Below are 42,333 nucleotides of genomic sequence, written 5' to 3' on the forward strand. Positions count from 1 at the left end.
ATCTACACGCCGGCCGACTGGATCGCATGGCCCATCGGATTGCGCCGCACGATCGCGATTCCCTGCTATGTGCAGCGCAAGCTGTACGTCGCCGATCTGGCCATCGACGGCATGTACATCCGACTGATCAGCGTGCGCCCGCCGAACTATCCCGATGAATACGACACTGCCAGCGGCGACCCATCGATCAGCTATGACGCGCCGGCGCGCATGCTGACCGTCAGCTACGGCTGATGCCGGCGATCGATCGGCCTACTTGGCGTTGCCGAAGCGGCGATCGCGATGGATGTAGTGGTCGATCGACCGCCACAGCACCTCGCGGCCGCAGTCGGGGAACAGTTCGGGAACGAAGTCAAGCTCGGCATAGGCGGCCTGCCATGGCAGGAAGTTGCTCGTACGCTGCTCGCCCGACGTGCGAATCACCAGATCGCAGTCGGGGATGTCCGGATTGTACAGGTGATCGGCGATCATCTTCTCGGTCACGCGATCGCCGGAGATGCGCCCGTCGCGCACGTCGCGCGCAATCGCGGCGCACGCGTCCGCGAGTTCGGCGCGACCGCCGTAGTTGATGCAGAACACCACGTCGATGACCTTGTTGTGCTTCGTGCGTTCCATCGCGACCTCAAGCTCGTCGATCACCGACTTCCACAGCTTCGGCCGCCGGCCCGACCAGCGCACGCGCACGCCCCAGTCATCCATCTGCGCGACGCGACGATGGATGATCTCACGCGAGAATCCCATCAGAAAACGCACCTCCTGCGGGCTGCGCTTCCAATTCTCGGTCGAGAACGTGTAAAGCGACAGATACCGCACGCCCGCCTCGATCGCACCGGCGATCGTGTCGAACACGACAGGCTCGGCGGCCTGATGCCCGTTCGTGCGGACCATGCCGCGCTGCTTGGCCCAGCGCCCATTGCCGTCCATGATGACGCCCACATGGCGTGGCACCTTGTTCTTCGGAAAATCAGGGATGATGGACGGGTCGGAAAAAGGCGCCGCGGGAATGCTCAGCGACGTGTAGTCGACGTTCTCAAAAGCCATAACCGCTAATCTAGCAAGCGCAGTGAACGAATCGGACGTTCCAGGTAGTATTCGCTCCACTCCTCCACCAGACGATGCGCCGCAGACGGCAGCGGGCCGCCGTCCAATACGCGCCAGTCGCCGTCGACGAGCGCCCGGAAGGCCGCCAGCGTGCCGGCATCCACCCGATGCGCGTCGGCGGCTCGATCCGAGACGCACATCACGCCGCCGGAGGAGACCGACAGGAACGCGGGCGAGCCGATCGGCTCTCCGCACATCACGCAGGAGGCGAGCCTCGGCATCCATCCCGCCAGCGCAAGCGCGCGCATCACATACGAGTCTCCGATGCACACCGGATCATGCGCGCGCCGCGACAGCGCGGCCAGTGCGCCGATCAGCAGCCGGTACTGCGCCGTCGCCCGTTCGTGCTCCGCGCCGATCAGTCGGTCCGCCGCCTCGGCGATGACGTTCGCCGCGGTGTACAGCGCATAGTCGCCGCCGATCGACGAGGCATAGGCGGCGATCGAATCGACCTGGGAGATCACGTCGAAGGTGCGTCCGGTCGCCACCAGCGCATCGACGCGCATGAACGGCTCCAGGCGGCCGCCGAATCGGGATTTGAGCCGACGCACGCCTCTCGCCACGGCACGAATCTTGCCGTGGTCGCGGGTCAGCATCGTGATGATGCGGTCGGCCTCGCCGAGATCGGCGGTGCGCAGCACCACGCCTTCGTCACGATACAGCGGCACGCCGCCCCTCCCCCGTCATCATCAACGCCAATATCAACACCAATATCAACACCAATTCAATAAAGCAAACGTCAATATATGAACAATCCCCAGAACGCGAACATGAGCAATACCAGAAACATCGCCGTCGCGACGACCCAGAACAGGATGCGCGCGAATCTGGTGGTCGCCAGCACCGGCTCCCGCCCGCTGACGACCCCGCGAATCGAATCCGTGCGCGGAGGCAGCCGCATGATGCCGCGGCCGGTCGCCACTTCGATCAGACGCGCCAGCAGCCGCGACCATGCCCATACGACCAGCGTGCACACGCCTTGGATGACCGGCCAACTCCACTGCATGAGCCCGGGATGGTCGTCAGGCGCGCCTCCCCACGCCAGATTGACCACGGCCATGACGACCTGCGCGATGCCCGCGGCGAACAGCAGCAGCACGCCGATCGTCGTCAGCGTCAACGTCAGCAGCATACGACCGAATCCGTAGGTGAATCCCAGCCTGAACGGCCGGCCGACGATGCGGCCGCGGATGCGAAGCGCCAGCGCCGCCGACGCCATGACGAGCGCCGCAAGCAGCATGACGAGCATGGCGCCGTGCAGCACCAGACCATACCAGGTGAGCGCGGGCTTGGCCCTGAGCTCCTTGGGCACCGGAATGGACTGATAGAGCGTCGACCCGGCGACGCGCTCGCTGGTCTGCTCAAGGCCCTGCGTGACGCCGGACACCCATGCGATCACGTCACGAACATACTCGTCGGCGAACTGCGTGCCGGCCTGCGAATCCTGCGCAAGCCGCAGCACATGATTGGCCACCGGATAGCCGCGAATCGTCACATCCCAGTTGCCCGCGCGATGGGCCATGTCGAGTATCGCCTCGGCGCCCTCGACCTGGGCGGTCATCACGTCCTTCGCGCCGTAGCCCACGAACGTGGGAATATCGTAGGTGGCGGGCCGGAGCGTATCGATGTCGACGTTGGGCAGGTCGAACGCCGAGACGTCGGCGTTGAACGCACGACGCACGATCGACTGATAGCCGTCGTTCGCGCCGACGAGCGCGAAGTCCTGCGCGGCGAGGAATCCCAGCGCCTGACGCATCGGGAACACCATGGGGCTCAGCAGCACCTGAAACGCGATCCGCGGGTCGCGATCCAACAGATAGGCGGAGATCCACGTGGATTCGGAGGTGGCGTAGATGCCGACCTTGGCATCGGCCACCTGCGGCATGCGGCGCAGCAGATCGACCACCTGATCGTAGGCGGCCGCCGAACCCTCATAGTCGCGATTGAACACCTCGGTGCTCCACGAGGGCTTGTCGAGGACCGCGGTGACGAATCCGGCCGACGCCATGTCCTCGGCGATGTCGCCGAACGAATCGAAGGCGGTGCCCTGACCGGCACCATGCATGAACACGACGCCCGGCAGCCCGGTTTGTGCGGTGTCCGGCCGGCGCACGACCACGGTGACGCGCTGCGTTTCGCCCGTGGACGGCCGCGTGGAGTCGACGGATTCGACCGTGGTGACGACCCGGTAGCGCCCGGCTGCGGCGAGTTCGGCGGTGCCGTGACCCTTGGCGGCGAACGTGACGCTCGTGTCCGCATCCAGTGCGGCGATCGTCTGACCGGTGGGCTCGTTGTTCCACGGCACCGCGGTCGCGTTGGATATGTAGACCAGCAGTCCGATGAGGATGACGAAGATCGGGATGTTCAGCATGAGGCGACGGCTGCGGCTCCACGGAGCATATTCGGGAGCATTGTCCTCGGGCTCGGGAACGACCTCGCGATCATGCTGCTGCTGTGACATGCGGTTCATTGTAGATCGAGCCCATCCCGTCGGCGGCTCTACGGCATATGGGATTCGGGGTCAGCGGTTCGGATGCTGGATCGGAATGACCACTGGGCCGGTCGAGCCGACCGGCACCTGACCGGCCTGCTCCATCTGCTCGGCCATGTCGTTGGCTCGGGTGAGCAGCGTCTCCACGATGCGATCCTCGGGCACGGTCTCGACGACCTTGCCCTTGATGAAGATCTGTCCCTTGCCATTGCCGGACGCCACGCCCAGATCGGCCTCGCGCGCCTCGCCGGGGCCGTTGACGATGCAGCCCATGACCGCGACGCGAATGGGCGCGGTGACGTTCTTGAGTCCTTCGGTCACCGCGTTGGCGAGCTGGATCACGTCCACCTGCGCACGGCCGCAGCTCGGGCACGAGATGATATCGAACTTGCGTTGGCGCAATCCCATGTATTCAAGCAGCTTGCAGCCGACCTTCACCTCCTCGACCGGCGGCGCGGACAGCGACACGCGAATCGTGTCGCCGATGCCCTCGGCGAGCAGCGCGCCGAACGCCAGACACGACTTGATGGTGCCCTGCCAGGCGGGACCAGCCTCGGTGACGCCGAGATGCAGCGGCCAGTCGCCCTTCGATGCGAGCAGACGATAGGTCTGGACCATGGTGATCACGTCGTGGTGCTTGACCGAGATCTTGAAGTCATGGAAGCCGACGTCCTCGAACATGTGGGCCTCCTTGAGCGCGGAGGCGACCAGCGCCTCGGGCGTGGGGCCGCCGTATTTGGCGTACAGCTCCTTGTCGAGCGAACCGGCGTTCACGCCGATGCGCAGGGAGATGCCCGCGTCGGTCGCCGCCTTGCAGATGTCGGGGCCGACGGAGTCGAACTTGCGGATGTTGCCGGGGTTGACGCGCACCGCCGCGCAGCCGGCGTCGATGGCCTGGAACACGTATTTCGACTGGAAGTGGATGTCGGCGATGACCGGTATCGGCGATTTGCGCACGATCTCGGGCAGTGCGTCGGCGTCGTCCTGGCTGGGCACGGCGACGCGCACGATGTCGCATCCGGCGGCCGTGAGCTCGGCGATCTGCTGGAGCGTGGCGCCGACGTTCGCGGTGAGCGTATTGGTCATCGACTGTACGGAGATGGGCGCGCCACCGCCGACCGGGACCGGTCCCACCATGATGCGGCGGGACTTGCGCCGCGGGTGCAGCGGCGATTCGCTGATGGCCGCATCCCCGGTCTTGCGGAACGGCTTTTCGACTGATGGTTCGACATTCGACGGAGTCATGATCTGATTCGTTCCCCCACGCGACATGGTTACGGGCCGGCGACGAATGCCCGGCCCGTTGACATCGATTCGGCTGCTGCCTGCTTGGTCCGTTGATGTACGGCTTGCGCCGCACGGCTGCCGGCCCGGATGCCTGTCTGGCCGCCGGTGCCGCCGCCTACACGGCCTATTGTCTGTCTATCAGGTCGTCGGCACGTCTGCGGGCCTCACGTTCGATTCGGCCCATTTCCTCCACGTTCTCGAACAGCGGATCGCCGCGCAGCTCGGCATCCATCTCGTCGAGCACCTCCTTGACGGTGTCGACGATGCCCAGATAGCTCAGACGATGGTCGAGGAAGGCGTGGACGGCCTGTTCGTTGGCGGCGTTGAGCACCGCCGTGTGCTTTTCTGAGGCGGTCAGGCAGTGCCGGGCGAGCGAGACGGCGGGGAACGCCTCGTCGTCGAGCGGCTCGAACGTCCATTCGGCGGCTTTGGTCCAGTCGCATGCCGCAGCGACATCGCCTAGGCGAACGGGAGCGGACAGGCCGAGCGCGATCGGCAGACGCATGTCGGGCGGCGACGCCTGGCAGATGGTGGCGCCGTCGCGAAATTCGACCATCGAATGGACGATGGACTGCGGGTGGACGGTCACTTCGATGCGCTCCGGCGGGATGTCGAACAGGCGACTCGCCTCGATGACCTCCAGACCCTTGTTCATCATCGTGGACGAGTTGATGGTGACGACCGGTCCCATATGCCAGGTGGGGTGATTAAGCGCGCGCTCCGGAGTGATGTCGCGCATCTGCTCGCGCTTCATGCCGCGGAACGGTCCGCCGGACGCAGTGACGATCAGCTTGGACACCTCGTCGTGCGTGCCGGAACGCAGCGACTGCCAGATGGCGGAATGCTCGGAATCCACCGGATTGATCTGATGATCGCGCACCTGGGCGCCGAACAGCAGATGACCGCCCGCCACGACCGATTCCTTGTTGGCGAGCGCGAGCTGCGAACCGGCGCGCAGTGCGGCGATGGACGGCTCAAGACCGATGGACCCGGTGATGCCGTTGAGCACGACGCGCGCGCCGCACCCGGCCAATGCCACGACCGCGTCCGCACCGGCCTGGATGACGGTGTTCCTGGCACCGAGCGCATCCAACGCCTCGCGCAATGCCGTGACGACGCTCGGATCGCTCACCGCGACCTGCGGCACGTGAAAGCGCGCGGCCTGACGGGCGAGCAATGCCACATGCGCACCCCCGGCGGCAAGGCCGACAACGGTGAACAGGTCGGAGTGACGCTCGATGACGTCAAGTCCCTGCGTGCCGATCGACCCGGTGGAACCAAGTACGACGACGGTGGATTGCTGATTGCTCACTGCTGCTTCTTCCCGGAATGGTCGGCATCGGATCCGTCCGAATACAGCGACGGGAACGAAAGGTCCGGAATGTCGAGGTTGAGGCTTTGTTCGTTGTTGGCGAACAGGGACTGGAACGACGAGTCGATGGACGGCCATCGCTGCTCGTCGTTGACGTCGGAGCCGCCATTCGTCTTGCTGTCGGCGTCGCCGCTGCCATGATGCGCGGCATCGTAGGCGCTGGCGTTGCCATTGACCGCGCTCTGGCTCTGGGGAGCCGCGAACGGCCGGTATGCGGCCGGCTGTTCGCTCGCTGCGGCCGGTTCAGACTGGGTTGTCTGGAATGGCTGGGCAGACTGGGCCGGCTGGGCGAACTGCGTGGCGCGGGCCGCGGCGGGCTGCGCATACTGCGTTGCGGCCGGCTCGTACTGCGGCGCAGCTGAGGTGGGCTGCGCCACGGCGAAGTCGGATTGCGACTCGGCGACGGGTATGCTCCATGCCTGGGTCTGCTGGGAAAGCGGAGTCGGCTCCTGCGCGACCGCGATCGTCTCGTGCTGCGGCTTGACCGCCGGGGCGAACGAAACCGGCATCGCCTCGCCGCTCGACTGCGACTGCACCGGGAACGGGGAGCGAAGCTCGGAATCCGTCGGCGCGACGGATGCGACCGGCTCGACCGGTGCCGCGGAGGCGGCGAGATTGGCCAGACGCGCCAGCGATGAGCTGGCGGCTGCCGGAGCCTGTTCGCCGTTCGCGGCATCATGATGATCATCGTCGTTCGGCTGGGCGAACGAGGCGTCCGCCGATGCGCTCGGCGAGAACGGCAGCGGACTGGGCACCTGCGGAGCCGGGGAGATCGGCGCGGCGGGCGCCACCGGCGATGTCGCCGAGGGAGCCGCGAAGATCGCCTGCTCCGCTTTGTGCAGCGCGTCGAACGATGCCGATGATGCCGCGGGCGCGTACGAGCGAGGCATCGCGGAGCCGGCATCAGCGGAATCATGATCGATGACGTGACCGGCGTGGGCGGAGAACAGCGAGGAGACGTCCGAAGGCACGGACCCACGAGCCGCCTCCGCATTCGAGGCCGCATCGCCTTCAACGTAGTCGGCGACGCGCGCATATGATTCGATGCGGCTCAGCAGCTGCACGCACGCATACAGGAAGTAGTCCACCTGCCGCTCGTCGTAGCCGCGGGTGCCGTTGCGCTGGGTGAACACGACATTGGTCACGGTGTTCGAGTTGAGATCGACCAGCGCCTTGGCGTCTTCGACGCGCATGCCGTCGATTCCCAGTTCGGCCGCCGCCTTGTCGACGATCTGGTCGACCAGACGATCGACCTGCTTGCGATCGTATGAGGGATGCTTCTTCTTGCCGTCCTGGAACCGCTGGCCCGCCTCACGACTCGCATGCTCGGCGATCTGACGATACAGCTCCTCGGTCTGGGCCTTCCACGCCACGCGGCCATGCTCGCCGATCTCCCATGTGGTCTGCTTGTCGACGACCGCTCGCTCCAGTCTGGCGAGGGCGGCATCCACCTGCGCGATGTCGTAGCCGTTCTTGGTCAGATCGAAGGATACGTTCTGAATGTCCCGTTGGGTGAGCCGAACCCCTTCGGCCTCGTACAGGGCATGGGCACGTTCCAGAAACGCGTCCACCTGTTCGGGGTCATATCCCCATTTGCGCTTGCCTGCGCGAGCTATGGACGCACCGTTCCGTTCGTCTTCAGGTTCCTGCGCCATCGGCTATCGACCTCCTACGGATAGTATCAACGGCTCAACTTTACGTTGCACTTGCGACGGACGCGCGGCCACGGACGTTTTCTCAGACCGCGCGGATGATGCATCGACCGGGCTCGGCCACGGTTTTCACCCATGCGCGGAATGCCGCCGACACGCCTGTCGAGCCGTCTGGCGAGCCTGTTGACGCATCGTCCGTCGGGTCTGCGACGCTCCGTCCGACGCGCCGGGACTCCACCATGCGTTAGAGTAGTATGGCTGCAAGTCGCACGGGCAATTAGCTCAGTTGGTTAGAGCGCCACCTTTACACGGTGGATGTCGGGGGTTCGAGTCCCTCATTGCCCACATCGCCGTCATGGCGGTACCGTGTCGCTCGCCTCTTGACGAACGGCCTCGGTATGGCATAATGAAGGCTTGGCGGAATCGCAAGCCGCCGCTCCCCCATGGTGTAATGGCAGCACACGGGTCTTTGGAACCCTTTGTCTTGGTTCGAGTCCAGGTGGGGGAACCCGCGATGGCGCCCGGCCGTCCAGCGCCCTGCGCGAACGGACCGGGCGTCTTTCGTTTTCGCATCGGCCGAGCCTCGCGGGCGCGCGGGCCCGGCGCGAAGGCGACCGCGCCCGCAACATGACAGAATGGGAGTTTTCCATATGGCATTGTCCGCCGCAATCATTCTCGCCGCAGGCGAGGGCACCCGCATGCGTTCCAACAGGCCGAAGGTGCTGCACACCTTCGCCGGCAAGACCTTTCTTGAACGAGTGATGGCCTCGGTCTCGGCGCTCGCCCCCAGCACGCTTGCGGTCGTGGTCCACTATCAGGCGCAGCGCGTGGCCGAGGCCGCGCGCTCGTATCGGCCGGATGTCGAAATCGTCCATCAGGACGACATTCCCGGCACCGGACGCGCCGTGCAGTGCGCGATGGCGCAGCTGCAGCAGGAGGGCAAGCTGAACGGCCCCGTGCTCATCGCGGCATCCGACATGCCGCTGCTCGATCCCGGCACGCTGCGCGCGCTCGTCGCCTTCCACGAGACCAGCGGCAACGGGGCGACCGTGCTGACGACCGTGCTGGACGATCCCACCGGGTACGGCCGCATCATCCGGGACCGCGAAGGCCATGTGCTGCGCATCGTCGAGCAGCGCGACGCGAACCGCAGCGAGCTTGCCGTGCACGAGGTGAACACCTCGGTCTACGTCTTCGACGCCCAGGTGCTCACGCAGGCCATCGCGGGTCTGACGAACAACAATGCGCAGGGCGAGTTCTATCTGACCGACGCGTTGGAATCCGCCAAATCCTCGGGAACGGTCGGCGCGTTCGCCGCGCCGGATCCGCTGAGCGTGGAAGGCGTCAACGATCGCGTGCAGCTCGCCGAGCTGTCGCGCGAGCACAATCGCCGCGTCTGCGAGCATTGGATGCTTGAGGGCGTGACCATTCTCGATCCGGCGACCACGTGGATCGAGGACGACGTCGTGCTGTCGCGCGATGTCACGGTGCTCCCCGGGTGCTTCCTCAAGGGGCGCACCACCGTCGGCGAAGGCGCGGTCGTAGGGCCGTACACCACGCTCATCGACGCGACGATCGACGCCGATGCCGTGGTGGAGCGCGCCCGGGTGCAGGAATCGCATATCGGGCGTGGCGCGGCCATCGGCCCGTGGACGTATCTGCGTCCCGGCAACGATCTGGGCGAGGACACGAAGGCCGGCGCCTACGTCGAGATGAAGAAGGCCACGATCGGCAACGGCACCAAGGTCCCCCATCTGAGCTATGTGGGCGACGCGACGCTGGGAGAGCACACCAACATCGGCGGCGGCACGATCACCGCCAACTACGACGGCGTGCACAAGAACCACACCGAGATCGGCTCCAACGTGCATGTGGGAGCCGGCAACCTGTTCGTCGCACCGGTCGAGGTGGGCGACGGGGTCACCACCGGCGCGGGATCGGTGATCCGCCATGCCGTGCCCGAGGATTCCATGGCCTATTCGGAAAACACTGAACACATCATCGAGGGCTGGAAGCCCGCCTGGGAGCGCTGAATCATGCCTGCACTGCAAAGTTCCATCGACGCCATCCGCATCGCCGCAGCGGCGGCCGACCGTATGAAGGCCACCGACATCATCGCCTTCGACGTGACCGAACCGCTCGCCATCACCGACATCATGATGATCGCGACCGCGCTCAACGAGCGCCAGGTGCTCGCGGTCGCCGAGGAGATCGAAAAGGACCTCTATCTCAAATGCGATCGCCGCCAGCCGCGCTCGCGCGAGGGACTGACCGAGGGGCAGTGGGTGCTGCTCGACTACGGCGACTTCATCATCCACGTCATGCATCGCGAGTCCCGCGACTTCTACGGTCTCGAACGACTCTGGAAGGACTGCCCGACCATCGATCTGGAATTGGCGCATCCCGAACCGTCGGCCACCGAATCAGGCGATGCAGCCGCCAACGACGACACCGACCCGACCGCCCAGCAATCCGTATCCGTGGAATCCCCGGTGCAATCATGACGCACGTCCATGCGATCATCGTGGTGCGTCACGGTCGCACCGCGTACAATGCACAGCACCGGTTTCAGGGGCAGATCGACATCGAACTGGACGAAACCGGTCGCTGGCAGGCGCAACGCACGGCCGACGCCCTGACCCGGCTGTATGTGGACGGCATGCCGAGTGTCACCGATCGCATCGTCGTCTCGTCGGACCTGAGCCGGGCGAGCCAGACCGCTCATGCGTTCGCCGATCGCTTCGGTCTTGACGTGCATCTCGATGAGCGGGTGCGCGAGCGCAGCTTCGGCCAGTGGGAGGGGCGTATTCTCGCCGATCTGGCCAAGCAGTACCCGCAGGATTACCGGTCGTGGGCAGAATTCCGGGGCGGCGAGCTCAACCATGGCGCCGAACCCAAGGCGCACGTCGGCGCTCGCGGCGTTGCGGCCCTGACCGATTGGGCGGCTCGCGGCGACGAACACACCGATCTGTATGTGTTTTCGCACGGCGCATGGATCTCGCAGACCCTGCAGACGCTGACCGGCATGAATCTCGCCCAGCCCGACTATGCCGGACTGGTGTCCATGCGCAACGCGCACTGGGCTCGACTGACGCCTCTTGAGCTGCCCGGCCATCCATTGCGCTGGAGGCTGGCGGATTACGATCATGGCCCCGCCGAGGCCGATACGCCGGCATGGGAGCATCCGTTCGACGACTGAGCTTCGTCGGCAAACCTGGCTGGCAAAGCTCACCCAATCGGCCCATTCAATATGATTTCGCCCGCGCCGAATGACCGACGCGGGCGAAATCTGTAATACCGACAGTAATACCGTCTGTGATACCGTCTGCGGCATCTCAGGCAATGCCTACAGCGACCATGTCAGGGACCATCTCAGGCGAACAGGAAGCCCTGACCGTGATGCTCGGGGTACGTCTCGAACAGACGGGCGACGGAGCCGTCCTCGAACACGGCCTGAATGGCGCTGGCAAGCAGCGGCGCGATCGACAGCACCGTGAGACCGTCCCAGCGCTTCTCCTCGGGAATCGGCACGGTATCGGTGAGCACCACCTCGCGCGCGCCGCACTCCTTGAGACGTTCGACGGCCGGACCGGAGAGCACGCCGTGCGTGGCGACCACGGTGACCGACTTCGCCCCCGCCTCGTCAAGCACATGGCATGCGCCCGCAATGGTGCCGGCCGTATCGATCAGATCGTCGACCAGCACGCAGTCCTTGCCGGCGACATCGCCGACGACGCGGTTGGCGACCGCCTTGTTCGGACGGGTGATGTCGCGCGTCTTGTGCACGAAGGCGAGCGGGCCGCCGCCGAGACGCTGCGCCCACTGCTCGGCCACACGGATGCGGCCGGCATCGGGAGAGACGACGGTGACGTTGTCCAGCTGATTCGAGAACCGGTCGCGAATGTAGTCCACCAGCACCGGCATGGCGATGAGATGGTCGACCGGGCCATCGAAGAATCCCTGCGACTGCGCGGCATGCAGATCGACGCTCATGATGCGGTCCGCACCGGCGGTCTTGAGCAGATCGAACACCAGACGGCAGGAGATGGGCTCACGGCCACGGTGCTTCTTGTCCTGACGCGAATAGCCCAGCAACGGGCACACGGCGGTGATGGAGCGGGCCGAGGCGCGCTTGAGCGCGTCGATCATGATGAGCTGTTCCATGATCGACTTGTTCACCGGGTATGCATGGGGCTGCAGCACGAACACGTCGGCGCCACGCACCGATTCGGTGTATCGCACGTACATCTCGCCGTTCGCGAAATCATATGCAGTGGTTTCCAGAATATCGATGCCCAGCTGCTCGGCGACATCCGCCGCGAGCTTGGGATGGGTACGACCGGTCACCAGGATGAGGTTCTTATCGGGCTTTCCTTCAAGGATTGCGCTCACCATATCTCCAAACGTTCGGATTCGCTGAAGTGACTGCCCTCATAGTAACCGGCAACGCAGACCGTGCCGCCCATCGCGTGTTCACCCGGCATTCACCTAGCGGTCTGGCGCGTAAATGACCGAAGGAGTCGACTTCTCTCGGCTGGATTTGTCGCCCGGCCACCTCACGGGTGGGTGGAACGCAACGCTGTGCCCAGCCTGCCTCAAATACTGTGCAGCAGCCTGCTGCGGCGCCACCCTGATCCGGCACTCGTGATCCGGTGCCCGTCTGCTTCGGCATCTGATCTTGTCACGCGGCGCAATAATCGCGCATTTTCGCGTCGCGTGACAAGCCGCCGAAACCAGCCGGATCAGACCGCTTTGCATAATGGCGGAATTCCGCCGTTTGTCACAAGAGCGATTTGTCACGCGACGCGTTTTAGGCGGATTTTTGCGCCGCGTGACAATACCGCCTGTCACGCGGCGTGAAAAAGGGACAAAAACGCGTCGCGTGACAAGCAGGCACGGGCAAGCGGACGCGGGCAAACGCAAGCAACGAGCTCTCGCTTTGCTCCCCAGGCAACGCCATTGCGCAGCACGAGAAGCATCACCCCTCGTACCGTCAACCGCCCCGCACGCGGAACATCGTCACACAGTTAGTCACAAGGCGATCCCTTGTCCTGTGTCCCGTTTCCGTGTGTCCCGTTTCCTATTCGCGCAAGAGAATCTCGAAACAACGCCTGAGCTCGAGAAAACCTTGCGCCGGGACAGCGCTTCGCGCAAAGATCTTACGAACTCAACGATCTTTCCGAGAAATCCTTGCGCTAACAAAGACCCTCTCTCGCCCCTCTCCGGTGCCCCATCATCTGACCCACGAAAACAGCTGAAGTCCCCGGTTGTTGCATCACGTACCACCGTTCTGCACCACCGCTCTGCTGACACCACCGCCCTGCTCACATCATGGCAATCATCCAGACAACATTCAGGCAAAAGCGTTGGAAAATGGCGTATCCGTTGAAGAACGAACCGTCTTTCGGCCCGCGTCGCGGGTCGGCTTGCACGGCAATCAGAGACGCGCTGCGCGATGCACAATCAGTGTCGATACGCAATCAGTGTCAATGTGTCAATGCGCAATCAGCGACGATGCGAATCCAGCGATGCAGCCAGCGGTACGAGATCAGCGGTACAGTCCGTGCTTGCCGATGTATTGGACCACGCCGTCCGGCACGAGATACCACACCGGCTCGCCATGCTCGGCGCGGCGCCGCACATCCGTCGAGGAGATCGCCAACGCCGGAATCTCCAGCGAATCGACGCGCCCCTCGGGAAGCCGCACGCCGGACGGGGAGGAATACCCCGGCCGCGTGACCGCGACGAAATGCGCAAGATCCCACATCAGCTCGGCGTCCTTCCACTGCATGATCTCGGCCACCGCGTCGGCGCCGGTGATGAAGAACAGCTCGGCTTCGGGGTGCTGTGTGCGGATGTCGCGCAGCGTGTCGATCGTGTACGTGACGCCCGGACGATCGATATCGACCCGCGAGACCGTGAACTTCGGGTTCGACGCGGTGGCGATCACCGTCATCAGATAGCGGTCCTCGGCGTTGGTGACGTGCTTGTCGAGCTTGAAGACCGGCCGGCCGGTGGGCACGAAGATCACCTCGTCGAGGTCATAGACCCACGCCACTTCGGATGCGGCGACCAGATGCCCGTTGTGAATGGGATCGAACGTGCCGCCCATGATGCCGATGCGCGGCGTCGAATGCCAGTTGCCCCTCGTGGAGCGTCTGGCGGCGGCGCCGGGCGTCGATGCGAGAGGGACGCTGCCGGTGCCGTCGGACAGATCGGACATGCGGCGGGCACCTCCCGCAGGGGTTTCGCCCGGCATGGCGTCGGACTGCGACTGCCTCCACGCGGTCTGCGGCCCGTTCGCCGACTCGCCACGGTCGCTGGGGTTCACCGGACGACCTCCCTGTGATCGCCGACAGACGCGCCACCACTGTACGAACCGCCACTGGGGGTGTTGTCATTGTGGATGCCGCCGCTTGGGGCGCCATCACTCAGCGCGCCGCTGTGGTCGCCCCCACCTTGGGCATCGTCGTCGGCCTGTTCGGTCTCCTGTTCGATCTGATCGGCCGTGGGATCGGTTTCCTGCGGATCGATCTTGCCCATGTCCTCGTCCCATTCCTCCTGCACGACGCGCCGGATCTCGGCGAATGTCGGCAGCAGGAATCCGGGCTGGTAGAGACGACGCACCTCGGCGACGCGCTCGGTAACTCGAATCAGCGTATCGGTCATCCCGTCGATGTCGTTCTCGCGCTCCATCGTCGAGAAGCGGCGAATGTACTGCTCCATGAGCGTGATCTGCTCGCGCACGACATCCAGCTGGGACTGGTCGAGATCGGTCACCTCCGGCGAATCCTCGTCGGGCCAGCCGATGAGCACCGCGTCGGCGTATTCGAGCGAGGCGCGCTGCGCTGCGGAGGCGATGCCGTCCTCGATCTGCACGAGGAACACGTATCTGACGATGCTGAGCCGTTCGGCCGCAATGCGCAGACCGAGGCGGACGTCGGCGGTATCGACCTGAGGTGCGAGCGGCTTGTCGGCAAGCGGGAAGACCGTGGTCGAAGCCGCGGCTTCGGCAGGATCCTGCGCCGCATTGATCCGCTCCGCGTCGTTCATCGCCGCACCAGTCATCGCCGCATTCTCTAAGAACGCCGCATCGGGCTGTGCCGTACCGGGTTGCGTCTGCTGCGATTGCGTCATCGTCTCACCTGTCCGCTTCCGTATCCGATCCATTTCGTCGTGGTCATCTCGCGCAGTCCCATCGGGCCGCGGGCGTGCATCTTCTGGGTGGAGATGCCCAGTTCAGCACCAAATCCGAACACGCCGCCGTCGGTGAATCGGGTGGATGCGTTGACCATGACGACGGCCGAATCGATACGCGCGGTGAACTCCTCGATCGCGCTGTAGTCCTCGGCGATGATCGATTCCGTATGACCGGTCGAATGCGCGTTGATGTGCTCGATCGCCGCATCGATCGAATCGACGACCTTCACGCCCATCGTCAACGCCAGATACTCGGTGTCCCAATCCTCGTCGGTCGCGGCGACCAGTCCCTCCCCCGCGGCAAGGCCGTCGATCGCGGCCTGATCGATGATGCCGTACGCCTCCTCATCCGCATGCAGTTCGACCCGGGCCTCGGCGAGCGCCGCGGCGATGGCCGGAAGGTAGGCGGATGCCACGTCACGGTGGATCAGCAGCTTTTCGGCCGCGTTGCACACGCCGACGCGCTGCGTCTTCGCATTGAGGATGATCGGGATGGCCTTGTCGAGGTCGGCGGAACGGTCGACGTAGATGTGCACGTTGCCGGCGCCGGTTTCGATCACCGGCACCTTCGAGTTGCGCACGACCGCCTGGATGAGTCCCGCTCCGCCGCGCGGCACGAGCACATCGATATGGCCGCGCGCCTCCATCATGGCGGTGGCGCCGTCGCGGCCGTATTCGTCGACGGTGTCCACGAGCGCCGGGTCGAAGCCGTGTTCGCCGAGCGCTTCGCGAATGACGGCGAGCGTGGCCGCATTGGTGCGCTCCGCCGCGTGCCCGCCGCGCAGCAGGGCCGCGTTGCCGGATTTGAGACATAGGCTCGCCACGTCGACGGTGACGTTCGGTCTTGCCTCGTAGATCATGCCGATCACGCCCATCGGCACTCTCGTCTGCGTCAGTCGCAGACCATTGGGCAGATTGTAGCCGCGTACGATCTCGCCGATCGGATCGGGCAGTGTGGCGACGTGACGCACGCCGATCGCGGCGGCGGCGACACGAGGCACGTCGAACAGCAGCCGGTCGAGTTTGCCAGCGTCCATGCCGGATTCGCGCGCCTCGATCATGTCGAGCTCATTGGCACCGGCGATCCGGTCGGCATGCGAGTCGAGCGCGTCGGCGATCGCATTCAGGAGTTCGTTCTTGGATTCGGCGTTCGCCCGCGCAAGCCGGCGCTGGGCGACGCCGGCCGCATCGGCCTTCGCGCACACGGTCTGGAACACCTCTGGACTCAGTTCATCGCTCATACCAGTCAAGGGTAGCGCATCCCCGGACGCAACAGGCGCTTCTTCTCGACTCATCATGCGGGAGCGCGTGCGTCCGCGCCCACGGCCCACGGTAGACTGAACGTTATCGTCCAGTTCCCGGCAGATTGAAGGATTCATCGTGACCACCACCTTCCACTCCACGCGCAGCACCACTGACTCACTGACCTCCAAGCAGGCCATCCGCAAGGGCATCGCCGACGACGGCGGCCTGTTCGTGACCGACGCGCTCGGCTCGACCAAGGTGGACATCGCGGATCTCGCCGGCCGCCCGTATCAGAGCATCGCCTACGACGTGCTGCATGCACTGCTGCCCGACTTCGGCGAGGACGAGCTCAGGGCCTGCATCGCCGAAGCCTATGGCGCGCAATGGTCCGACGAGCGGATCACGCCGTTGAAGCCGTTGGGCGACGACTACATCCTCGAACTGTTCAACGGTCCGACCTGCGCGTTCAAGGATGTGGCGCTGCAGATTCTGCCGCGGTTCATGGCGCGCACCACGCCCGCCGATGGCGGTGACGGCACCGGAGACGGCGCCGGGGATTCAGCCGAGAAGATCATGATTCTGACCGCCACCTCGGGTGACACCGGCAAGGCGGCGCTGGCCGGGTTCGCGGATGCGCCGGGCACCGCGATCACCGTCTTCTACCCTCAAGGCAAGGTGAGCCAGGTCCAGGAGCTGCAGATGACCACGCAGGCCGGCTCGAATGTGAACGTCGCCGCCGTCGAGGGCAATTTCGACGACGCGCAGTCCGCGGTCAAGCGCATCTTCGGCGATAGGCAGCTCGCCGAGAAGCTCGCCGCCGACTCGCATGCGGTGCTTTCCTCCGCCAATTCAATCAACGTGGGGCGTCTGGTGCCGCAGGTCGTCTATTATTTCTCCGCCTACGCGCAGCTGCTGGAGCAGCAGGTCATCAACGTCGGCGACGAGGTGGAGTTCGTGGTGCCGACCGGCAACTTCGGCGACATTCTGGCCGGCTACTACGCCAAGCTGCTGGGTCTGCCGGTCAAGCATCTGGTGGTGGCCTCCGACAAGAACAACGTGCTGTTCGACTTCCTCACCACCGGCACGTACAACCGTCAGCGCCCGTTCTATCAGACGATCTCGCCGTCGATGGACATCCTCGTCTCCTCGAACCTCGAGCGCATGCTGTACTACTTCTCCGAGGGCGACACGCGACTGATCTCGATGCTGATGAACGATCTGAAGAACTGGGGCACGTACGAGATCCCCGAGGATCTGCTCGCCAAGATCCGCCAGCTGTTCGGCTGCGGCTGGGCGAACGAGGATCAGGTGCGCGCGATGATCGCCGACTGTTGGGAGGCGAACCGCTACGTCATCGACCCGCATACCGCATGCGCGTATTTCGTGGCGCAGCAGATGCCGCGCGATCCGCTCACCCCGCGCGTGATCCTCGCCACGGCAAGCCCGTACAAGTTCCCGCGCGTGGTGAACGAGTCGCTTGGCTTCGATGCGACCGGCACCGATTTCGACTGCATGGACGCGCTCTCGCGAGAGACCGGCACCACCGCGCCGGCCGCGCTGCGCGGGCTTGAGACCGCTGAAGTGCGGTTCACCAACGTGGTGCCGATCGACGGCATGGAACGTTTCGTGGCCAACGCAGCCAAGGCGTTGTAACCGCTCACCGATCGAAGTGAATATCCTCGCCGAATAATCTCGTCCAGGCATCGACGACTTCGTCGAAACCTCTGACGAGGGCCGCCTGAATCAGGCGGATGTGTTTGGCGGGGATTTTCCCATGATTATGGGCCAGCGTCACGGTCCGATCCTCGTGTAGGACGAACCGGGCCATATCCCGCTGGTTTCCCCGCGCCACATGCACGTGCACGCCATGCTCACGATCCAACGTGCTGAAATAGATGGTGTATCCAGCGAGGAAGAACACCTCAGGCATTGGTGTATTCCCTGTCGATGGCGCGGAAATCATCGATCATCGGCTTCATCTTGCCGAACCAATGGTGAAGGAAGGACTCCCCCTCTTTGCCGAACGTGGACGACAGGATGTTGCCATCATCGTCCAATGTCGCCGTGCGGTCGAAGCCCAATTCGGAGACGACCATCGTGTCGTCGTCCCATTGGGTCTTGATCCCATCAATGATGAACACATTCTCCTCGGGCATCATCGTCTCCTTTCCGTGGGAAGGAATGGACACTTTTATGATATGCCTTTCCCTCCCACATTCACAGCAAAGCGATGAGGGCGAAGGGGAGGCCTATGACGACGAGCAGGAGGATGACGGCGCCGACCCAGACGACGGGACGGGCCATGTTGACCGTCCAGCCGACGCCGAAACGCTTGGGCACCCAGACTGCCGGGTCGTCACGGTTTGCATAGATGACGCCGCCGTACCAGTAACGGTCCTCGTCCCACGGCATCGTCTCGTCGTCCGCTCCCCCAGCGTCGACCCGCGAGCCGTTCTGTCCGTAGAACAGCACGACCACGATGCCTCCGACGAGCGCGAGCATGCCGGCGAACGTACCGGCCAGCCCGACCAGGCCGAGATCGAGCACTCCGATCGTGCCGAGCTGCACGGTCATGCCGACCCCCGCGGTCACGGCCACGCCGACGACCAGCACGTACACGCTCCACGCGCGTGCCATCGCCGCGTACCGCCACGCCGAGCGCACCGGCGAGTCCGCGTCGACCGGACGCTTCGCATGCAGGACGGCCGAATGCGCGCCGACCATCACGGCGGCGAGGATCAGCTCCGTGAGCGGCGCGAGCCAGATCACGAACGGGCTTTTATCGGCCCATCCGTCGACGACCCCGGCGACGTTTGTATGGATCGGCACACGCTGCGGCATGCCACCGTACCCCGCATATCCGATGACGATCGTCGCCACGATCACGATGACGTAGACGAGATCCCACCACAGCGGCAGCGGCCGCGCGAACGTGTCGTCGGCAACGACCGCCATGCGTTTCGCCCCCGTCGCCGTCCAGCCGCGTTCACGTTTGATGGAGATCACCCGCCGGCGGAACCGCTGCTGGGCGGCGAACCCGACGGCCACCACCACGATCGAGAGGATCGACGCACACCAGAACGCCGGCGTCACGCCAACCAGACGCCACAGCGCGACGCACGCAAGCAACGACGCCGCACCAACCCCGCCGACCAGCGTCGAGAAGGCGACGCGGTAGCGGCGGATGCGCGCGTCGGCGAGCGCGGCCGGCGGCACGGTGACGCCGAACACCTCGCGTCGTCCGGTCACCCACGGCACGATCGCGACGCAGGTCGCGACCAATGCCGGCAGCAGCAGAAGCGGGATCACCGAGATGACGCCCGTAATGCCCATAGAATTGTTGTTCATCGTGTTCCCCCTGATTGATGGTCGGCGGTCGCCGGTCGGCGGTCGCCGGTCGGCGGTCGCCGGTCGGCGGTCGCCGGTCGGCGGCCGTCTCCCTGCGGCGTTTCGTCGTATATCCGTTCGCACTGCCGACGGAACGCGTCGAGGAACGACGCCATGTCGCCGCCGAGCGCCTTGTGTTCGAGGATGAGTCGGTGCAGTTCGCCGACGATCTGTTCCGACGGCATGACTCGTCCGTCATCGTCGCCTTCCCGTTCACCTTCGCCGTTAGGCGTTCCCTGTCCGTGTCGGGCCACGTTCCGTCCTGCGTCGGCCCCCGATCCGGTCGGTTCCGCGACGCTCGCCCCGGAGCCGCGTCGCATGGTGATGTAGCCGTCGTCACGCAGCAGCGCGTACGCCCTGTTGACCGTGTGTAGGTTGACGCCGAGGTCGACGGCGAGCGCACGCACGGACGGCAGCCGAGCGCCGGGCGCGAGTTCGCCGTGCGCGATGCCCGCGATGATCCGACGTCTCAGCTGTTCGTAGATCGGCACGTCACTGTGCTGGTCGATCTCGATGACCAATGCCATCGTAGCTCTCCTTTCACTGGACGATCGTTCGACTTGTTCTATATCAACTATAACACTTTGTTCGATGGGAACCGCGGAAGCCGGGATCAGAGGCACAACGACGACAAGGCCCTCCCGCGTGATCGAACATGCGGGAGGGCCCGAACCTATAAGGATCGACTACGGCCCCTACAGCTCCTTGGCGAGATAGAACCGGCAGGAGACTCGGAACGAGACCACGAGCGCGAGCCCGGCTGTGGCGATGCCGATGACGGCGAGGATCGGGATCAGCATCATGTTGTCGGCCAACGCGACGACACCGTCGATGGCGCGGTCGAGCACCGCCTTGGGAACCAGCGCCGTGGGTACGGGTTGCGCTGTTTCGGATTGCTGCGTTGCAGGCTGTGATGTGATGCCAGTCATCGTCATGCTCTTTGCGCCAGTGGTGCTGGTGCTGCTGATTGCACTGATTGCACTGATTGCACTGATTGCGTCGCACGCGCCGATGAGGCACATGCGTCAGTTTGCGCGGTACTCCTCCACAAGCATCTCCCCCAACCGCTCCAGCGGCACGTCCGCCGCCTTTGCGGCACGGCTCGCCTCGGCGAGATTTGCTCGGATCTGGGCTTCGAGCTGCTGTTTCATCAGCTCGTTGCCGCGATCCATCACGAACGTGCCCTTGCCTTGGATGTTCTGCACCACGCCCTCGTCGGCCAGTTCGTTGTACGCCCTGGTGACGGTGAGCACGGAGATGCGCAGTTCCTTGGCGAGTTTGCGCAGCGAGGGCAACGCCTCGCCGGCCTTGAGATCGCCGTCCAGCACTGCTGTGCGGATCTGGGTTTTGATCTGCTCGTAGATCGGTTCACCGGACACGGATGAGATGATCAGTTTCATGTATGCCCCTTTCGATGGTTATTGATTGAGTTCCAGCCTCCCCACCCGTCGGTTGTTCAGCTGTTATATATAACAGTATAACTGTTGTGCGCAACTGTCAAGGTGTGTTACATAACAGTGAAACAGTATCGGATTGGTGGTGCGACGGTTCAGCGATGCCGCGGTTCAGCGATGCGGCGATGAGAGTAGCACAGCAGTACAAGCAATGCGATCGCAATGCAGTGCGGGCGGCCATGTGCCTGCACTGGAACGATGCCGACGCAGCGGCTTCCCTCAGCCCAGCTTCGCAGGCCGACCCGGTTCCGCGATTACCGACAAGCTGCGTGCGCACATCGTGATGACGTCTTGCGTCAGAGATTCGTTGACGAATTCACTACCCCTCAGTCCCGCTTCGCAGACCAGCTCGGTCTCAAATGACGAACGCGCTCCGCACGCGGTTTGCCGGCTCGGCTATTGCCGCTACAGCGTTTCGGGGGCTTGAGCGAAATCGAAGAGCACGCCGTCGGCAAGATCGCAGATGGCCGACCAGTCGCCGTCCGATGAATCGTCATGCATGGCCCATGCGCGCATGCCCACCGACTTCGCCGATCGAATGCCGATGAGCAGATCCTCGAAGACCGTGCAGTTGTGCGGCATGATGCCGAGACGTCGTGCGGCGAGCAGATAGACGTCGGGACTTTCCTTGCCGACATCGCCCGCATCATCGACGCTGACGACGGCATCGAAGCAGTGCTCGATGCCGACATGGCTCATGGCGGGTTCACGCAGCGATGGCGGCAGCGATGTGGCGACGGCGAGCTTCGCGCCGGTTGCCCTCAGCCGATGGAGGTATTCGACGGCATGCGGCTTGGCCTCCACCACGGTCGCATAGGCGACGCGCGCCATGTCGTCCCATTCCTCCATGAGCTGTTCGGGTGTGTCCGGCAGATCGAAGCGGGCGATCGTGTATTCGGCGATCTGGCGGAACTGCATGGATGCCACCGTGACCATATAGTCGTCTGGCACGTCGATGCCGCGTCTGCCAAGGAAATCAAGATCGACCTGATCCCATACGCCCATCGAATCGAGCAGGGTCCCGTCAAGATCGAATATCGCGGCCTTGCCGGCATTGATCATGGAATCGGCCATGTCCGTGCTCCTTTCATGACGATGTACGCTTCGACTATGTTCGCGTCGCCGCTGCGCTGACAGCCCCCTCGTCAGAGGTGCCGTCACCACTCAACCAATCACGAGACAGACCACTAGAGCCGGGAGGCGGACAGCAGCTCCCGCGCATGGTCGAGCGACGCCTCCGACTCGCTGCCGGACAGCATGCGCGCGATCTCATGGACGCGATCCTCGCCGCTGACGCCGGCGACCGTGGTGATGACGCCGAGATCGTCGTCATCGGCATCCGGAGGCACCTTGGTGACGACGAACTGGCTGTCGGCCCACGAGGCGACCTGTGCGAGATGCGTGACGACGATGACCTGCGAACGCTTCGCAAGACGCGCCAGTCTCCTGCCGAGCTCCACCGCGGTCTTGCCGCCGACGCCGGCATCCACCTCATCGAAGATGAACGTCATGCCGGCTCGTGCGCCGCCGGCATCCGACGACGGGGCGTTCGACGCGGCATCCGCGGTTGTCGAATCAGCCGATGCTGCGCCAGCCGACGCAGGATCAGCCGCGGATGTGCTTTCGTTCATGTCAGCCGCGGACAGTTCCAGCGCAAGCATCAGACGACTCAACTCGCCGCCCGATGCGCTTTTGCCCATCGGCAGTTGCGGCGATCCCTCATAGGGGGTGAACAGGAAGGCGATGTCGTCGCCTCCGCTGGCATCGAGTGCGCCGTCTCCGGTACGCATCGTCACCCTAATCTCCAGCGACGCCCCGGACATGGCCAACGATTCCAATTCCGCGGTGACTCTGGACGCAAGGCGTTTCGCGGCTGCCTCCCGCGCCTTGTGCAAAGCATCGGCCGCCTTGAGCGCACGTTTTCTCAAAGACTCGCGCTGCTCGACGAGTTCAGCGATCTTCTCCGGAGACGCATCCAGATCCTCGACGTCGAACACGGCCTTGTCTCGCCAGGCGATCACGTCGGCGATGGTCGGCCCCCATCGGCGGGTCAGTTCGCCAAGCTCGTGGATTCTGCCGTTGATCGAGTCGAGATCATCCATGTCGTCGCCGGAGTCCAGTCGAGCCGCCAGCGAATCCACCACGTCGGAAAGATCGGTGCCGATGGATTCAAGCCGATCGGCGAGCTGGCCGAAATCCCCCTCGGCGTGAATCGAACGCAGCGATTGCGCGGCATGATCGATGAGTTCGACCGCGCTCGGCGTATCGGCATCGACGTCCACCTGCGAGGAGTCGAGCGCGCTCAGCGCCCCGCCCACACCCTGCGCGATCTCGGCGGCATGCTCGATGCGCGACCGTTTCGCCTTGAGCTCGTCATCCTCGCCGGGCTTGGGGTTCACGCGATTGATTCGTTCGATCGACTCGCGCAGATAGTCGGCGCGTTGACGGGCCGACGCCTCCTGATGCTCCATGCGCTCCAGCCGCGCTTCCAACGCGCCAAGAGCGTCCCACGCCTTGCGATAGGCGGCCAGTTCGGCGGCATCCGCGGCGACCATGTCCACGAATTCGCGCTGTCGAGCCGAAGAGGCGATGCGCAGCTGATCGGCCTGACCGTGAATGGTGACGAGCCGGCCCGCAACCGAGCCCAGCACCGAGCGTGGCACGCTCCTCCCGTTGAGCACTGCACGGGAACGCCCCGACGAGGGCACCGTGCGCGAGAGGAACAGTTCACCGTCCTCCGGTTCGACTCCGGCATCGCGCACAATGTCGATCACCCCCGGTTCGCGAGCGGCTACACCAGCACCGGTGACCTCGCCGGAGTCCTCGGGCTTGCCCGCATCCGACGCCTCCTTCGCCGATGCATCAACGGCGAACACGCCCTGCGCCCACGCCCGCTTCGCGCCAGGGGAAACGCGGCCTGCATCGGCGGAGCCTCCGGATATGAGCCGTATGGCGCTCAACAGCATGGACTTGCCCGCGCCGGTCTCTCCGGTGATCGCGGTCATGCCCGACGCAGGTGCGATCAGCGCGTGGCGGATCGGTCCCAGATCGCGTATCTCAAGCTCTTCAAGCATCCGAACCCCCTCACTGCCCGTTCTGACGGCCCCGCCCGGCTTCCGCTCTCGCATGCTCACGCCAGCCGACCACGGGAAGATCGAATTTCGTGACCAACCGGTTGGTGAACGGCACGCCGGAAAGCCGCGCGAGCCGCAACGTGCTTTTCGACTCGCGGATCACGACCCTCGCCCCCTTGGGCAACGCGCATTGACGACGCCCATCGCAGCAGATCCATCCAGCCGACGACGAATCGTCGAGAATGTCAAGCGTGAACGTCGAACCGGAGCCGATCACCAACGGCCTTGCGAACAGCGCGTGGGCGGCCAGCGGCACCAACTGCAGCGCCTTGACGTTGGGCCACATGATCGGACCTCCGGCGGAGAACGCATAGGCCGTCGAACCGGTGGGCGTCGAAACGATCACGCCGTCGCACCCGAACGAGCTCATCTCCACATCGTCCACTCGGATGGACAGCTCGACCATCTTGCCTCTATCGGCTCGTTCCACGGTGATGTCGTTGAGCGCCCAGTCGCTCAACGGCCGCTCTTGGCCGGGAAGCCACACATCGACATGGGCGACCATGCGCTCGTCGATCGAATAGTCATGATCCGCGACACGCCGGATCGCGTCGCCCATCTGAAAACTCTCGAACTCCGCGAGAAAGCCCACATGCCCCAGATTGACGCCGAGGATGGGCACCTGCGTGCAATGCACCAGCTCCGCGGCGCGAAGAATGGTGCCATCGCCGCCAAGCACCACGACGATCTCCGTGCCTTCGTCCACGGTGCGGGTGGCACCGCCGAACCCCGGAGCCTCCGCATTGTCGATGATGGAGACGCGGAACCCGGCACGTTCCAGCTGATCCACGGCCTCCTGAACGACCGTGCCGCTTTCGCGAAGACGAACGTGCGTCACCACCACCGCATGTCGAACATCACTCATCGGGCACCTCCCACATCACCAATAAGAACATTTGTTCTCATAGTAGACGATGGTGCGGAAGATGCGGCACGCCCGCATCACCGCGTTTCGATGCCGTCCTGCATGTCGGCAGGCGATGCCTTCTGCCGCTTCTACCGGGGCAGGCGCGCGTACAGCAGGTATTCCACGTTGCCGTAGGTGCCCTCGATCGGGCTGACCGTCGTGGCGACGACGTCAAGTCCGTGAGTTCGCGCACAGTCGGTGACGCCGGCAAGCGCGCGTTCACGCAACGCGGGATCCTCGACGATGCCATGCCGGTCAAGTCCGGCGCGTCCGACCTCGAACTGCGGTTTGACCAACAGCACCACCTGAGCTCCCGGCGCGCCGATGGACGCGATCACGGGAATCACGTAGGTCAGGGAGATGAATGAGACGTCGGAGACGATCATGGCCGGAGCGTACGGCAGATCGCCGACGGTCACGTCGCGGATGTTCACGCCGTCCATGCGGATGACACGCGGATCGCCGTCGACGCGCGGATCCAGCTGGCCATGTCCGACGTCAAGCGCGACGACATGAGCGGCCCCACGCCGCAGCAGCACCTGGGTGAAGCCTCCGGTGGACGCGCCGATGTCGAGGCAGTCAAGATGCTCGGGCGACGGGAGCCCGTCAGCCGCGAACGCCTCGAACGCGCCGACCAGCTTGTAGGCGCCGCGCGAGACGAAGTCATCCCCCTTGTCGACGTCGATCGCATCGGCATCGTCCACATCGAGCGCCGGTTTGACGGCCACGTCGCCATTCACGCGCACATGGCCGTCGCGGATGAGACGCTGGGCCTTGGAGCGCGTCGTGACGAGTCCCAGTGCCGTCATCCGCATGTCAAGTCGTGTCATCAGCGTGATTCCTCCAATGGCGATGTCGTTCAAACGTCGAAGTCGAAGCAACGATGCATCGATACGCCCGTTGCCAAGTCCGCTATGACGACTTCTGCGCGCGCGTCGCATCCAACTGCCGGTTCAGCTCGTCCAGCACGCCATTGAGGACGGCGATGCGCTGATCGTCGTCAAGATCATCCAATTCGCCCAGTTGCGCGAAACGGGACATAAGATCCTCCGACTGATCGGAATCGTTGCGCGAAGAGGAATCATGCGGTTGCACCCCATGCGGCTGCGGCCGACCGAATGCGAATGCCATGATCTGATCACCGTTGCCTTTCAGCTACCGAATACCAGCGAGCGAATACCAGCAGCCGAATCAGCGGCCGAATGCAGCGTCATCGGGAAGCGATACGCGGCTCGCATCGCAGCCGTCATCGGCGAACGCCCACATTGCGGCGCAGGCGGCGCGAAGCGCATCCATGCCGTCGGCTCCGCGATCACCGACGGACAGCGTGAAGCCGCCGTCGCCCGGTTTGCCGCCGGATTGCGGCACGATGCGGGCCGATGCCCCGCCGCAGGTCCATGAACCTTCCGTCATGCGCGTCACGGACGGCTGCGCGGCAAGCAGTCCACGCAGATCGGCGGCGATGTAGGTGGGTCGCAGGTGGGCCGGCGCGAGCATGAGCTCGTGCGGATTGGTCACGCCGGTCAGCACCGCCAGCGAATCGTAGCCGCCTCGGTTGCCCGCCTCGATGTCGGTGTCGAGTCGGTCGCCGATGGCCAGACAGTCCGCCTTGGCGACCGGCTGCGTGTCGTCGCCATCGGCGGCGAGCAGGCGGGCTTCGTCGTACATGGCCGATTCAGGCTTGCCCGCGGAAGCGACCGGTTCGACCCCGGTCGCGTTGATGACCGCCTGGATCATCGATCCGCAGCCCGGCGCGATGCCGAGTTCGCGCGGAATGGTCAGATCGCGGTTGGTGACGAAGTAGGTGGCGCCCTGTTCGACGGCGTAGGAGACCTGCGCCATCTGCTCCCAGCTCATCTGCGGGTACCATCCCTGAATCACCGCCTGCGGCTGATCGGTGGCGGAATCCACCACGACCAGTCCCTGACGGGACACCTCCTCGCGAAGGTGCTCCGCGCCCAATACCAGCACCTTGGTGCCATGCGCGACGTGACGGGCGACCATGCGCGCGGCGACGACCGACGACGTGATGACCTGATGAGGCTCCACGTCCAGTCCGAAGCCGCGCAGCTGCTCGGCGACGACGCGCTGGAATCGCGACGAGTTGTTCGTCGTGTATTCGATCGTCATCCCGGCGTGTTCGGCGGCGCGAATCGAGTCGGCCGCATGTTCGACCGGGTTCTTGCCGCGGTACACCACGCCGTCGAGATCAAGCAGCGCCAGCCGGTACGCCTCGGCGATGGCCTTGTCTGTCGATTTGAGCATGACGGTCACGTCACTCGGCTTCGTCGGCCGCAGACGCGGCGGCGTCGTCCGTTGCAATGTCGTCCGATGCGGCGGCATCCGATGCGGCGGCGTCGTCGATGTCGGTGGCAGGTTCCGCATTCGCGTCGACGCCCTCCTGCGCGGCGTGCGCGGCGACCTCGGTCTCGTCGTCCGCCACGGCGTCCGCGGCGGCATCATCGGCCTTGTCATCGCTCTGCTCATCGGCTTCCGCTGCGGCGGCATCGGCATGATCGGACGCCTCGTCCTGATCAGGCTCATCCTGATCATTTTCGTCAGCATCCGCATCATCGGCATCAGCATCCGCATCGTCCGCGTTCTCGTCGTCGTCATCGCGATTGCGCCCGGCATCGGGACCGTACAGTTCGTCGTAGTCGTCGGGAGCGTACTGCGCGTCGTCATCGGAGATGCCCAGCATGTCGAGTTCATCGTCGGAGAAGCGCTCCATGTCGTGGTCGATGACCACGTCGTCGGTCTCCTCGTCGTCATCGGCATCGGCGTACTGCAGCTCAAGGCGGTCCAGCAGGCCGTCGAGCGCGGACGCCTCGACATGGCGGCCGCACTGCTCGAGGAAGTTCTGCTCGGCCTGCACCGCACGCATGCGATACTCGCCGGTCAGGCCCTTGGAACGACCCAGCGTGTGCACGATGTCGATGGCCTTGTCCCACAGACCAAGGTCGCCCAGAGCACCCGCGTACACAAGGAACATCTCGGCCTTGGCCTCGCCCTTGAGCATCTTGGCGTCATCCGACAGCGCGACCTCGACGGCCTTCTTCGGATTGCCGACGCCGCGTTCGCAGTCGGCGATGAACGGCAGATAGTCGAGGAAGCCGTTCATGCGATACGCGGTGCGGAACTCGCGCAGGGCGAGCTTGTAGTCGCCCTGACGATAGGCGATGAACGCCAGCGTCTCGCGCGAGAAGTCGATGCGCGACGCCTGATGGGCCGCCCACTTGGCGTGTTCGAGGGCGAGCTTGGGGTCCTTCTCCTCCAGCGCATAGGCGGCGAGGATGTGCAGACCGATGTTCTCGGCATGTTCCTTGGACAGGCCGCGCAGACGCTCGCGTTCCTCCTTGCTCAGCATCGACCATTCCATGCCTCGCGGCATGCGGGGCTCGTTCGGCCTCGGATCGGTGTACGGATTCTGCGAGGGGTAGGTCAGCGTGCCGTCGGAATTGCGACGCGGACCGTTGTCGAAATGCGACCGACCGGAGTCGCGACGCTCGCGCGGGCGCTCGTCTCGCGGCGCACGGTCGCGGGATTCCTCACGCACCGACGTATCGGTCTGTGCCTGCTCGACGGTCTGCTCATCGGCGATGGGCTTGGTCTGTTCGACGACGGCATCATCCCGGCGATCGCGACGATGGTCGTCCCGCTGGAAGCCATTGCGGCGGTCGTCGCGATCATGATCGCGGCGGAAATCCCTGCGATCATTGCGATCGTTGCCGGAGCGGAAGCCACGGCGGTCGCCGTCGCGACGGTCATTGCGGTCGTTGTCGCGGCGGAACGGGCGACGCTCACCATCGTCGGAGCGGAAGCCACGGTGATCGTCATTGCGACGGAACCCACCATCACGACGATCATCGCGACGGAACCCACCGCGACGCTCACCATCCTTATGGAAGTCGCGGCGGTCCTCGCCATCGCGACGGAACGGGCGACGCTCACCGTCGCGCTGGTAGCGCGGATTGTCGCCGTCCTGCCTGCGGTCGTCCCTACGGAAACCGCGGCGATCGCCGTCGCGACGGAACCCACCATCACGACGATCATCGCGACGGAACCCACCGCGACGCTCACCGTGGAACTCACGACGCTCACCGTCACCGGCACCCTCGCCGTCACGGCGGAACGGGCGACGCTCACCGTCGTCGCGCCGGAAACCGTCCTTGCGGAACCCGTCCTTATGGAAGCCGCCCTTGCGGAAACCATCACGGCGATCATCGCCATCCCGACGGCCGCGGAAACCACCTTCCCGGCGACCGCCGAATCCTCCGCGGCGATCGCCGTCGCGACGATCATCGCGACGGAAACCGTCACGACCGCCATGGAACTCACGACGCTCACCGTCACCGGCGCCCTCGCCGTCGCGACGGAACCCGCCGCTCTTATAGCCATCCTTATGGAAGCCATCCTTATGGAAGCCGCCCTTGTGGAAACCGCCACGGCGATCATCGCCATCCCGACGGCCGCGGAAACCGCCGCGATCGCCGCTCGGACGCCCGTTGCCGCGATTGCCGCGGAAGCCGTTGCCGTATGATTTGCCGCCGGAGCGGCCGTGTTCTTCTGCCATTGATGTCCTTCAACCGTTGAGTTGTTAATCGGGATTATTCACGTTTCGCCGCTGCCGTTGCACGGTCGCACGACCACTGGCATGGGCGTTGCACGTCAGCGCTTTTCGACCGCGCCGAGCGCCTTCTTGCCTCGACGGATCAGCGCGAAGCGGCCATGCAGGAAGTCGCCTTCGGCAAGGCCGGCCTCTTCGTCCGTCACGCGTTCGTTGTTGAGATACACACCACCGGACTTGATCGCGCGGCGCGCCTCGGAGATCGACTTGAACAGCCCGGCCCTCACGCCGGCCTCCGTCACGCGGTCGGCGACCGATGCGACCGCGAACGTCTTGACGCCGTTCTCCCCCTCGACCTTCAGACCGTCGATCGCCGCCTCAAGCGTGTCCTCGTCGATGGCGGACAGGTCGCCGCCGCGTCCGAACAGCGCTCCGGACGCATCGATCGCCGCCTGCGTCGCCGCCTCGCCATGCACGAAGCTGGTGACCTCCCATGCGAGCGAGCGCTGCGCCTCACGGGCACCGGGATTGGTCTTGGATTCCTCGACCAGCCGTTCGATCTCGGCCTTGGGCAGGAATGTGAACGCCTTGAGCAGGCTCTCCATCTCCACATCCGGGCGGTTGATCCAGAACTGGTAGAAGCGGTACGGGCTGAGCATGGTGGCATCGAGCCAGACCGCATTGCCCTCCGACTTGCCGAACTTCTTGCCGTTCGCATCGGTGATGATGGGGCTGGTGAACACGTTGACGTCCACGCCGCGCACCTTGTGGATCAGGTCGAGCCCCGACGTGAGGTTGCCCCACTGATCGGAGCCGCCGAGCTCCAGCGTGCAGTGGTATTCGTCGAACAGGTGCAGGAAGTCGTTGCCCTGCAGCACCTGATAGCTGAACTCGGTGAAGGAGATGCCCTCCTCCGAGTTGAGGCGACGCGCCACCGTGTCCTTGGCGAGCATGGTGCCCAGACGGAAGTTCTTGCCGACGTCTCGCAGAAAATCGATGACCGACATCTGCGCGGTCCAGTCGTAGTTGGAGACGAAACGCACCGGATTGGGGCCATCGGCGGAGAGGATGCCGCCGATCTGGCGCTTGAGACGCTCCGCCCAGCCGGCGACGACATCCTTCGGATTGAGCGTGCGCTCGCCCGACTGGCGAGGATCGCCGATCAGACCGGTCGCGCCTCCCACAAGGGCGATCGGATGATGGCCGGCCAGCTGGAGATGACGCATGTTGATGAGCTGCACGAGATTGCCGATATGCAGCGACGCGGCGGTCGGATCGAAGCCGCAATAATAGGTGATCGGCTCCCCGTCAAGCGCCTTGGCGAGTCGCTCCCGGTCCGTGGACTGGGAAATCAACCCGCGCCATTGCAGCTCCTCGAAGAGGGAGTCGAATCCCGCTTCTTTGAAATCAGTGACGTGAGCCATAATCGTTGGTCTCTCCCTATCGAATTACCTATCGGATGATGCCAGTGGGCTTCTCAAGACTACCCACAGTCTCAGACCACCGAGACGACGCGTGCCGCGGCCGCAGGTCCGGCACCTATCCGTCCGTCGGACCGGCGGCTACGATATCGGCAATGATGCCGGCACCGTGTCTGCGATGCTTAGCGGCTCCCGCCGGCACAGCCCCGATCATCGCGCTTCGCGGATCCGGCGGCGGACGCAGCGGCGGAAGCGTAGGAGCAGACAGCGGCGGCAGCATCCGCCGACGCCTCGGTCGGTGCCACGTCGGTAGATGATACCTCGGTTGACGTCACCTCGGTCGACGTCATCTCGGTCGACGCCGCGCCGTCGCGTCTGACCTGGTCGTCGATGCGCGCGGGCGTGGACTGCAGAATGTCACGCACGGTATCGATCACGCCCTCGTCGGCCGATTGCAGCCGCAGTTTGGGGAACGCCTCGATCATGCGGCGCTGCGGACGGCTGAGCATGCGGGCGGCGGTCTGGCGCAGTCTGGTCAGAATGACTCGCGAGGCGTCGCCCCAATCCCGCACGCGATGGGAGATCGCATCACGACCCCAATGCCACGAGTCGCCGGCTCGCGAGGCATACTCCTGCACGGTCTGGGTGAAGCCGGCGACCGCATGTTCAAGATCGGCCGCACTGGCCACCGACACGACGATGTCGATCAGCAGCAGCACCAGCAGCACAAAACAGAGCCATCCGCGCGCATCGGGAGGAATCATCGCCGTCAGCGACGCGACACGGGGTTGGATGACATGGTTGATCACCACGCCTCCGACGCCGAACACCAAGGCGCCCCACAGGCAGATGCGCCCGTTGATGTTGAATCGGAAATTCGAATAATCCCACCATCGCGCGTGAAACGCCCATTCCATCGCCACCGAGGTCAGATACTCCAGCGCGCTTGCGCCGAGCGCGCACACGACGAACAGCAGCACCGGATTGTCGATGCGACCAAGCAGCAGCACGCAGGCCACGGCACCGGTCCCGTAGATCGGACACAGCGGCCCGATGAGAAAGCCACGGTTGACGACATGCCGTTCCATCACCGAAACAAGAATCGACTCATAGATCCAGCCGACGAAACTGTAGATGAGAAACCACAGCAGCACGTTTTCCATCAGCGCCATGTCATGCCCGGCTTCCCCGTTCAATGCTCTTCGCCGACGCAGCCGACGCCGCCGGCTTCGACTTGGACGGCTTGCGGAACCGGTCCATGCTCAGCGTTTCGCGCGTGGCGCTGACCTTGTCGGCCATGGAGACCAGATACCCCTCGATGTATCTGGGAGGCGCCGGCGTGAGGGGGAACATGTGATGCGCGATGCTGTCGCGTTCGATGCGGTTGAGTTCGAAGTCGGCAAGCGCGTTGTGCAGCGCGGCCCGCCCGTGCGTGAATCCGTGGAAGACGTGCTCGCCGTCATCCCAGTCATGCCAATCGTAGAGAAAGTAGTCATGCAGCAGCGCCACGCGAATCAGCGAGCGCAGATCGACGCGGTTCCACAGATGCAGCCGGTCCGCCAGCCACACGGCCAGGCAGGCCACCCGAATGGAATGCGCGAAGGTGGTCACCGCGCCATGCTGATAGCTGCGGCGTTCGATGCGCATGTGGTCATGTTCAATGATCTCGCGGCCGTGTCGGGCGACCAGTTGCCGTATCTGGGTGCGGGTGAGCAGACGTGCCACGGTATCAGATCCTTCTGCGTCGAGTCGATCGGTGAGTGCGGCCGAATCCCAGACAGCGTGAATCGACCGATTCCGATCATACGACAATCTGCGGGAATATGTTGGGTTGTCTTTCGCCGCCGTCGGCGGTTTGCTTCCGTCGGCGGTCTGCTTCCGTCGGCTGTCGTTTCCGTCGCCGATCTGCGGGCATGCCTTACCGCGGCCGGTCCTCCACGCTCGCACGGTAGGCCCGGTAGGCGCGGAAGCCTCCGTCGAGACTCGCCGCGTCGTATCCGCGGTCGGCGAGGATTTCGGCGACTTCCTGACTCCACCAGCCCTCCGTGCAGTAGACGACGACGCGGCGGCCGGTCGGCACGGTGCGCAGCACCTGCGCCAGCGGGTCGAGAGGGGCGTTGATCGCGCCTTCTATCGGTTCGGCGGCGAACTCGGCCGGTTCGCGCAGATCAAGCAGCGTCACCTCGGTGGGGTCGAGTGCGGCGAACTCGGCGGGGGTGATATGGCGATACGACGGCGCTTGCTCGTCTTCGGCCGTATCGAGACGATGCAGTGTGATGGACATGGATTCCTCTTTTCCTGATGCTGTGCAGTGCGATCGGTGCGATCCAATCGGTGCGACTGCGCTTAGTTGCTCAGTGCGACGCGACTTCGCTCAGTGCGACGCGACTGCGCATGCGGGCTGGACGTATCGCTGCGGGTCGAGCGTGGTGATCGTCGGATGCTCGCCGCAGATCGGGCAGTCCGGCACGCGCGTCGGCAACGGCACCCGGCGGATGGTCATCGTCAGCGCGTCGACGGTGAGCAGACGGCCGACCAGCGGCTCGCCTACGCCCACGATGAGCTTTTCCGCCTCGACCGCCTCAAGGGAGCCGATCACACCGACGACCGCGCCCAGCACTCCGGCCTGACTGCATGTCGGGATCTCGCCGGCTGCGGGCATGTCGCGGAATATGCAGCGGTAGCAGGGGCCCTCACCGGGCACGACGGTCATCACCTGTCCGGAGAATCCGACGACGCCGGCGTGGACGTATGGCCGTCCGGCGAGCACGCAGGCATCGTTGATGAGGAACTTGGCGGCGAAGTTGTCGGTCGCGTCGATCACGAGATCATATGATTCGATCAGCGACGCGATATTGTCGACGTCGACGTGCTCGCATATCGCCTCGACCTCGACATCCGGGTTGATCGCACGGATCGCGGCCGCGGCGGACTGCGCCTTCGGCACGCCGAGGTCGGCGGTGGTGTGGATGATCTGACGCTGGAGATTGCTCAGATCGACCACATCGTCGTCGACGATGCCGATGCGGCCCACGCCTGCCGCGGCAAGATAGAGCGCGACCGGCGAGCCGAGTCCGCCGGCGCCGATGATGAGCACGCCGGCCGACATGAGCCGTTTCTGCCCTTTGACGCCGACACCGCGCAGGATCAGATGGCGTGCATACCGTTCAAGCTGTTCGTCCGTCAATGCCATGTTTTTCTCCATGCTTCAGCTGACAATCCCTCTTCGAGGGGAGCCTAAACGCAGCATCGCGGACTCCCCTCTGTCCGCTACGCCTGCGGCTCCCCTTAGCGAGGGGAGCCAATCCCCCCAATCAGTGCAGGTATCCGGTGGTCGGGCTGGACGGCACCGCCTGACCTTCGGTCACCTTGCCGAGCCCCGCCAGATAGGCGGCGCGACCGGCGTCGATGGCGTGCTTGAACGCCTCGGCCATCAGCGGGATGTTGCCGGCGGAGGCGACCGCCGTGTAGGCCATGACCGCGTCGGCACCCATCTCCATGGCGTCGGCGGCCTGGCTGGGACGGCCGATGCCGGCGTCGATGATGACCGGCACGTGGGCGTTGGCGATGATGATCGTGATGAAGTCGCGCATGCGAAGACCCATGTTGGAGCCGATCAGCGAGCCAAGCGGCATGACGGCTGCGGCACCGGCATCCTCAAGCTGACGTGCCGCGATCGGATCGGGGAACATGTAGGGCATGACCACGAAGCCCTCCTTGGCCAGCATCTCGGTGGCGCGGATGGTTTCGGCGTTGTCGGGCAGCAGATACTTGGTCTCGTGCTCGATTTCGACCTTGACGAAGTCGGTGTGGCACACTTCGCGGGCGAGCCGCGCGATGCGCACCGCCTCCTCGGCGTTGCGCGCGCCGGACGTGTTGGGCAGCAGCGTGATGCCTTCGGGGATGTAGTCGAGCACGCTGTTCTCGGTGGTGGTGGCGCGGCGCAGGGCCATGGTGACGATCTGCGTGCCCGCATGCTCCACGGTGGCTTTGATGAGGTTGAGATCGTAGCGGCCGGAGCCGAGGATGAAGCGCGACTGGAATTCGTGCCCGCCCAGATTCAGCGGCTTGTCCTCCACTTCGAGCATCGGGGCGGCGGTGCCCACAGGATTGACGGCTTTGGGCTGCGGCGGCAGCGGCGTTGCGGCGACGGATGCCTCGGTGACCGGATTGATGTTCATGATTGTTCCTCCCATATTCGGCCTTCTGCGACGAAAGCCCCATGTTCTTCGTTCTTCACGCTTGGTTTCTGGTTCCCCGCCCCGGCCTAGTATCCTGCGTCAGAAACACGTTGATTATATTGTTGGCTCCCCTTGTCAGGGGAGCTGGCCCGCGAAGCGGGACTGAGGGGTAGTGAATTCGTCAACGAACTTCTGACGGAGGACACTAGGGAATCCCTTTGCCGCAGGACGGTCGGCGAAGGCCTGCAACGGTCTGCAACAGCCAGCCGGGAACGGATTGCGCCGCCAGACTCAGCCGCCCTGCACGAACTGCACGATCTCCATGACGCACTGGTCGTCGAGCATGACATCGGCTCGTCGCTCGCGCGCGATGATCTCACCGTTGAGTTCGATGGCCACACGCTCGGCGCGGAATCCATGCGTTTCGAGATAGTCGGCCACACTGACCGGGTGTTCGAGCCGGATCTGCTCTCCGTTGACCTGCATTGCGGTGTTCCTTCCTGACGTCGGAGCCCGTATCGGGCCATGACATATTGGGATCATGCCCCGATAAAGACTAAAAAAGGGCGCACGAAACGAACCGTACCCTAAGTGGTGCGCCCATTCATGAACCCTGTCATGCGACCGCTCGGCCTCGCCGCGCGGCTGGATTATGTCTCGTACGAGCGGAAGACCGGAACCAGCATGCACAATCGTCCGGATTGACCCGTCTGGACTGCATCGTGCGAACCGGTGCGAAGAAGACGATTCCTTACGGCGGCATGACCCGCGTCAAGTTCCCCGGTCGAAGCGTTGCTTCCTCTCAGCCTTCAGGCTCCCGTTCGTGCTGGTGTCTATCGTAGATGCCGACGCTGACATACCGGTTGACATACCGGTGAGGGTCGAACGGAACCGGCGGGCGGAACGCACTAGTGGTCAGTCTCATAAGCAATTGAGGGTCTCAACTTCTGCCCCCCAGTCAGCTTCGCTGACAGCTCCCTCGCCAGAGGGGCTGTCAGCGCTCAACCAATGAAGACAGAGCATTAGGGCGGGCATTAGGGCGGAGTCCCCCGTGAGGATCTCCGCCCTATGTGCCCTATGCGCTGAGCTCTATGCGCTCTATGCTCCGCGAAAAGGCATCAGTCCAGTTCCACGGCACCGGTGTAGAGCTGGTAGTACTCGCCCTTGAGGGCGATGAGCTCGTCGTGTGAGCCGCGTTCGATGATGCGCCCGTGGTCGAGGACCATGATCACATCGGAGTTGCGCACGGTGGACAGCCGGTGCGCGATCACGAACACGGTGCGGCCCTTCATCAGCGCGTCCATGCCGGCCTGCACGACCTCTTCGGTGCGCGTATCGATGGAGCTGGTCGCCTCGTCGAGGATGAGCGCCGGCGGGTCGGCCACCGCCGCGCGCGCGATCGAGATGAGCTGACGCTGACCTTGCGAAAGTCCCGAACCGTCGCCCTCCAGCACCGTCTGGTAGCCCTGCGGCAGCATGCGGATGAACCCGTCGGCGTTCACCAGCTTCGCAGCCTCGATGCACTCCTCATCGGTGGCGTTCAGACGGCCGTAGCGGATGTTGTCCATCACGGTGCCGGTGAACAGATTGACGTCCTGCAGCACCACGCCGAGTGATCGCCGCAGATCGGGCTTGCGGATGTTCGCCACGGAGATGCCGTCGTAGAGGATCTGTCCTTCCTGGATGTCGTAGAAGCGATTGATGAGGTTGGTGACCGTGGTCTTGCCAGCGCCGGTCGCACCGACGAGCGCGATCTTCTGGCCGGGCTTGGCGAACCAGGTGATGTCGTGCAGCACGGGCTTGTCGGGATTGTAGCCGAACGTCACATCGGTGAAGCGCACATCGCCTCGCAGCAGCGTGTATCGGCCGTCCGGCGAGGTGACCGCCTGCTCCTTGGCCTTGATCGCGACCTCACGCGCGGAGCCGTGCAGCTTCTCGGCCGCCTTGAGCGAACGCGTTCCATCGTCGCCCTCCTCGCGCTTCCATGCCCAATGGCCGGTCTCTCGGTCGACTTCGGTCATGGTGCGTCCGTCCGGACCGAGCTCGACGTTCACCAGGGTCACCGTGCCGCCGTCGGTTTCGACCGGCTCGTCCATCAGGGCGAAGATGCGCGATGCGCCGGCCAGCGCCATCATCACCATGTTGAGCTGCATCGAGACCTGACCGAGCGGGTTGATGAACGACCGCGACAGCGTCAGCAGGGAGACCAGTGTGCCGAGCGTGAGCGTGCCGAACCCGTTCAGGCCGACGTTGCCGACACCGCTGAGCGCCATGGCGCCGCCGACGATGGCGAGCAGAATGTAAAGCACGTATCCCATGTTGCCGACGACCGGCATGGTGACGTTGCCCCAGGTGTTCGCCTCGGCGGAGGCCGCGAACAGCTCCTCGTTCTTCTCGTCGAAGCTCTTCTGGGTCGCGTCCTCGTGGTTGAACACCTTGATGACCTTCTGGCCGTTGACCGACTCCTCGACGAAGGAGTTCACGTCGCCGAGCCAGTGCTGCTGTTTGACGAAGTACCGTCCGGCCCGCGAGACGATGGCGCGCACGATGAAGTACAGCGCCACCGTGAACACCAGCACGAACACGGTGATCGGGATCGACAGCCACAGCATCGAGATGATCGCCGCGAGCGCGGAGACCAGCGATGCGAACATCTGCGGGAACGACTGGCTGATCGCCTGACGCAGCGTATCGGTGTCGTTCGTGTAGCAGCTCATGATGTCGCCATGCTCATTGGTGTCGAAGTATCGGATCGGCAGGTACTGCTGATGGGCGAACATGTCGTCGCGAATCCGCTTGAGCGTGCCCTGTTCGACGGTGACGACCAGCCACACCCACAGCCAGCTTGAGACGATGCCGGCCGTGTACAGGCATCCCATAAGCGTCAGCGCGCGCAGCAGCGGGCTCCAGTCCGGATTCGACGCGCCGACCATGGGAAGGATGTACGAGTCGATCAGGGTCTGCAGGAACAGCGCGGAGCCGGCCTGCGCCACCGCTCCGATCAGAATGCACACGACGATGGCGACGACTCGCCACCGATAGTGCATGATGTAGCCGAAGATGCGTTTGGTGGTGCCCGGTGCGGCCTTGCCCATCGCGGGTTTGCGGTTGCGGAAGTTCTGCTTGTCGCTCATCGAGTCTCTCCTTCCCGTTCGTTGCTCTTCGCCTCGTGCCCCTTGACCTGTGCGGCCTCCAACGCTGCCGCCCGTTCGAGCTCCTGCTGCTCGAGTTCCCTCTGCCCTTCGGCGGTGTTTCTGGTCTGCGATTCATAGATGGACCGGTATTCGTCGCAGGTGGCGAGCAGCTCCTCGTGGGTGCCGCGCGCCATGATGCGCCCGTTGTCCATGACGAGGATCATGTCGGACTCCTGCACGGAGGCGACGCGCTGCGCGATGATGATCTTCGTCGTGTCGGGGATCTCGTTGTGGAATGCGGCGCGAATCAGACGGTCGGTCTTGGTGTCGACGGCCGAGGTGGAGTCATCGAGGATGAGGATCTTCGGCTTCTTAAGCAGTGCGCGCGCGATGCACAGACGCTGACGCTGACCGCCGGAGACGTTGGTGCCGCCCTGCTCGATGTAGGTGTCGTATTTGTCGGGGAACTCCTGGATGAAGCCATCGGCCTGCGCGAGCCGGCAGGCGTGACGGATCTCCTCGTCGGTGGCATTCGGATTGCCCCAGCGCAGGTTTTCGGCGATGGTTCCGGAGAACAGCACGTTCTTCTGCAGCACCATGGCGACCTGATCGCGCAGCAGTTCGAGGTCGTAGTCGCGCACGTCCACGCCACCCACCTTGAGCGAGCCCGAGGTGACGTCATACAGACGCGGGATGAGCTGGACGAGCGATGATTTGGCGGATCCGGTGCCGCCCACGATGCCGACGGTCATGCCTGAGCGGATGGTCAGGTCGATGTCGTCAAGCACCGGCTTCTCCGAACTGTCGGAATAGCGGAACGTGACATGGTCGAAGACGATCGAGCCGTCCGCGACCGAAGTGACCGGATGCTCGGGATCGCTCACGGTGCTCTTCTCCTGGAGCACCTGACTGATGCGTTCGGCGGAAGCCTGCGAGATGATGACCATCACGAAGATCATCGACAGCATCATCATGGCCATGAGAATCTGCATGGCATAGGTGACGAGCGCCGTCAGATCGCCGGTGGTCAGTCCCAATGCGGCGTTGTTGCCGGACGCGACGATCTGGTTGGCTCCCAGCCAGGAGATGAGGATCATCGAGCCGTAGATGCAGAACATCATGATGGGGCTGTTGAAGCTCATGATGCGTTCGGCCTTGATGAAATCCTTGAAGATGCGCTGCGAGATGCGGCCGAACTTGGAGATCTCGAACGATTCGCGGTTGTAGGACTTGACGACGCGCACGCCCTGCAGGTTCTCGTCGACGACGTTGTTGAGCTCGTCATAGGTGTGGAACACCCGCTCGAACACGGGGTGCACCAGCACCGCCAGACCGCACAGGCCGATGGCGAGAATCGGCACGCAGGCGAGGAACACGAGCGAGATCGACGGGGAGATGCGGAACGAGAAGAACCATGCGACCACGACCATGATCGGAGCGCGCACGCCCATGCGGATCATCATGCCGTAGGCCATCTGCAGGTTCGTCACGTCGGTGGTGAGCCTGGTGATGATCGAACCGGTGGAGAACCGGTCGATGTTGGTGAAGCTGAAGCGCTGCACCTGCTCGAACTGGTCACGACGCAGGTTCTTGGCGAATCCGGCCGCGGCGATCGCGGCGAACTTGCCGGCCAGGAAGCCGGAACCGAGTGAGACCATCGAGCACAGCAGCAGAATCAGGCCGAATCTGGTGATGGCGGACATGTTGCCGCCGGTGATGCCCTCATCGATCAGCGATGCCATGATCGTGGGAATCACGATCTCCAGCACGCTTTCGATGATCACGAACAGCGGCGCAAGCAGACTTTCCTTCTTGTATTGACGCATCGATCCGGCCAATGTGCGGATGATATGCTTCGGCTTGGCCGGTTCAACGGCCTTGCGTGATCGTTCGATCGCGGCCTCGGTTGCGATCGCGTTGTCGCTCATTTGCTCTCCTCCTTCGTTTGCCTGTATGGCCTCAGCGCCTCTTCCTCGTTTGTTGCCTCCGAGGGGGACGGCTGACCGGCCATATGCTGGTCATAGTTCCTCTGCGCCTCGCGGATGTTCTCCCGCATACGCTCGATGCATGTGCGCATCGTCTCCTGTTCGAGCGGCGTCAGTCCGTTGACGAGCATGCGTTCCACCCGATCGGCGTTCGCCTTGAGATCCGACACGATCGCCTCCGCCTTGTCGGTGAGCACGATGCGTTTGAGCCGTGCGTCGTGCGGCACCGGTTCGCGCACGATCAGCCCTTTTTTCTCCATCAGCGTCAGCACGCGCGACGCGGTCGAACGCGTGATGCAGAACTTCTGCTCGATGGTGTGCTGGTAGATCTCCTTGTCGCGGTTGCGATCCAGAAACGCGATGATGTGCGCGTTGCCACCGGTCGCCACACGAGCCGATTCGGGCATGCTCTCGCCGAGATAGCGGTCCACCGCCCGTGTCAGCGAGCGGACCTCGATGCTTAGGACATGCTGATCCATTACCCCTCCCATCACGGATGCCGCTCCTTGATACGGCAGTTCCATATGAGACAGTTGCACATACAACCATATGCGTGGGAACAATCTAATACACACCCCATACAACAGTTGTACATACAACAATCGGCGTGTCGCACTCATCCCCATCGCGACCACGTGCGCCGCTTCCTCGCCAGCATGCAGCCCAACCACAATCCAACGGCAAGCGCAAGCCTGCTGTGCTGCGAACGAGGTAGTGGTACGTGACGGCGAAACAAGCCTGAATCGCGTTGCGTACCCTGATGCCGCGCGAATCCGCGTGAATCCGTGGGTACGTAACGCAAAAACGGCACGAAACCGCGTTGCGTACCACTCGCGCATGCCGGCTCACAGCGGGCATGCTACGAAGACACCACTCGCAAACCGCTATTTTCCAACGATTTCACCATCCCCGAAACGCCCCTGAACGCACGCTTCGACACAGGCAAAACGTGGTATGCAACGCAACAACAGGCCAAAAACGAGACTTCTGCTGTTTTCGTGGGTTAGATGGTGGGGCACGAGAGATGCACAAGAGAGACGCGAGCGAGGAACGTGTCTGTAGCGCAAGGATTTCTCGGGGAAAACGGCCATCTCGTAAAATCCTTGCGCAACGGGGGCCGCTAGCGCAAGGATTTCTCGGAAAGAAGGGACTTCGTAAAATCCTTGCGCTGGGACAGGGCTTAGCGCAAAGATTCTACGAACTCAGGGCAAATCCCGAAAAATCCTTGCGCAAAGCAAGCACGAGCGAGCGCAAGCGAGAGGAAGCATGAGCGAGTGCAAGCGAGAAAGGTAGGGAAAGGCGCAGGAGGGGAGCCGGAGAAGGACGCCAGCACAGAGACGCCACGGAGCACAAATTCCGTGGTTCTTCTTGGTCGATGAGCATCCTACCCGAAAAGCGCCCTTCCCCTACCCTTCCAACGGCTCAGCAACGAACCATCACCCGCGATAACGACAGAAGCGCCGCAAAACCACATTGCGTACCACCAATCCGTGGGACGCAATGCGGAAACCCCTTCGAGTCACGTTGCGTGCCACTTCACCTGACCGTAGTCGAGGTACATCCACACGATCGTGTGCATACGACGCACATGCAAGGCGCGCATCCGAGCCCAACGGCAGGCACGCGCCGCCAGTCGTGTGCACACGACGTACACGAAGCGCCATTGATCGTGTGCCTGGCACGTACATCCACACGATCGTGTGCATACGACGTACGCGAAACACCCCAAACACGCCCACCCATATACGTGCCATGCACACGATCCGAAAACCGCATACGTGTGATGCACACGATGCCGCCCAGCCATCTGCCGTC

Annotated in this window: 36 protein-coding genes, 2 tRNA genes and 2 pseudogenes; 7 read left to right on the top strand and 33 right to left on the bottom strand. The window is 64.0% G+C overall.

The window, feature by feature from the left end; all coding sequences use genetic code 11:
• On the top strand, positions 1 to 234 hold a 234-nt coding region (locus tag EHS19_RS10605; protein WP_175578212.1), incomplete at its 5' end, for a hypothetical protein.
• 18 nt (positions 235 to 252) lie between these two features.
• On the opposite strand, the gene EHS19_RS00440 is transcribed toward EHS19_RS10605, so the two are convergent.
• The 6 genes from EHS19_RS00440 to EHS19_RS00465 all read right to left on the bottom strand — a co-directional run bounded on the left by EHS19_RS00440 (position 253) and on the right by EHS19_RS00465 (position 7,906).
• Positions 253 to 1,041, bottom strand: a complete 789-nt coding sequence (locus tag EHS19_RS00440) for an isoprenyl transferase (RefSeq protein WP_151915830.1) — start codon at positions 1,039 to 1,041, stop codon at positions 253 to 255.
• Positions 1,042 to 1,046: 5 nt separating this feature from the next.
• Positions 1,047 to 1,769 carry a DNA repair protein RecO gene (recO, locus tag EHS19_RS00445; RefSeq protein WP_151915831.1) on the bottom strand — a complete coding sequence of 241 codons (723 nt, stop codon included), beginning with the start codon at positions 1,767 to 1,769 and terminating at the stop codon, positions 1,047 to 1,049.
• Positions 1,770 to 1,840: 71 nt separating this feature from the next.
• A complete protein-coding gene (locus tag EHS19_RS00450; RefSeq protein WP_151915877.1) occupies positions 1,841 to 3,472 on the bottom strand; it encodes an alpha/beta hydrolase in 1,632 nt (543 codons plus the stop codon).
• 150 nt (positions 3,473 to 3,622) lie between these two features.
• On the bottom strand, positions 3,623 to 4,837 hold the full coding sequence (gene ispG / locus EHS19_RS00455; protein WP_151915832.1) for a flavodoxin-dependent (E)-4-hydroxy-3-methylbut-2-enyl-diphosphate synthase: 1,215 nt from the start codon (positions 4,835 to 4,837) through the stop codon (positions 3,623 to 3,625).
• A gap of 166 nt (positions 4,838 to 5,003) precedes the next feature.
• Positions 5,004 to 6,191 carry a 1-deoxy-D-xylulose-5-phosphate reductoisomerase gene (gene dxr / locus EHS19_RS00460; RefSeq protein WP_151915833.1) on the bottom strand — a complete coding sequence of 396 codons (1,188 nt, stop codon included), beginning with the start codon at positions 6,189 to 6,191 and terminating at the stop codon, positions 5,004 to 5,006.
• Positions 6,188 to 7,906, bottom strand: a complete 1,719-nt coding sequence (locus EHS19_RS00465; RefSeq protein WP_151915834.1) for a DivIVA domain-containing protein — start codon at positions 7,904 to 7,906, stop codon at positions 6,188 to 6,190. The genes dxr and EHS19_RS00465 overlap by 4 nt, the downstream gene beginning before the upstream one ends.
• Before the next feature lie 268 nt (positions 7,907 to 8,174).
• Here EHS19_RS00465 and EHS19_RS00470 point away from each other — a divergent pair.
• From EHS19_RS00470 to EHS19_RS00490, 5 genes are all read left to right on the top strand, one after another.
• Positions 8,175 to 8,248, top strand: a tRNA-Val gene (locus EHS19_RS00470).
• 92 nt (positions 8,249 to 8,340) lie between these two features.
• Positions 8,341 to 8,411: transfer RNA gene (locus tag EHS19_RS00475), tRNA-Gln, on the top strand.
• A gap of 142 nt (positions 8,412 to 8,553) precedes the next feature.
• A complete protein-coding gene (gene glmU, locus EHS19_RS00480) occupies positions 8,554 to 9,936 on the top strand; it encodes a bifunctional UDP-N-acetylglucosamine diphosphorylase/glucosamine-1-phosphate N-acetyltransferase GlmU (protein ID WP_151915835.1) in 1,383 nt (460 codons plus the stop codon).
• A 3-nt stretch (positions 9,937 to 9,939) separates the two neighbouring features.
• Positions 9,940 to 10,407, top strand: coding sequence for a ribosome silencing factor (rsfS, locus tag EHS19_RS00485; RefSeq protein WP_151915836.1), 468 nt, complete (start codon positions 9,940 to 9,942; stop codon positions 10,405 to 10,407).
• Entirely contained in the window at positions 10,404 to 11,102 is a 699-nt protein-coding gene (locus EHS19_RS00490; protein ID WP_151915837.1) for a histidine phosphatase family protein, read from the top strand. The genes rsfS and EHS19_RS00490 overlap by 4 nt, the downstream gene beginning before the upstream one ends.
• Before the next feature lie 173 nt (positions 11,103 to 11,275).
• On the opposite strand, the gene EHS19_RS00495 is transcribed toward EHS19_RS00490, so the two are convergent.
• The 4 genes and pseudogenes from EHS19_RS00495 to EHS19_RS00510 all read right to left on the bottom strand — a co-directional run bounded on the left by EHS19_RS00495 (position 11,276) and on the right by EHS19_RS00510 (position 16,344).
• Positions 11,276 to 12,298 carry a ribose-phosphate diphosphokinase gene (locus tag EHS19_RS00495; RefSeq protein WP_151915838.1) on the bottom strand — a complete coding sequence of 341 codons (1,023 nt, stop codon included), beginning with the start codon at positions 12,296 to 12,298 and terminating at the stop codon, positions 11,276 to 11,278.
• Between the two features lie 1,153 nt (positions 12,299 to 13,451).
• Positions 13,452 to 14,126, bottom strand: a complete 675-nt coding sequence (gene nadD / locus EHS19_RS00500; RefSeq protein WP_241676988.1) for a nicotinate-nucleotide adenylyltransferase — start codon at positions 14,124 to 14,126, stop codon at positions 13,452 to 13,454.
• 230 nt (positions 14,127 to 14,356) lie between these two features.
• Positions 14,357 to 14,956, bottom strand: a pseudogene (locus EHS19_RS00505) (phosphoribosylglycinamide synthetase); the annotation flags it as partial.
• An 80-nt stretch (positions 14,957 to 15,036) separates the two neighbouring features.
• Positions 15,037 to 16,344, bottom strand: a complete 1,308-nt coding sequence (locus EHS19_RS00510; RefSeq protein WP_151915839.1) for a glutamate-5-semialdehyde dehydrogenase — start codon at positions 16,342 to 16,344, stop codon at positions 15,037 to 15,039.
• Between the two features lie 139 nt (positions 16,345 to 16,483).
• On the opposite strand from EHS19_RS00510, the gene thrC reads away from it, so the two are divergent.
• Positions 16,484 to 18,001 (top strand): threonine synthase, encoded by a 1,518-nt coding sequence (gene thrC, locus EHS19_RS00515; protein WP_151915840.1) that lies wholly within the window; start codon positions 16,484 to 16,486, stop codon positions 17,999 to 18,001.
• A 4-nt stretch (positions 18,002 to 18,005) separates the two neighbouring features.
• Here the strand turns inward: thrC and EHS19_RS00520 are convergent, their stop codons facing one another.
• The 23 genes and pseudogenes from EHS19_RS00520 to EHS19_RS00630 form a co-directional block, all read right to left on the bottom strand.
• Positions 18,006 to 18,278, bottom strand: coding sequence for a DUF4160 domain-containing protein (locus tag EHS19_RS00520; RefSeq protein ID WP_175578213.1), 273 nt, complete (start codon positions 18,276 to 18,278; stop codon positions 18,006 to 18,008).
• On the bottom strand, positions 18,271 to 18,504 hold the full coding sequence (locus EHS19_RS00525) for a hypothetical protein (protein WP_151915842.1): 234 nt from the start codon (positions 18,502 to 18,504) through the stop codon (positions 18,271 to 18,273). The genes EHS19_RS00520 and EHS19_RS00525 overlap by 8 nt, the downstream gene beginning before the upstream one ends.
• A gap of 61 nt (positions 18,505 to 18,565) precedes the next feature.
• Positions 18,566 to 19,696, bottom strand: coding sequence for a DUF1648 domain-containing protein (locus EHS19_RS00530; RefSeq protein ID WP_151915843.1), 1,131 nt, complete (start codon positions 19,694 to 19,696; stop codon positions 18,566 to 18,568).
• A complete protein-coding gene (locus tag EHS19_RS00535) occupies positions 19,693 to 20,262 on the bottom strand; it encodes a GntR family transcriptional regulator (RefSeq protein ID WP_241676979.1) in 570 nt (189 codons plus the stop codon). The genes EHS19_RS00530 and EHS19_RS00535 overlap by 4 nt, the downstream gene beginning before the upstream one ends.
• A gap of 168 nt (positions 20,263 to 20,430) precedes the next feature.
• On the bottom strand, positions 20,431 to 20,664 hold the full coding sequence (locus tag EHS19_RS00540) for a hypothetical protein (RefSeq protein ID WP_151915844.1): 234 nt from the start codon (positions 20,662 to 20,664) through the stop codon (positions 20,431 to 20,433).
• Between the two features lie 96 nt (positions 20,665 to 20,760).
• Positions 20,761 to 21,135, bottom strand: coding sequence for a GntR family transcriptional regulator (locus EHS19_RS00545; protein WP_151915845.1), 375 nt, complete (start codon positions 21,133 to 21,135; stop codon positions 20,761 to 20,763).
• Positions 21,136 to 21,594: 459 nt separating this feature from the next.
• Complete coding sequence (locus tag EHS19_RS00550) at positions 21,595 to 22,263, bottom strand: HAD family hydrolase (protein ID WP_151915846.1); 669 nt, start codon at positions 22,261 to 22,263, stop codon at positions 21,595 to 21,597.
• A 113-nt stretch (positions 22,264 to 22,376) separates the two neighbouring features.
• The gene (locus EHS19_RS00555) at positions 22,377 to 24,263 is read right to left on the bottom strand and encodes a DNA repair protein RecN (protein ID WP_151915847.1); all 1,887 of its coding nucleotides are present in this window, start codon (positions 24,261 to 24,263) and stop codon (positions 22,377 to 22,379) included.
• Positions 24,264 to 24,273: 10 nt separating this feature from the next.
• The gene (locus EHS19_RS00560; RefSeq protein WP_151915848.1) at positions 24,274 to 25,188 is read right to left on the bottom strand and encodes an NAD kinase; all 915 of its coding nucleotides are present in this window, start codon (positions 25,186 to 25,188) and stop codon (positions 24,274 to 24,276) included.
• Positions 25,189 to 25,319: 131 nt separating this feature from the next.
• Complete coding sequence (locus EHS19_RS00565) at positions 25,320 to 26,060, bottom strand: TlyA family RNA methyltransferase (RefSeq protein ID WP_151915849.1); 741 nt, start codon at positions 26,058 to 26,060, stop codon at positions 25,320 to 25,322.
• 82 nt (positions 26,061 to 26,142) lie between these two features.
• On the bottom strand, positions 26,143 to 26,361 hold the full coding sequence (locus EHS19_RS00570) for a hypothetical protein (RefSeq protein ID WP_151915850.1): 219 nt from the start codon (positions 26,359 to 26,361) through the stop codon (positions 26,143 to 26,145).
• Positions 26,362 to 26,421: 60 nt separating this feature from the next.
• Complete coding sequence (locus EHS19_RS00575) at positions 26,422 to 27,504, bottom strand: HAD-IIA family hydrolase (RefSeq protein WP_151915851.1); 1,083 nt, start codon at positions 27,502 to 27,504, stop codon at positions 26,422 to 26,424.
• Between the two features lies 1 nt (position 27,505).
• Positions 27,506 to 29,389, bottom strand: a pseudogene (locus EHS19_RS11215) (helicase); the annotation flags it as partial.
• A gap of 509 nt (positions 29,390 to 29,898) precedes the next feature.
• Positions 29,899 to 31,221, bottom strand: coding sequence for a tyrosine--tRNA ligase (tyrS, locus tag EHS19_RS00585; protein ID WP_151915852.1), 1,323 nt, complete (start codon positions 31,219 to 31,221; stop codon positions 29,899 to 29,901).
• 179 nt (positions 31,222 to 31,400) lie between these two features.
• Complete coding sequence (locus tag EHS19_RS00590; RefSeq protein ID WP_151915853.1) at positions 31,401 to 32,390, bottom strand: putative ABC transporter permease; 990 nt, start codon at positions 32,388 to 32,390, stop codon at positions 31,401 to 31,403.
• 1 nt (position 32,391) lies between these two features.
• Entirely contained in the window at positions 32,392 to 32,943 is a 552-nt protein-coding gene (locus tag EHS19_RS00595) for an HD domain-containing protein (protein WP_175578215.1), read from the bottom strand.
• Between the two features lie 193 nt (positions 32,944 to 33,136).
• Complete coding sequence (locus tag EHS19_RS00600) at positions 33,137 to 33,502, bottom strand: rhodanese-like domain-containing protein (RefSeq protein WP_151915854.1); 366 nt, start codon at positions 33,500 to 33,502, stop codon at positions 33,137 to 33,139.
• Between the two features lie 90 nt (positions 33,503 to 33,592).
• The gene (gene thiF / locus EHS19_RS00605; protein WP_151915855.1) at positions 33,593 to 34,411 is read right to left on the bottom strand and encodes a thiazole biosynthesis adenylyltransferase ThiF; all 819 of its coding nucleotides are present in this window, start codon (positions 34,409 to 34,411) and stop codon (positions 33,593 to 33,595) included.
• 121 nt (positions 34,412 to 34,532) lie between these two features.
• Positions 34,533 to 35,402, bottom strand: a complete 870-nt coding sequence (locus EHS19_RS00610) for a thiazole synthase (RefSeq protein ID WP_151915880.1) — start codon at positions 35,400 to 35,402, stop codon at positions 34,533 to 34,535.
• 288 nt (positions 35,403 to 35,690) lie between these two features.
• Positions 35,691 to 35,885 (bottom strand): sulfur carrier protein ThiS, encoded by a 195-nt coding sequence (gene thiS, locus EHS19_RS00615; RefSeq protein ID WP_151915856.1) that lies wholly within the window; start codon positions 35,883 to 35,885, stop codon positions 35,691 to 35,693.
• 632 nt (positions 35,886 to 36,517) lie between these two features.
• A complete protein-coding gene (locus EHS19_RS00620) occupies positions 36,518 to 38,533 on the bottom strand; it encodes an ABC transporter ATP-binding protein (protein ID WP_151915857.1) in 2,016 nt (671 codons plus the stop codon).
• Positions 38,530 to 40,461, bottom strand: a complete 1,932-nt coding sequence (locus EHS19_RS00625; protein WP_151915858.1) for an ABC transporter ATP-binding protein — start codon at positions 40,459 to 40,461, stop codon at positions 38,530 to 38,532. Before EHS19_RS00625 ends, EHS19_RS00620 begins: the two co-directional genes overlap by 4 nt.
• Complete coding sequence (locus EHS19_RS00630) at positions 40,458 to 40,997, bottom strand: MarR family winged helix-turn-helix transcriptional regulator (RefSeq protein ID WP_151915881.1); 540 nt, start codon at positions 40,995 to 40,997, stop codon at positions 40,458 to 40,460. Before EHS19_RS00630 ends, EHS19_RS00625 begins: the two co-directional genes overlap by 4 nt.
• Between the last annotated feature and the right edge of the window lie 1,336 nt (positions 40,998 to 42,333).

It is taken from the genome of Bifidobacterium jacchi, assembly GCF_009078285.1.
Classification (GTDB): Bacteria; Actinomycetota; Actinomycetes; order Actinomycetales; family Bifidobacteriaceae; genus Bifidobacterium; species Bifidobacterium jacchi.

Bases quoted from the DNA above. Each gene is read 5' to 3' on its own strand.
- EHS19_RS00535 (WP_241676979.1), bottom strand. From the start codon at position 20,262: ATGGCATTGGTCATCGAGATCGACCAGCACAGTGACGTGCCGATCTAC.
- EHS19_RS00630 (WP_151915881.1), bottom strand. From the start codon at position 40,997: ATGGATCAGCATGTCCTAAGCATCGAGGTCCGCTCGCTGACACGGGCG.
- EHS19_RS00520 (WP_175578213.1), bottom strand. From the start codon at position 18,278: ATGCCTGAGGTGTTCTTCCTCGCTGGATACACCATCTATTTCAGCACG.
- EHS19_RS00545 (WP_151915845.1), bottom strand. From the start codon at position 21,135: ATGAAACTGATCATCTCATCCGTGTCCGGTGAACCGATCTACGAGCAG.
- EHS19_RS00560 (WP_151915848.1), bottom strand. From the start codon at position 25,188: ATGAGTGATGTTCGACATGCGGTGGTGGTGACGCACGTTCGTCTTCGC.
- ispG (WP_151915832.1), bottom strand. From the start codon at position 4,837: ATGACTCCGTCGAATGTCGAACCATCAGTCGAAAAGCCGTTCCGCAAG.
- EHS19_RS00495 (WP_151915838.1), bottom strand. From the start codon at position 12,298: ATGGTGAGCGCAATCCTTGAAGGAAAGCCCGATAAGAACCTCATCCTG.
- nadD (WP_241676988.1), bottom strand. From the start codon at position 14,126: ATGTCCGATCTGTCCGACGGCACCGGCAGCGTCCCTCTCGCATCGACG.
- EHS19_RS00530 (WP_151915843.1), bottom strand. From the start codon at position 19,696: ATGAACAACAATTCTATGGGCATTACGGGCGTCATCTCGGTGATCCCG.
- EHS19_RS00620 (WP_151915857.1), bottom strand. From the start codon at position 38,533: ATGAGCGACAAGCAGAACTTCCGCAACCGCAAACCCGCGATGGGCAAG.
- EHS19_RS00600 (WP_151915854.1), bottom strand. From the start codon at position 33,502: ATGTCCATCACACTGCATCGTCTCGATACGGCCGAAGACGAGCAAGCG.
- thiS (WP_151915856.1), bottom strand. From the start codon at position 35,885: ATGCAGGTCAACGGAGAGCAGATCCGGCTCGAACACCCGGTCAGTGTG.
- EHS19_RS00550 (WP_151915846.1), bottom strand. From the start codon at position 22,263: ATGGCCGATTCCATGATCAATGCCGGCAAGGCCGCGATATTCGATCTT.
- EHS19_RS00490 (WP_151915837.1), top strand. From the start codon at position 10,404: ATGACGCACGTCCATGCGATCATCGTGGTGCGTCACGGTCGCACCGCG.
- EHS19_RS00590 (WP_151915853.1), bottom strand. From the start codon at position 32,390: ATGGCGCTGATGGAAAACGTGCTGCTGTGGTTTCTCATCTACAGTTTC.
- EHS19_RS00565 (WP_151915849.1), bottom strand. From the start codon at position 26,060: ATGACACGACTTGACATGCGGATGACGGCACTGGGACTCGTCACGACG.
- EHS19_RS00540 (WP_151915844.1), bottom strand. From the start codon at position 20,664: ATGACTGGCATCACATCACAGCCTGCAACGCAGCAATCCGAAACAGCG.
- thiF (WP_151915855.1), bottom strand. From the start codon at position 34,411: ATGGCATTGACGGACGAACAGCTTGAACGGTATGCACGCCATCTGATC.
- EHS19_RS00525 (WP_151915842.1), bottom strand. From the start codon at position 18,504: ATGCCCGAGGAGAATGTGTTCATCATTGATGGGATCAAGACCCAATGG.
- rsfS (WP_151915836.1), top strand. From the start codon at position 9,940: ATGCCTGCACTGCAAAGTTCCATCGACGCCATCCGCATCGCCGCAGCG.
- EHS19_RS00625 (WP_151915858.1), bottom strand. From the start codon at position 40,461: ATGAGCGACAACGCGATCGCAACCGAGGCCGCGATCGAACGATCACGC.
- EHS19_RS00570 (WP_151915850.1), bottom strand. From the start codon at position 26,361: ATGGCATTCGCATTCGGTCGGCCGCAGCCGCATGGGGTGCAACCGCAT.
- tyrS (WP_151915852.1), bottom strand. From the start codon at position 31,221: ATGGCTCACGTCACTGATTTCAAAGAAGCGGGATTCGACTCCCTCTTC.
- EHS19_RS00555 (WP_151915847.1), bottom strand. From the start codon at position 24,263: ATGCTTGAAGAGCTTGAGATACGCGATCTGGGACCGATCCGCCACGCG.
- EHS19_RS00510 (WP_151915839.1), bottom strand. From the start codon at position 16,344: ATGAGCGATGAACTGAGTCCAGAGGTGTTCCAGACCGTGTGCGCGAAG.
- EHS19_RS00440 (WP_151915830.1), bottom strand. From the start codon at position 1,041: ATGGCTTTTGAGAACGTCGACTACACGTCGCTGAGCATTCCCGCGGCG.
- EHS19_RS00450 (WP_151915877.1), bottom strand. From the start codon at position 3,472: ATGCTGAACATCCCGATCTTCGTCATCCTCATCGGACTGCTGGTCTAC.
- EHS19_RS00465 (WP_151915834.1), bottom strand. From the start codon at position 7,906: ATGGCGCAGGAACCTGAAGACGAACGGAACGGTGCGTCCATAGCTCGC.
- glmU (WP_151915835.1), top strand. From the start codon at position 8,554: ATGGCATTGTCCGCCGCAATCATTCTCGCCGCAGGCGAGGGCACCCGC.